At 42.7% G+C, this 47,458-nt stretch carries 54 protein-coding genes and 1 pseudogene; 30 read left to right on the top strand and 25 right to left on the bottom strand.

Features of this window, described 5'->3' with window-relative positions:
* Positions 1-816 (bottom strand): aminotransferase class I/II-fold pyridoxal phosphate-dependent enzyme (locus tag IKB69_RS01540; protein ID WP_290945410.1); only part of this gene is annotated, 816 nt, incomplete at its 3' end.
* On the opposite strand from IKB69_RS01540, the gene IKB69_RS01545 reads away from it, so the two are divergent.
* Positions 785-1,084, top strand: a complete 300-nt coding sequence (locus IKB69_RS01545; protein WP_290945412.1) for a hypothetical protein — start codon at positions 785-787, stop codon at positions 1,082-1,084. The two genes, IKB69_RS01540 and IKB69_RS01545, sit on opposite strands and share 32 nt — an antisense overlap.
* A gap of 167 nt (positions 1,085-1,251) precedes the next feature.
* Here IKB69_RS01545 and IKB69_RS01550 read toward each other — a convergent pair whose 3' ends face one another.
* The 8 genes from IKB69_RS01550 to IKB69_RS01585 form a co-directional block, all read right to left on the bottom strand.
* Positions 1,252-2,199, bottom strand: a complete 948-nt coding sequence (locus IKB69_RS01550) for a phosphatidylglycerol lysyltransferase domain-containing protein (protein WP_290945414.1) — start codon at positions 2,197-2,199, stop codon at positions 1,252-1,254.
* Between the two features lie 34 nt (positions 2,200-2,233).
* Complete coding sequence (gene pheA, locus IKB69_RS01555) at positions 2,234-3,322, bottom strand: chorismate mutase (protein WP_290945416.1); 1,089 nt, start codon at positions 3,320-3,322, stop codon at positions 2,234-2,236.
* 27 nt (positions 3,323-3,349) lie between these two features.
* Complete coding sequence (locus IKB69_RS01560) at positions 3,350-4,063, bottom strand: YebC/PmpR family DNA-binding transcriptional regulator (protein WP_290945418.1); 714 nt, start codon at positions 4,061-4,063, stop codon at positions 3,350-3,352.
* Positions 4,064-4,616: 553 nt separating this feature from the next.
* Positions 4,617-6,041: a radical SAM protein gene (locus tag IKB69_RS01565; RefSeq protein WP_290945420.1), complete on the bottom strand. Its 1,425-nt coding sequence runs from the start codon at positions 6,039-6,041 to the stop codon at positions 4,617-4,619.
* Positions 5,975-7,045 (bottom strand): glycosyltransferase family 8 protein, encoded by a 1,071-nt coding sequence (locus tag IKB69_RS01570; RefSeq protein ID WP_290945422.1) that lies wholly within the window; start codon positions 7,043-7,045, stop codon positions 5,975-5,977. The genes IKB69_RS01565 and IKB69_RS01570 overlap by 67 nt, the downstream gene beginning before the upstream one ends.
* A 98-nt stretch (positions 7,046-7,143) precedes the next feature.
* Entirely contained in the window at positions 7,144-7,287 is a 144-nt protein-coding gene (locus tag IKB69_RS01575; RefSeq protein ID WP_290945424.1) for a hypothetical protein, read from the bottom strand.
* 54 nt (positions 7,288-7,341) lie between these two features.
* Complete coding sequence (gene metA / locus IKB69_RS01580) at positions 7,342-8,223, bottom strand: homoserine O-succinyltransferase (RefSeq protein WP_290945426.1); 882 nt, start codon at positions 8,221-8,223, stop codon at positions 7,342-7,344.
* A gap of 25 nt (positions 8,224-8,248) precedes the next feature.
* Positions 8,249-9,523 carry an aminotransferase class I/II-fold pyridoxal phosphate-dependent enzyme gene (locus tag IKB69_RS01585; protein WP_290945428.1) on the bottom strand — a complete coding sequence of 425 codons (1,275 nt, stop codon included), beginning with the start codon at positions 9,521-9,523 and terminating at the stop codon, positions 8,249-8,251.
* 289 nt (positions 9,524-9,812) lie between these two features.
* On the opposite strand from IKB69_RS01585, the gene hslV reads away from it, so the two are divergent.
* The 6 genes from hslV (at position 9,813) to IKB69_RS01615 (ending at position 15,538) form a co-directional block, all read left to right on the top strand.
* The gene (gene hslV, locus IKB69_RS01590; protein WP_290945430.1) at positions 9,813-10,355 is read left to right on the top strand and encodes an ATP-dependent protease subunit HslV; all 543 of its coding nucleotides are present in this window, start codon (positions 9,813-9,815) and stop codon (positions 10,353-10,355) included.
* A 30-nt stretch (positions 10,356-10,385) separates the two neighbouring features.
* On the top strand, positions 10,386-11,696 hold the full coding sequence (hslU, locus tag IKB69_RS01595; RefSeq protein WP_290945515.1) for an HslU--HslV peptidase ATPase subunit: 1,311 nt from the start codon (positions 10,386-10,388) through the stop codon (positions 11,694-11,696).
* A complete protein-coding gene (era, locus tag IKB69_RS01600) occupies positions 11,693-12,772 on the top strand; it encodes a GTPase Era (protein WP_290945432.1) in 1,080 nt (359 codons plus the stop codon). The genes hslU and era overlap by 4 nt, the downstream gene beginning before the upstream one ends.
* A 21-nt stretch (positions 12,773-12,793) precedes the next feature.
* On the top strand, positions 12,794-13,795 hold the full coding sequence (locus tag IKB69_RS01605) for a L,D-transpeptidase family protein (protein WP_290945434.1): 1,002 nt from the start codon (positions 12,794-12,796) through the stop codon (positions 13,793-13,795).
* A complete protein-coding gene (gene fliP, locus IKB69_RS01610; RefSeq protein ID WP_290945436.1) occupies positions 13,792-14,556 on the top strand; it encodes a flagellar type III secretion system pore protein FliP in 765 nt (254 codons plus the stop codon). The genes IKB69_RS01605 and fliP overlap by 4 nt, the downstream gene beginning before the upstream one ends.
* Before the next feature lie 526 nt (positions 14,557-15,082).
* On the top strand, positions 15,083-15,538 hold the full coding sequence (locus tag IKB69_RS01615) for a Dps family protein (RefSeq protein ID WP_290945438.1): 456 nt from the start codon (positions 15,083-15,085) through the stop codon (positions 15,536-15,538).
* A gap of 67 nt (positions 15,539-15,605) precedes the next feature.
* On the opposite strand, the gene flgK is transcribed toward IKB69_RS01615, so the two are convergent.
* The 3 genes from flgK to IKB69_RS01630 form a co-directional block, all read right to left on the bottom strand.
* Positions 15,606-17,432 carry a flagellar hook-associated protein FlgK gene (flgK, locus tag IKB69_RS01620; RefSeq protein WP_290945440.1) on the bottom strand — a complete coding sequence of 609 codons (1,827 nt, stop codon included), beginning with the start codon at positions 17,430-17,432 and terminating at the stop codon, positions 15,606-15,608.
* Positions 17,433-17,442: 10 nt separating this feature from the next.
* Positions 17,443-17,883, bottom strand: a complete 441-nt coding sequence (locus IKB69_RS01625) for a hypothetical protein (protein WP_290945442.1) — start codon at positions 17,881-17,883, stop codon at positions 17,443-17,445.
* Between the two features lie 65 nt (positions 17,884-17,948).
* Complete coding sequence (locus IKB69_RS01630) at positions 17,949-18,170, bottom strand: flagellar biosynthesis anti-sigma factor FlgM (protein ID WP_290945444.1); 222 nt, start codon at positions 18,168-18,170, stop codon at positions 17,949-17,951.
* Positions 18,171-18,646: 476 nt separating this feature from the next.
* Between IKB69_RS01630 and IKB69_RS01635 the strand changes: the two genes are divergently transcribed.
* The 12 genes and pseudogenes from IKB69_RS01635 (at position 18,647) to ilvN (ending at position 30,653) form a co-directional block, all read left to right on the top strand.
* Positions 18,647-19,861, top strand: a complete 1,215-nt coding sequence (locus tag IKB69_RS01635; RefSeq protein ID WP_290945446.1) for a peptidoglycan DD-metalloendopeptidase family protein — start codon at positions 18,647-18,649, stop codon at positions 19,859-19,861.
* A 2-nt stretch (positions 19,862-19,863) separates the two neighbouring features.
* Positions 19,864-20,466, top strand: coding sequence for an NUDIX hydrolase (locus IKB69_RS01640; protein WP_290945448.1), 603 nt, complete (start codon positions 19,864-19,866; stop codon positions 20,464-20,466).
* 41 nt (positions 20,467-20,507) lie between these two features.
* Positions 20,508-21,269 carry a plasminogen-binding N-terminal domain-containing protein gene (locus IKB69_RS01645; RefSeq protein WP_290945450.1) on the top strand — a complete coding sequence of 254 codons (762 nt, stop codon included), beginning with the start codon at positions 20,508-20,510 and terminating at the stop codon, positions 21,267-21,269.
* Positions 21,270-21,285: 16 nt separating this feature from the next.
* Positions 21,286-21,564, top strand: coding sequence for a hypothetical protein (locus IKB69_RS01650; protein WP_290945452.1), 279 nt, complete (start codon positions 21,286-21,288; stop codon positions 21,562-21,564).
* On the top strand, positions 21,558-22,943 hold the full coding sequence (locus IKB69_RS01655) for an FAD-linked oxidase C-terminal domain-containing protein (protein ID WP_290945454.1): 1,386 nt from the start codon (positions 21,558-21,560) through the stop codon (positions 22,941-22,943). The genes IKB69_RS01650 and IKB69_RS01655 overlap by 7 nt, the downstream gene beginning before the upstream one ends.
* A gap of 32 nt (positions 22,944-22,975) precedes the next feature.
* Positions 22,976-24,142, top strand: coding sequence for a CapA family protein (locus IKB69_RS01660; protein WP_290945456.1), 1,167 nt, complete (start codon positions 22,976-22,978; stop codon positions 24,140-24,142).
* A gap of 105 nt (positions 24,143-24,247) precedes the next feature.
* Positions 24,248-26,800, top strand: a complete 2,553-nt coding sequence (gene flgL / locus IKB69_RS01665; RefSeq protein WP_290945458.1) for a flagellar hook-associated protein FlgL — start codon at positions 24,248-24,250, stop codon at positions 26,798-26,800.
* A gap of 244 nt (positions 26,801-27,044) precedes the next feature.
* Complete coding sequence (locus tag IKB69_RS01670) at positions 27,045-27,179, top strand: hypothetical protein (RefSeq protein WP_290945460.1); 135 nt, start codon at positions 27,045-27,047, stop codon at positions 27,177-27,179.
* Between the two features lie 134 nt (positions 27,180-27,313).
* Complete coding sequence (hsrA, locus tag IKB69_RS01675) at positions 27,314-27,994, top strand: homeostatic response regulator transcription factor HsrA (protein ID WP_290945462.1); 681 nt, start codon at positions 27,314-27,316, stop codon at positions 27,992-27,994.
* A gap of 22 nt (positions 27,995-28,016) precedes the next feature.
* Positions 28,017-28,436 (top strand): META domain-containing protein, encoded by a 420-nt coding sequence (locus IKB69_RS01680; protein ID WP_290945464.1) that lies wholly within the window; start codon positions 28,017-28,019, stop codon positions 28,434-28,436.
* Between the two features lie 56 nt (positions 28,437-28,492).
* Positions 28,493-30,177 (top strand): annotated as a pseudogene (locus tag IKB69_RS01685) (acetolactate synthase large subunit).
* 8 nt (positions 30,178-30,185) lie between these two features.
* Complete coding sequence (gene ilvN, locus IKB69_RS01690) at positions 30,186-30,653, top strand: acetolactate synthase small subunit (protein ID WP_290945466.1); 468 nt, start codon at positions 30,186-30,188, stop codon at positions 30,651-30,653.
* Here the strand turns inward: ilvN and IKB69_RS01695 are convergent.
* Positions 30,650-31,387, bottom strand: a complete 738-nt coding sequence (locus IKB69_RS01695) for an EI24 domain-containing protein (RefSeq protein ID WP_290945467.1) — start codon at positions 31,385-31,387, stop codon at positions 30,650-30,652. The genes ilvN and IKB69_RS01695 overlap by 4 nt on opposite strands.
* A 211-nt stretch (positions 31,388-31,598) precedes the next feature.
* Between IKB69_RS01695 and prfB the strand changes: the two genes are divergently transcribed.
* The 11 genes from prfB (at position 31,599) to IKB69_RS01750 (ending at position 38,743) form a co-directional block, all read left to right on the top strand.
* On the top strand, positions 31,599-32,708 hold the full coding sequence (gene prfB / locus IKB69_RS01700; RefSeq protein WP_290945469.1) for a peptide chain release factor 2: 1,110 nt from the start codon (positions 31,599-31,601) through the stop codon (positions 32,706-32,708).
* A gap of 134 nt (positions 32,709-32,842) precedes the next feature.
* Positions 32,843-33,526 (top strand): F0F1 ATP synthase subunit A, encoded by a 684-nt coding sequence (locus IKB69_RS01705; protein ID WP_023930623.1) that lies wholly within the window; start codon positions 32,843-32,845, stop codon positions 33,524-33,526.
* A 1-nt stretch (position 33,527) separates the two neighbouring features.
* Positions 33,528-33,740: a hypothetical protein gene (locus tag IKB69_RS01710; RefSeq protein ID WP_290945474.1), complete on the top strand. Its 213-nt coding sequence runs from the start codon at positions 33,528-33,530 to the stop codon at positions 33,738-33,740.
* 18 nt (positions 33,741-33,758) lie between these two features.
* Entirely contained in the window at positions 33,759-34,319 is a 561-nt protein-coding gene (gene tatB / locus IKB69_RS01715; protein ID WP_290945476.1) for a Sec-independent protein translocase protein TatB, read from the top strand.
* Positions 34,320-34,322: 3 nt separating this feature from the next.
* Positions 34,323-35,093, top strand: coding sequence for a twin-arginine translocase subunit TatC (tatC, locus tag IKB69_RS01720; protein ID WP_290945478.1), 771 nt, complete (start codon positions 34,323-34,325; stop codon positions 35,091-35,093).
* Between the two features lie 2 nt (positions 35,094-35,095).
* On the top strand, positions 35,096-36,211 hold the full coding sequence (gene queA / locus IKB69_RS01725) for a tRNA preQ1(34) S-adenosylmethionine ribosyltransferase-isomerase QueA (protein WP_290945480.1): 1,116 nt from the start codon (positions 35,096-35,098) through the stop codon (positions 36,209-36,211).
* An 11-nt stretch (positions 36,212-36,222) separates the two neighbouring features.
* The gene (gene rsmG / locus IKB69_RS01730; protein ID WP_290945482.1) at positions 36,223-36,870 is read left to right on the top strand and encodes a 16S rRNA (guanine(527)-N(7))-methyltransferase RsmG; all 648 of its coding nucleotides are present in this window, start codon (positions 36,223-36,225) and stop codon (positions 36,868-36,870) included.
* Positions 36,867-37,130 carry a PP0621 family protein gene (locus IKB69_RS01735; RefSeq protein WP_290945484.1) on the top strand — a complete coding sequence of 88 codons (264 nt, stop codon included), beginning with the start codon at positions 36,867-36,869 and terminating at the stop codon, positions 37,128-37,130. The genes rsmG and IKB69_RS01735 overlap by 4 nt, the downstream gene beginning before the upstream one ends.
* 10 nt (positions 37,131-37,140) lie before the next feature.
* Positions 37,141-37,548, top strand: coding sequence for a hypothetical protein (locus tag IKB69_RS01740; RefSeq protein WP_290945486.1), 408 nt, complete (start codon positions 37,141-37,143; stop codon positions 37,546-37,548).
* Between the two features lie 9 nt (positions 37,549-37,557).
* The gene (locus tag IKB69_RS01745; protein WP_290945488.1) at positions 37,558-37,995 is read left to right on the top strand and encodes a hypothetical protein; all 438 of its coding nucleotides are present in this window, start codon (positions 37,558-37,560) and stop codon (positions 37,993-37,995) included.
* A 4-nt stretch (positions 37,996-37,999) separates the two neighbouring features.
* The gene (locus IKB69_RS01750) at positions 38,000-38,743 is read left to right on the top strand and encodes a GT-D fold domain-containing glycosyltransferase (protein ID WP_290945490.1); all 744 of its coding nucleotides are present in this window, start codon (positions 38,000-38,002) and stop codon (positions 38,741-38,743) included.
* 67 nt (positions 38,744-38,810) lie between these two features.
* Here the strand turns inward: IKB69_RS01750 and rpsR are convergent, their stop codons facing one another.
* The 12 genes from rpsR to IKB69_RS01810 form a co-directional block, all read right to left on the bottom strand.
* Positions 38,811-39,065, bottom strand: coding sequence for a 30S ribosomal protein S18 (rpsR, locus tag IKB69_RS01755; RefSeq protein WP_023930631.1), 255 nt, complete (start codon positions 39,063-39,065; stop codon positions 38,811-38,813).
* A gap of 9 nt (positions 39,066-39,074) precedes the next feature.
* The gene (locus IKB69_RS01760; protein WP_290945493.1) at positions 39,075-39,605 is read right to left on the bottom strand and encodes a single-stranded DNA-binding protein; all 531 of its coding nucleotides are present in this window, start codon (positions 39,603-39,605) and stop codon (positions 39,075-39,077) included.
* A gap of 25 nt (positions 39,606-39,630) precedes the next feature.
* Positions 39,631-40,038, bottom strand: coding sequence for a 30S ribosomal protein S6 (gene rpsF / locus IKB69_RS01765; RefSeq protein ID WP_290945495.1), 408 nt, complete (start codon positions 40,036-40,038; stop codon positions 39,631-39,633).
* Between the two features lie 103 nt (positions 40,039-40,141).
* Entirely contained in the window at positions 40,142-41,179 is a 1,038-nt protein-coding gene (holA, locus tag IKB69_RS01770; protein WP_290945497.1) for a DNA polymerase III subunit delta, read from the bottom strand.
* Entirely contained in the window at positions 41,172-42,023 is an 852-nt protein-coding gene (locus IKB69_RS01775; RefSeq protein ID WP_290945499.1) for an MqnA/MqnD/SBP family protein, read from the bottom strand. The genes holA and IKB69_RS01775 overlap by 8 nt, the downstream gene beginning before the upstream one ends.
* 73 nt (positions 42,024-42,096) lie before the next feature.
* The gene (locus IKB69_RS01780) at positions 42,097-42,552 is read right to left on the bottom strand and encodes a hypothetical protein (RefSeq protein ID WP_290945501.1); all 456 of its coding nucleotides are present in this window, start codon (positions 42,550-42,552) and stop codon (positions 42,097-42,099) included.
* Positions 42,504-43,322 (bottom strand): acyltransferase family protein, encoded by an 819-nt coding sequence (locus tag IKB69_RS01785; protein ID WP_290945503.1) that lies wholly within the window; start codon positions 43,320-43,322, stop codon positions 42,504-42,506. Before IKB69_RS01785 ends, IKB69_RS01780 begins: the two co-directional genes overlap by 49 nt.
* Positions 43,312-44,133, bottom strand: coding sequence for a hypothetical protein (locus IKB69_RS01790; protein ID WP_290945505.1), 822 nt, complete (start codon positions 44,131-44,133; stop codon positions 43,312-43,314). Before IKB69_RS01790 ends, IKB69_RS01785 begins: the two co-directional genes overlap by 11 nt.
* A gap of 42 nt (positions 44,134-44,175) precedes the next feature.
* Positions 44,176-45,774, bottom strand: a complete 1,599-nt coding sequence (locus IKB69_RS01795; RefSeq protein ID WP_290945507.1) for a DUF6056 family protein — start codon at positions 45,772-45,774, stop codon at positions 44,176-44,178.
* 10 nt (positions 45,775-45,784) lie between these two features.
* Positions 45,785-46,765, bottom strand: coding sequence for an NAD(P)-dependent oxidoreductase (locus tag IKB69_RS01800; RefSeq protein WP_290945509.1), 981 nt, complete (start codon positions 46,763-46,765; stop codon positions 45,785-45,787).
* Positions 46,766-46,767: 2 nt separating this feature from the next.
* Entirely contained in the window at positions 46,768-47,130 is a 363-nt protein-coding gene (locus IKB69_RS01805; protein WP_290945511.1) for a hypothetical protein, read from the bottom strand.
* A partial coding sequence (locus IKB69_RS01810; RefSeq protein ID WP_290945513.1) for a hypothetical protein occupies positions 47,127-47,458 on the bottom strand: 332 nt, incomplete at its 5' end. The genes IKB69_RS01805 and IKB69_RS01810, both read right to left, overlap by 4 nt.

A 47,458-nucleotide genomic window follows, 5' to 3' on the forward strand; every position in this document is an offset into this window, starting at 1 on the left:
ATCATAAGGCTGTCCAAATAAGCACACAGGGATAATTGCCTTTGTGCGTGGGCTGATCTTTGCGCTCACTTGGGCTGGGTCTAGTGTGTAAGTGTGGGGGCAAATATCGACAAACACGGGCTTTGCTCCAATGAATGCTACCATTTCTGCTGCGGAGATAAAGCTAAAGCTAGGCGTGATGACTTCATCCCCCACACCTATATCAAGGGCTAAAAGAGCTAGCAGTAGTGCGCTTGTCCCACTAGAGCAAGTGATACAAAACCGCCGCCCAACAAACTCCGCTAGCTCACTCTCTAATGCCCTAGCGTGCTCGCCTAAGATAAAGTGCTGGGAGTGCAAAACACTAGTGATCGCAGAGTCTAGCTCGTGCTTTAGGATGTGGTATTGAGCACGCAGGTCAATAAGTGGGATTTTTTGTGCTTGTGGAGATTTGGCTTTGCTGGTGGATTGGGCTTTGCTGGTGGATTGGGCTTTGCTGGTGGATTGGGCTTCGCGCGTGCTGCGGTTACATACCTCTAGTATGCGCCCTTGCACACGCGCACAAAGCAAAGATTTCTCATCATAAATCCTAGAGTCCATTTTTTTGCCAGCGGACTTGTCCGCGTGGCAAAGCGCAGCTTCTTTAGAAAACAAGGGATACCGCTCGCCGCTAGGCGATGTTTCTTTAGAATCCACCGATTCTGCGCTAGCAGAATCACACGCTTTAGAATCCTTGTTTTTGTCCATATTCATTAGCACCGCCGAAGTTATGTAGAAGTTGTATGGAATTTTAGCGTTTTTACAAGTGGATTCTAGCTTTTGTGCATTTGCTGTCATTGCAAGCGTTATTGTCCGCGTGGCAATCCATAAAATCCACTTTTTTACCCCAGAATCCATTTTTCAAAATTCGATTCTAGGCTATGGATCGCCACGCTTGCTTTGCACGGCTCGCGATGACGATGAAAGGGCGTTTGACTTAGAATCTACTTTATGGATTGCTTTAGCGATTGTGTCGCCTCGCAATGACTTGGAAGCTTGGCTTTCTTCTTCTGGGATTCTAGGAGTGAAACCCAATCAATGTAAGCAAGCCAGCAAAGGATTCTAGGATTTTGGAGGATAAAGCCTCAAATATGGATTCTCAACTAGCACGCAGGCGACAGGATTTTTCGATGATTTTGTGGGCTGTCAAGCGCAAGGAAAGGGAGCATACTAAGCGTATGTGACCGCAGCTTTGCGTGCAGACTCTCACAAAAGCGCGTAAAAGCCAACGCCCTACAATACGGCACGGAATTTTTCTACCATAAAGACAGGGTTATACCCCCTCTTTGCCTGCCTTAGTCCGGGTATGCCCAGATCTTCTTCGCGATTAGCATAGCGCAGTGATGCAAAGCATCGCGCTAGAAGTTGCTGGTTTATGATTTGATATGCGCCAATGATATTTGGCGCGGCTTTTTCGATGTGGATCACTGCCATTTGCTCATTGATCGCTTCACCAAAGCTAAAGGCTATGATGGGCAGCGCGCTAGAATCTAGTAGTGCTGGGTCTATGTTGTCAGATCCTAGCGTTATTTTTTCTCTTGCGCGCACAAGCACGCCTTGTAGCCCTAGTAACTCAAAGCTCTCTAACGCCGCGCAAATGCCAAGGTATTCTAGCTCTAAATCATCGCTTTTAGCAGGATTGCTATCAAGCCAGATTCTAGCTACTTTGACTAGCTCTTTGGCATTTGCTTGTGTGATAGGCTCAAGCTCCCATTCGTAGCGTTGCAAGAAGTTATTTAGGTGGTTTTTTTTCTTATGGAATTTTCTCCCGCTTAGATGCAAGAGCTCCTCTACGCTATAAACATAGTCGAAGTGATCAGGTGTGGGCTCTATGGAGATGGTAGGGAAGACTTGCTTTAGTAAGGGGAGATTGTGTGCTTCTATGCGCTCAAAGCGCAGGGCATAGCCATTTTCACGAGCGTGGGACTCTAGCGCGCTTAGGGCTTCTAGCTTCTCTTTCATATTTGCGCCTATGGGGAAGAAGAAGTAAGGATCTCTCCCAGCATAGCGTGTTTGGATAAGGAGTGTGCCAGTATAGGTGGTGTAGGATATTTCGCGCGCGTGTTTCCAAATGTAGAGATTGCCAAAGCTAATATCTGCGATAGAAAAGTGATCGTTTTGCAAAAATTCTAGAATCTCACTTCTAGATTCTAGGGTTATGGGCTTGAATGATAAAGGCATAATGTGTCCTTACATTAAAGTAGATTTTGGGTAGCTAGTCGATTTTTGGGTAGCTACCTAGCCATTTGATCTGATCGCCCCACTCATCAAAGATTTGAGCGATATGCTTATCTTCTCTATGCCCTACAAAATCCACATAAAACCCAGAGTCAAAGCTGTTTTTAGAATGGATAGGACGGGAATCAATCTTAGTTAGATTAATATTAGCGCGTGAGAAGCTCTCCAAAAAGCGCAGTAGTGTGCCAGCTTTCTCAAAGCCCTGAAGCCTTGCGAAAATAGAAGTTTTATCATTGCCACTTGGGGGATTATGAAAATCGCTTAAGATGACAAAGCGTGTTTTGTTGTCTTGGGAGTCTTGGATATGAGAAAACATTAGTGGTAGGTGGTAGAGCTTGGCAGCAATGTGTGAGCAAATCGCCGCACTCTTTGGATCTTGTGTAGCTAGCTGGGCGGCTTTGGCTGTGGATTCTACCGGGATTTGCTGGGTGTTTAGGAGATTATGCGCTTGTAAGAATTGTGCGCACTGCCCAAAGGCTATATCCTTGCTATAAATGCGCTCAATTTTGGATAAATGCTCGCATTGTGAAGCGAAGCTTAGGTGGATGGGCATAATGATTTCTGCAATGATTTTCATACTAGAGCTAGCAAGATTATCGATACACTCACCTACTATGCCATTGGTATTATTCTCAATGGGGACTACACCATAGCGCGCCTGCTTGCTCTCTAGTGCGCTAAAGATTGCGCTAATGGTGTTTATGGACAAATACTCACTCATCGCGCCAAAGCGTGATTCTGCGGCTTGATGCGTGTAGCTACCTATGGGACCTAGATAGGCGACTTTCTCTGGTAGTTCAATATTGCGCGATATGGCAAAGATCTCTTGATAGATTGCTTCTATGGCATCTTTGCTTAGACGCTTTGTGGGCAGAGAACCTAGGCGAGAAATGATCGCTAGCTCACGCTCTGGGCGGTAAATGCTGGCATTGCTCTTAAGCTTTGCTGCGCCAATTTGGGCGACAATCTCTAGCCTAGAATCTAGCAGGGCTAGTAGCTGCTCATCAATGCTATCAATTTGTTCGCGTAAGCGCGCTATTAGGGCTTCATCATTTTGGTTTGGCATAGGTCTCCTTGTGGCTCTAGCTAGAATCTAGGCTAAGTTTGTATAAACAGCTTGCACATCGTCGTCTTCTTCAATTCTATCAAGCAATTTTTCTAGCTCTTCTATCTGCTCTTCAGCTAGGGTTATAGGGCTTGTTGGAATTCTAGCGAGCTTAGCACTTGTGGGCGTGATTTGCAAGGATTCTAACCCCTCACTTAAAGCTCCAAAGTCTGTGTAGCTCCCATAAGCGATTAGGCTACCATCTTCTAAAGACTCTAGCTCTTCTAGCCCATAGTCGATGAGTGCTAGCTCTAGCTCATCTAAGGGCATAGATTCTGGCTTGCTAAAGGCAAAGACACTTTTTCTAGCAAACATAAACTCCAAGCTACCATTTGGGACAATCGATGCACTGGGGCTTTTGTTGAAGTAGCTTTTTAGGTTGGCTATGGTGCGAGTGGGGTTATCAGTGGTGCATTCGATGAAGATTAGCACACCATTTGCTGCTTTGCCCTCATAGCTTAGCTCGCTAAAAGCACCATCTTTCCCGCTAGCGCGTTTGATGGCAGCATCAATATTGTCCTTTGGCATATTTTGGGCTTTGGCAGTGGCGATTGCTGTGCGAAGCTTGGCATTCATCGCTGGGTCTGCACCACCCTCTTTGGCAGCAGCAGTGATTGCTTTAGCCAGCTTGGGGAAGACCTTGCTCATCTTATCCCATCGCTTCTCTTTGGCAGCTCGGCGGTATTCAAACGCTCTTCCCATATCTATCCTTTAGCACAAATGTAGAGTGCGATTATAGAGTATCAAGGCTTAATGTAGAATCTAATAGAATCTAGGAGATTTCTTGCACTCTTTGCACATAGCTTTGGGTCTGTGCTTGGATAAACTCTCTTAGGTACTTAGGCTTACGCCAAACTCTTGCGCTAAGGTCTTGGCACAGAGTGAGCCATCGCTTTTGGGGTGGTAGAGTAGGGTTAGGATTTTAGTAAGTCGCGCTAGTTAGCTGGGTGTAGTCGTGCCTAGGCATAATGCTCCTTTTAGAATCTAAACTTTTGCAATGGATTCTGGGGTTTATAAAGGGGACATTGTAGGGCAAGTTTCTAAATCTTTGACATAACGCTGTCAAAGTAGTGCGCTATATTCTCCTTAGAATCTAGCCACCTTGATCGCTACTTTGATGTGCGCTTCATTGAGCCAGCTGGCATAGCTGCGCCAAAGATCAAAGGGCTTGTAGAAGACTTTTTGCGCTAGATTCTAGGCTTGCTTGCAGTCGCCATACTCTTTGCTTGCTTACAATGGCAATGCGGGCTAGATTCTAGGGCGTGAGCTTTAGCGTGGTGCTAGTTTGCACAGCTATGGGGATTGGTTTTTTAGGGGCTGCCATATCGTGGCAGTAATCACACGCTTTGAAAAACTCTTTAGCATAGAAGTTTAAGATTGTGTATTTATCGCAAGTAGAATCTAGGGAGATAAAATCTCCAGAGAATTCTTCTAAACCATTTAGACGGGAGAGAGAGCTAGCAATAGGACAGATAAAAATCTCTCCCACACTACTTTGTGTGCTGGAGACTTTGCTAAAAGGGTCTGCTTTGGTCTTGTTTTGAGTGGTTGCCATGAATGATTTTGGGCTAGATTCTAGCTTGGTTGGCAAGCTGCGCCCTATTGTTTCGTGGCTCATTATAGATACACAAGGCATTTGACAAGCAAGAAAATTTTCTACTATGCCTTGCCTATCTCTCCCTCGTTTGTAGATTTTACCCGGGGAAAACCACGCAGATTTTGTTTCTTGCCATAAAATATGGTGCGGGATTTTACGCGCTTGTAGAATCTCTTGAAGCTTGTGTATGTGGAGCTTTATGTCTAGGTTTGGCGACTTGGTGTAGTCGCTTATACTTACAAAGCATTTCGCGCTTGCTTGCAGAGCATCCAAAAGTGCTGGCTTTGGGAGTATGGTGGCATTTGTTACAATATCAAAGCTCTTTACTTTCTTGCTAGAATCTAGGATTTTCACTACTTTATCAATATCTTTGAAAAGCAGCGGCTCACCACCGATAATGCGGACATTATAGATAGAATCTATTTTTGCAAGCAGTGCTTCAAGTGTCTTTGCTATGCCTTCTAGCGTGCAGGTATAGGAGTTGGAGCTATCGAAGTATTGCATAAGGTTATTACAGCTCTCACATCGCAAGGTGCATCGAGTAGTGAGCACTAGCTCAAAGTAGGGCATATCCACTCTACCCAGTAAAAATCGGGCAAAAATTCTAGCGTGCATAAAAGAACTAAGAGGCATTAACCCTATGCGTGCTAGCTTTTGTAGCAGTAAGGCAGGTAGGCAGATAAACCCCGATAGCTTTGGTGGCTTAGGGAGTTGGTAGGCTAGAATCTTGCTCTGCGTAAGCGGCTGGCTATAATACTCTAGCGTGCATAGGGCTTTGCGAAGTATGAGTAAGGGCAAGAGATAGATCGCGCATAAAGGTTGCTTTCTTATAGTGGCTTTGTAGTTGATACTTAGGAAGGCTTGGCGTGATTTATCGATATTGCGATAGATATAGCGCAAGCGAAAGTTGGGAGAGCTTAGAAGCTTAAGGCGTGTTTTTAGGCTTTGTGGTGGGAATTGTGTGGAGTTTGGACTCTCTACGGGGGGGGGGGGGTAATAGTGTGCATTGCTTCTCCTTATTGTAGGGTGTATTTTAGGCTTTTTAGTGTGCGCACAAATGGTCGCATAAGTGTGTAAGCGCAAGGCGCATACGCAAGTAAGTAGGCACGAGCGGTGGTTATAGCGGCGCGTTTATAGTAGGATAAGATAAGTTGCATAGCAAAGGGGCTTTGTCTAGCTAGAGCCCACCAGAGCTTGTGATAAGGGTTTTTCGTGAATATAGGTGGCTTGCTTGGATCTGCTTGGAAGTTTTGCTTCTCCCAAGGCTTATAGCCTCCTAGTAAATGCACGATAGCAGGAGATACAAGCGCGCTGGCAAACTCTCTAAAACCTATCGCACTAGGATAGGAGGTGATGCCATTGCTATTTTTGCGCGGTGGCAAGTTATCAAAGTGCATCCTAGATTCTGCTAGCCATTGGAGATTGAAGCGATAGGGTAGAAAGCAAACAGAATCTTTAAAGATAAGATTTAAGAAATCTTGGTCTGCATATTCTGCATATTCTGCAGTGTGTATAAGGGCTAGATTTTTAGCTCGCCACTTAGGGAGATCGATAAGCAAGACACCGGAGTTGAAGTAGTCTTGCGGCTTTATTTTGCGTTCGCGGACTATTTTGATACTATCTCCACTTAGCCCACTACGCACCGCACCTATGGCACATTGCCCTAAATCATAGTAGAAAAGCTCTCGTATATCTTGCAAGATGAGTGTATCGACATCAAGGTAGAGTGCTCGCTTCATCTGCTTTGGTAGTACATCTCCAAGCTTTAAGCGGAAATATGCGCACCAATTTGCTCCAGCCTCACCCCATGGATTGAGTGCTTCAAACTCAGCTTGTTTGAGTGTGTGGATATGGATTTTGGTAGGGTAGATGGCATTTAGGCTAGATTCTAGCGTGTGCAAGCGCGATAAGGTCGCCTTTTGGAGTGAGTCTGCTAGGAGATGAAAATGAATAGGGAGATTCTCTGGCGTTAGGTTTTGTGCGGTGCTAGAATGCACTTTTTCACCTATTGCGCTATTTTTGTCGTTGCAAGCAAGCGCGCTAGTCGTTGTGCGATAATTCATAAGTTTCGCGCTAGTAGAATCCATTGTTTCAAAATTGGATTCTAGGCTCGCTTGTAAAAGCGGCGTGATGGAAGCAAGATGTGTAAAGCGGTGGATAAGAGGGAGAGAGTTTGCGCTGGAGTCTAGTTGCTGCCCCCCCCCCTAAGAGTTTTTGCGCAGTGAGAAGGAGTAGCGATAGAGTAGATAATGCTAGTCATACTCACGCTTGCGTATTTAGCATAGTTGTCATCTAGCCCAAAAACTATACAAAAGCAAGAATCTTGCATTAATTTGTCCTTAATCGATGTGGTGGAGTTGTGTGAAGCGTGCATTGTAACAGATTAAAGCAAAAATGGTGTATCTTGGTAGATAAGATTTAGCCAATTGCTAAAAATCACGCTAGCACTTGATCGCCACCTTAGCATAATTTCTCCATTTGGTGCGTAATATCCTATAGGCTTAGGCGTGCTAAGTCCGTTTGCTTGATCGCGTTTATATTCTTTATCTAATGTATCTTTGGCATATTCTGGGTGACCTAGGATAAAGACATCTTTACTATCTTGTAGCATTGTAGCCCCACTTTGCTCTCCTGTTAAAAGTAGGGTTAAATCTTTGGCGTGCCATAATGCGCCCTCATCAATGCCACTATGGCGTGAGTGGGGCATAAGCACTTCATCATCAAGCCCAGCTAGCAAGTGGGAGTCGCTACATTTTTTATGCGCAAACACGCCAAAGCACTTGCTAGATAGCGCGTGTTTTTGGATATTGTGGAAGTGATAGAGCCCAGCCATCGCCCCCCAGCATAGATACATCGTGCTAGTAACATTGGCGCGTAAAAAGTTCATAATCTCTCTAAGCTCGCTCCAATATTGCACTTCTTCAAATTCCAAATGCTCTATGGGTGCGCCTGTAATGATCGCGCCATCAAACCGCTTGTGTGCAATCTCGCTAAAGTATTTATAGAATCTCTCTAAGTGAGATTGAGGGGTGTTTTTCCCAATGTAGCTTTGTGTGGCTAGTAGAGTGATGCGCACTTGTAAGGGTGAGTTTGCTAGGAGAGATAGGATTTGGTTTTCTGTCTCAATCTTTGTGGGCATAAGATTGCATAGGAGAATTTCTAGCGGGCGTATATCTTGCGTAGTCGCGCGCTCTGTATCCATCACAAAAATCCGCTCCTGTAAGGTGCTAAATGCGGGGATAGTTTTGGGGATAATGATCGGCATAGAATCTCCTTTGTGCTCTGCTTGCTTACTCCAGCGCCTGTGCTAGATCATCAATTAAGTCTATGCTAGATTCTAGTCCTACTGATAGGCGAATGCTAGCAGGCGAGATCCCTGCTGATAGTAGCTCGCTTTGAGAGAGCTGAGAGTGTGTCGTAGAAGCTGGGTGGATCACAAGTGATTTGGAGTCGCCAATATTTGCTGTGATGGAAAAGAGCTTTAGCTTATCGCACAATGCTTTAGCCTTGTCATAGCTCTCTACTTCAAAGCTTAGTAACCCGCTTGCATAGCCACTTGTGAAATACTGCTTGAATCTTGCGTAATAGGGGCTAGATTCTAGGGCTGGGTATTCTACTTGCTTGACTTTTGTGTGGGACTCTAGGAATGTAGCGATTTTTAAGGCGTTTTGGCTGTGCTTTTGTATCCTGAGCTCCAAAGTCTCTAAGCCTTGTAAGTGTATCCACGCATTATGTGGAGATAGGCTAGCCCCGATATTGCGTAGCCACTCTGTGATTAGGCGAATACCATAGATGGGGTAAGGTAGGCTTGCATATACTAAGCCGTGGTAACTTGGATCTGGGGTGTTAAAGACGCTGTATCGTGGATTATCCACAAGCACTTCATTAAAACCTTTACGCTCGATGATCGCTCCGCCAAGTCCGCTACCGTGCCCGTTGATGTATTTGGTGCAGCTATATACGGCAATGTCTATCCCAAAGTCAAAGGGGTGGAAAATCATCGGTGCTATGGTGTTGTCGCAGATTGTGGCAAGTCTGTATTGCTTGGCAAGTGTGGTGATAGCGCAAATATCTGGGATAGAGATTTGCGGATTGGATAAAGACTCAAAGAAAATCGCCTTAGTATTCTCGTCAATGAGCGGTTCTAGCGTGCTTAAATCATCGACATCAAAGCAGCGCGCTTCTATACCAAAGCGTTTAAGTGTATGGACGATAAGTGTCTGCGTACCACCATAGATTTTATTAGCATAGATGATATTATCGCCTGCTTGGGCGAGATTGACAAAGGCATAAAATAGCGCGCTAGCCCCACTAGCAGTAACCACACCAAAACCCCCGCCATCGACTTGGGCTAGGCGATTAGCTAGGACATCAGTGGTTGGATTGCTCAGGCGCGAGTAAATATTGCCTAGCTCTTCTAGGGCAAAGCGTTTGCCTGCTTGATCGCTTGACTCAAAGTTAAACGCACTGCTTTGGTAGATTGGCACACTTAGTGTGCGTTGGGAATCATATGCATAGCCTGCGTGCAAAGCTAGTGTGCTTGGATGGTAGGTGGATTCTAGCATTAATGGACTCCTTATAAATAATATACACAGCACTATAAGTAAATTTTCTATAAAACACAATATGTGTTTAAATATTTTATAGCTTTGGGTAGGGAATGTTACTTTTATAAACACAATATGTGTTTGCCTAATATTTTTAGATTCTAGGCTTTTGGTGCTAGCAGTAGCACATTTAGAATCTATGACTTTTTATGTTACAATCTTGGGCTTTGCTTAAGAGAGGCTGGATTCTAGCTTTAGCTTGCTGGCTCAAGGTAGAATCTAAAAGATTTACTTTAAGGATTAGGAAATGTTTGAAGCGACGACCATACTTGCATACAAAGGCGTATATCAAGGCAAGAGTATGGCAGTTATTGGCGGAGATGGGCAGGTAAGCTTTGGAAACTGCGTGATGAAAGGTAATGCCAAGAAAATCCGCACACTTTACAATGGGCAGATTTTAAGCGGATTTGCAGGAAGCACTGCTGATGCGTTTAGCCTATTTGAGATGTTTGAGCGGATTTTAGAGGGGAGAAAGGGGGACTTGGTGCGATCAGTGCTGGAGTTTGCTAAGATGTGGCGCAGTGATAAGTATTTGCGTAAGTTAGAGGCGATGATGATTGTACTAAATAGGGAGAATCTCTTTATTCTAAGTGGGACAGGTGATGTACTAGAGCCAGAAGATGGTAAGATCGCAGCGATTGGTAGCGGAGGGAACTATGCTCTAAGCGCGGCTAGGGCACTGGATAGGTACGCTAGCGTAGCACCAAGAGAGCTTGTGGAGCATTCGCTACAAATCGCAGGGGGACTGTGTATCTATACTAATACAAATATTTCTATTTTGGAGTTGTGAGTGAGAGCTATGCTAGAGCAAAAGGCTGGTATGATGCCAGCGGAGATTGTGGAGTTTCTTAATGATTATATCATCGGACAAGATGATGCTAAGCGTGCCATAGCACTAGCCTTGCGCAATCGCTATCGCAGAATGCAGCTACCAAAAGAAGTGCGAGAAGAAATCACGCCCAAAAATATCCTAATGATTGGTTCAACAGGAGTGGGCAAAACAGAAATCGCACGCCGAATGGCAAAAATTATGGCACTGCCATTTATCAAGGTTGAAGCGAGTAAATATACAGAAGTAGGCTTTGTGGGGCGTGATGTAGAATCTATGATACGCGATCTAGTCAATGCCTCTATTGCGCTAGTGCAGCAAGAATCCCAGCAAGAAAGCCAAGAAGCCATACAGGCATATATCACAGATAAAATTTCGCGCCTACTCCTACCTCCACTGCCAAAGGGTGTGAGCAATGAAAAGCAAAGAGACTATGAGCAAAGCCTAGAGAAAATGCGCCAAAGGGTACAAAATGGCGAAGTAGATCATTTGCAAGTTGATGTGGAGATAGAAAAAAGAGCAGAATCACTAGATAATGGTATGCCCCCAGATATTGCTAGGGTGCAAGAGTCCATTATTAGGGTGTTGCAGCGTGAAGAAAAGGTCAAAAAGTCCCTAAGTGTCAAAGAGGCTAAGTTAGCTTTGCTACAAGAAGCGCGCGATAATGTGCTTGATATGGAGGCTATCCAAGCAGAGGGCGTGCGCAGGGCAGAAGAGAGTGGAGTGGTATTTATCGATGAGATTGACAAAATCGCCACAGGCACTAAGGACTCTCGCCTAGATCCTAGCAAAGAGGGTGTGCAGCGCGATTTGCTCCCAATCATTGAAGGTAGCGCAATTAGTACAAAATATGGCACGATACGCACAGATTATATACTCTTTGTCGCAGCAGGGGCATTTCACTTAAGTAAGCCAAGCGATCTTATCCCAGAACTCCAAGGGCGATTTCCTATCCGCGTAGAGCTAGATGGCTTGAGTGAAGAAGCGATGTATGCAATTCTTACGCAAACGCGCAATTCTCTTATCGCCCAATATATTCACCTACTTAGTGTAGAGGATGTGGAGCTGGTATTTGAGGAAGAAGCTTTGCGTGCATTAGCGCATTTTGCTTATGTGGCAAATCAAAAGACAGAAGACATTGGCGCAAGGAGATTGCACACGATTATAGAGCGTGTGTTGGAAGATATAAGCTTTAGCGCTCAGGAGTATGCTGGGGGTAGGGCTACTATCACCAAAGAGCTTGTGGAACAAAAGCTAGGCGATGTGGTGGGTAATACTGATATGTCACGCTACATTCTATGAAAGACCCCTTGCACGCTAGAATCAAAAAAGTGGATTCTAGCACAGAAGCTACACAGAAATTGGAATCTAACATTACTCGTGCTGGGTTTGTCGGCTTAGTGGGGCGACCTAATACTGGGAAATCTAGTTTGCTAAATTTGCTTGCCGGGGAGCATTTAGCTCTAATCTCACATAAGGCTAATGCTACGCGCAATACTATGCATTTTATTATCCCCCACACAACAAGGGATAATATTGCTTGCCAGATGATATTTGTCGATACGCCCGGACTACATAAGCGCGAGAAGCTTTTAAATCAATTTATGCTAGAAGCTGCGCTAAAGACCATACGAGATTGTGATGTGTGCGTGTTTATGGCATCAGCTTTTGATGATACTAGGCAGTATGAAGAGTTTTTAGAGCTATTCTATGAACAAGATTTACATCGTAAGCATATTCTTGCTATTAACAAAACCGATATGCTTCCACCTGCAAAGCTGCTAGAAGTGCTTGAAAAATATACAAGATTTAGCGATAAATTTAGCGCACTCATCCCCATTAGCGTGAAAAAATCACATAATATCAATGTGTTACTAGAATCTATAGCCAAGCTACTGCCACACTCTTCTGCGCTTTTTGATGAAGAAGATATAACAACCCACACAATGCGCGAAATTGCTAAGGAAATGGTGCGTCAAAGTATTTTTGAAAATTTAAGTGATGAGATCCCTTATGAGAGTGATGTGATTGTAACAGACTTTTTCCACGCCCCTACAAAACACCACAAGGCACTAGAATCTAAAGCGACTCTAGATTCTAGTGCCTTATCTGCTATTCTACTAGAATCTAGCCCTACACATATTACGCACATTTATGCCAATATCTATGTGCTAAAGCCATCGCAAAAGCGCATTATTGTTGGGCAAAATGGCACTACGATTAAGCGCATAGGCTCTAGTGCGCGCGCTAATATTGAGAGGATTTTAGGCGAGCAAGTATTCTTGCGTTTGCAGGTGATTGTCGATAGGGAGTGGGCAAAAAACAAGAATAATCTTAAGAGTTTTGGGTATAATTTCGAGCTACAACAAAGCAAATAAGGCGAGTTTGAAAGGAAGCGTATGAATATGCGGCACTTTGCGATGGTGCTTTTTGGCTTTAGTGTCTTGCAGGGTTTTGATGCCGATACGGCTAGGATTATCCAAACCTATCGCAGTGGCGATACAGAGAAAGTTACACAGATTTTAGAGAGCTATTTACAGAAAAAAGACTTTTGGCTTAGTGTCTTGCAGGGTAGAAATACGGATTTTGGGTATTTTGAGGGGTATAAGTATCTGTTTGTTTCTGATAAGAGTATACCAAATCTTGCACTCTATACCATATCGCCAAGAGGGCAACTCACCTTGATTAAAGAGCTCCCAGCACTTGTTGGTAAAGGTAAGGGCGATAAGCGTTTATCTGGGGATTTGACTACGCCACTTGGGGTGTATGACTTCACAGACAAACTTACAAGACTACCACCATATTATGGACCTTTGGCGTATGCTACTGACTATCCAAATAATTACGATAAATCGCTTAAGAAAACAGGACACGGAATTTGGATCCACGGACTCCCACTTGATGGCAATAGGGAAGAGCTTAATACAAAGGGTTGTATTGCTATTGAGAATAATGTCTTAAGCGATTTTGGCAAAATGGTGGATTATAAAGTGGCATTGCTAATCTCCTATGAGCAAAATATCCACAAGCCTACCAAAGATGAGATAGCTCTGCTGTTGTCCCAGCTTTATGCGTGGCGGGCATCGTGGATCGCTAATGATTTGGACAAGTATCTGTCTTTTTACTCTAAGGATTTTTCACGCCCAGATGGTATGAAGTTTAATGCCTTTGCCAATTATAAGCGTCAAGTGTTTGCCAAAAAAGAAGATAAGATCATAAAATTTAGCAATATTAGTGTCGTCCCATATCCTAATGAAGAGCATAGGCAGATGTTTCGCATTAGCTTTGCGCAAGACTATCGTGCCTATAAAAATGGCAAGCTAAACTATACTTCTAGCGCACAAAAGATTCTTTATGTCGTGCATGAAAATAACACTATGCGCATTGTGAGTGAGAAATGATAGATTCTACGACTAGAATCTATCGGTGTTTGTGGGCTGTTTGTTTTATAGCGATTGTAAGTGTTGTTAGCGCGAGTGCTGCTCCCACTATCCCCACAGTTAATCTCTCTTTAAGCGCACCGGATACTCCACAGCAGCTTGTAACTTCTCTTAATGTTGTAGTGGTTTTGACACTGCTGATCCTAGCACCTTCTCTTGTGCTTGTGATGACAAGTTTTATGCGACTTATTATCGTATTTTCATTTTTGCGCACAGCGCTTGGCACGCAGCAATCCCCACCCACACAGATTTTAGTGTCTTTGGCGTTAGTTTTGACATTTTTTATTATGGAGCCAATTGGGAAGGAAGCTTGGCAGGCAGGGATAAAGCCCTATGTGGAAGAGAAAATTAGCTATGAAGAAGCCTATGAACGATCCATCGAGCCATTTAAGAAGTTTATGTTAAAAAACACGCGTGAGAAAGATTTAGCATTGTTCTATCGCATTAGAGGTTTGCCTAATCCGCAAACAACAGCTGATGTACCCATCACTATTGCGATACCTGCTTTTATGATTAGCGAGCTAAAAACAGCGTTTATGATAGGGTTTCTACTTTATTTGCCATTTTTGGTGATTGATATGGTGGTAAGCTCAATCCTTATGGCGATGGGTATGATGATGGTGCCACCGGTGATGGTTTCACTGCCTTTTAAGATTCTAGTATTCGTGCTAGTTGATGGGTTTAACTTACTAATAGGATCGCTTGTCCAAGGCTTTAAATAGTGACTAGGAGATTGTGGAGTATATGTGTTTGTACGATTGTACATAACCGATTGTTCCACCTATGACGGCTAGCACGCTAACTTTGGTAAGAATATAGATAAATACTGTCAGGATAAGTCCGCATAATTCATTAAGCCCAAAAGGCATATGCACAATATCCACAGAAGCAAGCAATAGACAAGTAGCATACCTATCATCGCAGGTGGCAGTACTTCAAATTAAGGTGATGAGAGACTTTGGTATAGCTCTTTTGCGAAATATGATAAAGGGTATAAATCCTGTGAGAACGGTGCTTGCAAATACGACTATAAGCACTCCAATACTATGTCAGATAGTTTGATGCCCAATGTATAGGCGGTGAAGTGTATCGCCCATAAATATATCCTTGGTAAAAGTCGTATTATAGTAGAAGCTTATAAGTGATATGTGTAATCAAGTGGTGTAATGATTAAATAAATAATAAATTTTATAAAAATATTACTTTTTGAGAGTAGAATAGGACATCTCACACTTTAAGGAGCAGGTAATGAAAGAGAAGAAAAAGGCAGATAAAATTGTTGAAAATCTACGGAATTTGCAAGCTGATAGCATTGTGCTTTATATGAAAGTGCATAATTTTCATTGGAATGTTAGAGGTAGCGATTTTGCACAGGTGCATAAGGCACTAGAAGAGATTTATGAAAGTTTTGCTGATATGTTTGATGATCTAGCAGAACGCATTATCCAGCTTGATGGCACTCCTGTAGTAACACTTGCTGAGGCAGTTAAAATCTCTAGGGTCAAAGAAGAAACAAAAACAACTTTCACTTCAAAAGAGATTCTAAAAGAAGTGCTTAAGATCTACAATCGCTTGCACGAAGATTTTGAGAGTCTCGCAAAGCTTGCTGACAAAGATGATGATAGGGTCACAGCTTCGTATTGTGATGATAAGCTAGCGGAGCTTGAAAAGGCTATTTGGATGGTGAATGCTCAGCTTTCATAAATCTCCTTCCTAGCCATTGCGCTTACGCAATGGCTAGGAATCTAGCCTGTTTTGGTGGAGAGTCCCACTACTGCTTGATTCCAAGAAGTGTTTCTATCATTCTGTCGATTGTTGTAATTACCTTAGCATTTGCTGCATAACCGCCTTGAAACTTAATAAGATCCACCATTTCTTCATCAATGCTTACTTGCGTAATTGATAAATGCTCTTTCTTGGTGGCTTCATAGACAGACTTTTTGGTATCTAGGGTGCGTTGTGCTTCTTCTGTATCGGTAGCTACACGCCCAGCAGCATATTGATAAAACTCGCTAATTTTCATTGTGGAGTTGATTTTAGTACGCTTGTTGTAGAAATCTACCTTATCATATTGGAGCTGCTGCATCATATTTGCCACATCGAAATTTCCATTAATCGGTGTAAGCCACGGACGGATATAGGTGGGGTCTTTTTCATACTCTTTGTTTAGGTGGATATCTTTTGCGCTATCTCCTTGGAGAAATTTATTAATTCCCATTGCTCCTGTGAAATTTGTGCCATTATCCTTAATGCCTACATAGAATCCATCTGATGGTCGCTTGGCTTCTACGATAAACTTTTTGACCACTGGATCAAAATGCGCACGGAAAAAATCATCAAAGTCATTCGTGTCATTGTTGTCATTATTGTCATCGCTATTTGTGTTGATTTGTCGCACAATATCATGCATAGTCGTTACATTATCGATATGGATTTTCCTACTAGTGATCACTTGTCCATTGGTGTTGTAGACTATAAGGTCAAAAGAGCCGTTTTTAAAGTTATATCCAGAATCTTTGAGAGCCTGATTGCGCTGGAAAGTTACTTCTGAACCGATGAGCGAGTGTGCTGCTGATTGCGCATAGATAGCATTTGTAGCCTCCATAAATCCTTGGGCAAAGGTATCAAGCAAGTCAATATAACGCTGAATATGTCCGACTTTTGTCCCATTGTAACCTGTGTTGTAGAGATTGATTAGCGAGCCTGCCTTGCCTTCATTCATTTTATCTGTAATATCCACATCTTTAAAGTCATAAGTGCGGTAATAGACGCGGTTTAGATGCTCGGCGTTATTTTCTTTCTCCAAGGTCAGTGGGTGGAATGTGTAGCCATCTACGATATTAAATCCCTGTGCGACATTCATTACATAGTTTTCATCAAAGTCTGCATTTCTAGGCGAGGTTTGAGAATCTGTTTTTAAATGCCCTTTAAACACTCTACCACCGATGATTTCAATCATATGATATTCATACTCATCGCGTCTATCACGCAGTTCATTTGCCTGTTTGTATTGTTTGGCATCTTCCATTTCACCTATCTTTTGATTAAGATGCGCAATTTCAAACCCTAGTCGATTTGCTTCTTTTACAAGTGTTTCTAAATTCTCACTTGCTTGTCTTTGTATGGCAGTGAGTTTTAGTCTCGTATCTCTAATGTTTCTTGTTAAAACCTGTGTGGCTTCGGCGAGTACTTGCTTTTGTGCTGCATCTTTTGGATTTTTGGAGAGATCTTTCCACGCGTTAAAGTATGTGCTTAAGTCATTGAAAATCCCAACTCCATCGACATCTGGGAAATGGGCTGAGATTTCCCGCAAGGTATCAAAGCTATTTTGAAAAAATGCCGTTTCTGACCCAGCTTTTGTGTAGCGATCAAACACAAAATCATCGTGGATTCTGCGTATAGCTTGGACATCAACACCCCTACCCATAATAAGCCCTTGATGCATAACAAGCGACTTTTCAGGCTGCGCAATAACACGCTTTCGGCTATAAAATTCATCACTTGCATTAGAAATATTATTACTTGTGGTATCCACCATAACTTGGTGAGCTTGCAAGCCTGTGTAAGAAGTGTTTAATGAGGTGAGAATACCGCCCATACCTTACTCTTTATGCTTGTATTTGTAGAAAGCTTGTGTGCTTGGGGGCAGTTATGCGCTTGTTTTCACCATATGCTGGTAGGTCCTTTGGTATGAGTTTATCCATAAGTGAAGTGAAAAACTCTGATACAGCAAACACCATACGCGCGTAGTCGCTATTCACTTTTTTGAGTTCATTGAGAGATTCTCGCATTACTCCAAACAAATCCACTGCTTCTTGCCCGATGATTTCTGCCATATTTTTTTGTGGTTCTTTTTCCATACATGCACGTACTTCTTGGTCTAGTAGGGCTTTTTTGACTTCAAACTCCTTAATCAGCGCGTCTTTTTTGACATTTCGTGCAAATATTTCATCGTGATCAGCGCGTTTAATGGCTTCTATGTCGAGTTTAGTATAGGATATGAGAGTGTTTAAGTCTTGTATGGCACCGTGCAAGTATTGAATCAGCATTGCTTAATCCTTCGCTACCCGCGCCAAGCCTAAGCCATGCGGCAAAGGAGAAGCAAGACGGGTTTTTAGACATTAAGCAAATCTAGTGCCATTTTTTCTGAAGTTTTACGTAGATCGATTTTATAATCGTGTTTTTCAATAGCTTCTTTGATCTGTGCGACTCTATTTTGCTCTGTAACTTCTTCAATATCCTTGCTTTTGCGAGCTAGAATCCTGTTTTCATCATCTCTATGTGCTTGTGTGCTAGAGCTAGCTGCTACGATATTTGAGTTAATCGAACTAATCATCTTCCGCTCCTTATTACTACTTATGGGTCAGTATCGACCTTTTACTTGAGAATTTTAGCATTTCTCAAGCTATTTTATAGCTTTATTTAGCTCTTTTTGGAAACTTTCAACACTTGTGGCGTCTTTCTTATAACTTTGACCACTGTGGAACAAAGAAACATTTGGGTTAATATGGTAGGTAAAAATGCCAATAAACACCATCGCATAGCAAAAAAATATGAAGCAAATGGTGGGAAATATCCAAGTTTTCATATCCATATCAACACCTCTTAAAAAACACAACCCCTTGTGCTAGTGTTTAAGATCGCTTGCACAAGGGGCATTATATAATAAACATCACCAAAATATTTCAAGATTTCACAAAAATTCATTATAATTGCGGCTTTTTAGTCGAGTGTCAGCTGCGGCTATCCAATGGATTCGCTTAAATGCAATGAGTATATCGGCAAAAAGAGTGTTTTGTGTTAAGGATTTTGATGATTTGTCTTACGGATATAATGAAAGGGTATGCGGTGGCTTTTCAAAAGGCTTGTGCTAGAAAGCTTGTGGTATCGTGTTTACTATGTATGTGTGGCGTTCAGTCTGGGTATGGGGCAGTTGGCGAGCGGTTGAGCTGGTGTAGCGGCTTGACTTTGCTTGGATTTTTTGAGCAAAATCTCATACCTTTGAAGTTGTATTATAATCTTTCGCCACAAGATAAAGAGCTAACCGCAGAAGTGAAAGCCAATGCAATTTACTATACCTTACGCAATGATTCTGGCGACTTGCTTCACGCGCTTATTCCTATTAGTGATAGTGTGCAAATGCATATCCATAAGACAAAGGATGCTTATAAATTAGATTTTATTCCCATTATTACGTTTGCTAAGAGTCAAACTCTTGTGGTATCTGTGCAAAATTCCCCGTATCAGGATATTATGAATGCAACCGCGGATATTTTGCTTGCTTCGGAGTTTTCCAATATTTATCGCAAGAGTGTCGCATCTCGTACGATGCATGTTGGTGATAGATTGGCTATTGTGTTTGATCGAGACTACCGCTTGGGCAAACCATTTGGGATTCCAAATATTCAAGCAGGTATGATTGAGACAGCTAAAAAGCAGAATTTCGTATTCTTACACACAAATGGACATTACTATGATAACAATGCAAAGGAAATGGCTGGCTTCACGCTAGAAGTGCCTGTACAATACACGCGTATTTCTTCTAGATTCTCACACGGCAGAAAGCACCCTATTTTAAAGATCGTTCGCCCTCATTATGGTGTGGATTATGTCGCTAAAGCTGGGACACCTATCCGTGCTGCAGCATCCGGGAAAGTTGTGTTTGCTGGGGTTAGGGGTGGCTATGGCAAGGTGGTGGAGATCGCTCACGAAGGTGGGCTAAAAACCCTATACGCACATATGCAGACCATTCATACACGCTTGGGTGTTTATGTAAAGTCTGGCACAATCATAGGTAGGGTAGGTAGCACGGGTATGAGCACAGGACCGCATTTGCATTTTGGTGTTTATAAATTCAACCAGCCAATCAACCCTCTAGGCAGAATCCGCACAGCCAAAAGTGAGCTTAGCGGTAAGGAAAAGAAAGAGTTTTTATCTGTGGCACAAGGACATCAACAAGTCATAGATTCTGCCTTGCAGGCGAGTGATTTTAGCGCGCAACCATTTTATCTTTTTGCTAAGGAGTAACTATGAAAAAGTATTTTCTCTCTTCCCCGCTTCCTACGCCCAAGATTGCAGATTTGCGACAGGATTCTTGCAAGGACTCTCGCTTCATTAAGCCTGTGCGTTTATTTTATAAGCAAGATGGCATAGAGAAAAGCTGGGACATTATTCACTCGCACGATAGCGTTTCGATTATGCTTTATGAAATCGATCTTGATGCATTTGTGATTGTTAAGCAGTTTCGTCCTGCGGTATTTATGCGTAACAATGATGGTTATATTTATGAGCTTTGTGCTGGGCTTGTAGATAAGTCTAAAAAGACTTTAGAAGAGATTGCCACAGAAGAAGTGTTTGAAGAGTGTGGTTATGAGATTAGTGTTGATCGCTTGGAGAAAATTACGACTTTTTATACAGCGGTTGGGATTAGTGGTGCTAGACAGACGATATTTTTTGCCAAGGTATCTAAAGATGATAAGCGTGCACTTGGGGGCGGGATTGATGATGAGAAGATTGAAGTGCTTTATTTGAAGCGTGATTGCGCCCTAGCTTTTATTAGAGATGAGAGCTATCATAAAACTCCGGCGCTGGGCTTTGCTATTAACTACTTTTTCGATCAGTATCAGTCATAGTGGCTTTGGTAGGGTGTGAAGATTAAATTTTAAGGATTAGTGTGAGATATGTTGCTTGCGTAATGATTATTGGCTGTTTGTGGGGTTATGGGCATTCGCTTCAAAATCCACTAAAACTTAGTATCCAATCTGTTGATAAACAGACAAAGCTTGTGCAGCTCCCTGCTATGGATTTAAAGGTAGGCGAGAGTGGGCTTGTTTGGCATAGGTTTGATAGTAATTATGCAAGTGTGATTGCAGAAGTTGTGGTTGTTAGAATAGATTCTGGTGTGGCATTTGCAGCATTGCAAGAAGATATGGTGCTGGAGCAAAAGTATCTTCCATCTCCTACAAATATCCCAGATGTCGGCGATGAAGTTTATTTTCGCACACTTAATAACCAAGCTTTCATTATAGCTCCCACACTAGAATCTTATGAGCAGGTGCGCAGTGCCTATGCCCATATAGAGTTTTTAAATTCTGATGTGGTGGTCGGGTATCTGTTTGATATAGGTGGGTTTGACCCTAAGCCTGCTTATTTGAACAAAGTATGTAGAGTCTATAATATAGGGCTTTTGTTTGTTGTAGCGACGCAATCACTTAATGTGCTTGATTGCCAAAGCTTAGTGGTTTTGGAGAGGAAAGAGTTTCCCACTAGCGATATCGATGAGGAAAAGATAGTCGCGCCGTTTTTCTCTAGGGTACAGCATGCTTCTAGTGGTTCTCTTGATGCTACATTGAGAAAAAAGCGTTCCAAGCAGTATTTCCACTATTATGATACGCTTATTGCGCAAGGAAAAACCTTTAAAAAGCCTAGTAACTAACGATAGGGAATGCGGAGTGAAAACAAAAACCACAAGAGAGCAATACGAAGCTTTTGTAGAGTCGGCGATAGAGCTAGTAAATTGCAGTGATTGTTTGAAAGAAATTAAAAAAGATTACGATGGGTTTATTGATTTGGTGGCTACTAGAATGGTGGCAATGGGCAGAAATTATTACGGACATTTGCCTGTTACAGATAACTATATGCAACAGGGGATCAGTATATTAGAGAGTTTCTTTGTGGAGACGATGAATATGAAGAAGGCGAAGAAAAGTAGCAAGGAGTTACTATGCTAGAATCCACACATATACGGGCTTTGACACAGATTATCGGTGAAGATAATTGCCACACAGATAAGGCACATTTGCTTGCTTATTGTTATGATGCGACAAGGGAGAGATACGAGCCAGATGCGATTGTTTATCCGCGTGATGAAGCCGATGTGAGCGCGATTTTGCGCTACTGCAATACTCATAAAATTGCCATTGTGCCCAGAGGTGCTGGGAGTGGCTTCACAGGTGGAGCTCTTCCAAGTAATGGTGGCGTTGTATTGAGCTTAGAAAAGCACTTTAACACAATATTAGAGATTGATGAGAAAAATCTCATTGCTAGAGTGCAGCCCGGTGTGGTAAATAAGATCTTTCAAAATGCAGTGGAAAAAAGAGGGCTTTTCTATCCGCCAGATCCTGCGAGTCAAGATTACAGCACATTGGGGGGCAATGTGAGCGAAAATGCTGGGGGAATGCGCGCAGCGAAATATGGCATTACCAAAGATTATGTGCTTGCCTTGCGTGCAGTGCTACCCAATGGCGATATTATCCGTGCAGGAAAAAAGACTATTAAAGATGTCGCAGGCTACAATATCGCTGGAATCTTAATTGCCAGTGAGGGCACATTGGCGGTTATCACAGAGCTTACGCTAAAACTTATCCCCAAGCCCAAATACAAGCGTTCGGCTATGGGAGTGTTTGCAAGCATTGAAGATGCAATGAATGCAGTGTATAAGAGTATGGCAAGCGGTATCACACCTGTGGCTATGGAGTTTTTAGACCAGCTCTCAATCCAAGCTGTAGAAGAGCGGTTCCATAAGGGGTTGCCAAAAGATGCGGGTGCGATTTTGATTACACAAGTAGATGGGGATTTGCCAGAAGCACTAGAATATGACCTTAACCAGCTCCAAGCGCGCTTTATGGAAAATGGTTGCACGAAGTTTGTCGTAGCCAAGGATTCTAGGGAAGAAGAAGATCTGTGGTTTGCTAGAAGAAATGCGAGTCAAAGCATTACAATTTATGGGAGGAAGAAGCTCAATGAGGATATCACAGTGCCGCGCTCTCGCTTGCCAGAGTTGCTTGCTAGAATCCAAGAAATGAGCAAGAAATATGGCTTTAAGATCCCTTGTTTTGGGCATACAGGCGATGGAAATGTGCATACAAATGTGATGGTACCAAACCCAGAAGATAAAGATGAGCTTGCGCGTGGCTATGCGTGTATTGAAGAAATTTTTGCTATTGCTGTGGAGCTAGAGGGTACACTTAGTGGTGAGCACGGCATAGGACTTTCAAAGGCTCCATTTATGCACCTAGCTTTTACACAAGAAGAGATGGGCTTATTTAGGGCAATTAAGCAAGCATTTGATCCAAATAACATTCTAAATCCGGGCAAAATGGGGTTATAGATTCTACTTTGACTAGACTAGAGGGTAAGTAAATGTGGCAGAATCTACGCATCTTTTGGTTATGTATTCTCGCGTGTGGCGTGCTTTGTGGCTACCCGCTAGAATCTAGCGTAGCTAGCCAAGAAGCCAAGCAGCCAATAGTAAAGCGACTTTTTACACGCGCACATTCTTTGTCGCTTGTGATGGCAGGGGACGCGCTTTTGCACACACCAGTCTATAACGATGCGCAAAAGCTAGAATCTAGCAAGATCATTTATGATTTTGCTCCGATGTTTGCTCCTATCGCACCGCTTGTTGCGCGCTATGACTTAGCCTTTTATAATCAAGAGACCATTTTAGGTGGTGTAGAGCTTGGGCTTAGTAGTTATCCATCTTTTAATTCTCCACAGGAATTTGGAGATTGTATGCTAAAGCTAGGCTTTAATTTAATCTCTTTGGCAAACAACCATACGCTAGATAAAGGCGAAAAGGGTGTGCGCGCTATGCTTGAGTATTGGCATAAGCAGGAGAAGGCGCGAACGATTGCTATTGCAGGAAGCTATGTGAGCCAAGAAGATAGGGCAAAGCCTAGAATCTATGAGAAAAATGGCATTAGCTACACACTCCTTGCTTATACTTATGGGACTAATGGTATTCCTATCCCAAAGGGTAAGGAATATCTTGTTAATGTATATAACAAGGAAATGCTTGCACAAGATATAAAAGCACTGCGAGATAAGGTGGATTTGCTACTTGTGTCGATGCATTGGGGTATAGAGTATGACTTTACTCCAAGCAAGGAACAAAGAGAGCTTGCAGCATTTTTAGCAAGTCTTGGGGTGGATATTGTCATAGGCAATCACCCTCATGTAATCCAGCCTATTGAGAAAATTGGCAATACGCTTGTAATCTACTCTCACGGGAATCTTATCTCCGCGCAAAAGGGCATAAATAAGCGTGTGGGTATGCTTACTTCTGTGCGGATACACCTATTTGACACAAAAAAGCGTGAAGCTCTCCTTGCTAAGCAAAATACAGAGAGAGAGTTTGTGCCTAGAGTATCTTTAAGCGATGTGCGCGCGGAGCTGATCTATACACACCACGAAAACGGGAAAAACTTTAGAATCTATCCGCTGCGAAAGGTAAATGACAAAATCCTGCCTAATGCTAAACAAATTTATAAAGACTACATAAAGATTCTTACGCAGGCGCGGGAGTAGTGAGAGTTAGAATCTAAAGTGGCACTTTTTTTGCTTACATTTTGCTATAATGTGAGGATTTGGGGCGGTGGGCTAGTTTAGATTCTATAATAAGGAAAGAAGTGTATGCGTATCACATTTGGGACAAAATACAACCAAATGAATCACCATCAAAATACCTTGCAAAACAAGCTTAATGATAAGAACACTCAGATTGCTTCTGGGCTAAAAATCCAATATGGTTACCAAGATGCGAGTGTCTATAATCAAAATCTCCGCTTTGAAAATGAGATCAATAACCTAGTCCAAGGGATTGATGTCTCTGAACACGCCCAAACCGCTACGCTTAATACTGATAAAACTTTGTCAGATTTATCAGAAACAATGGTGCAGTTTAAAACAAAGCTAATCCACGCGGCAAATGATATACACTCTTCATCTTCGCGAGAAGCCATCGCCAATGATATGGAGGCTTTAAAAAAGCACTTTCTAAGCTTGGCAAACACTTCTATTGGCGGGAATTTTATCTTTGGTGGCAGTAGGGTGGATCACCCGCCATTTGATGAAGATGGCAATTATTATGGCAATGACGAAAAGCTCAAAGTCCTAGTAAGCTCACATAATCTTGTGCCATATAATGTAACTGGGCAGGAGCTATTCTTTGGTAGGGATAGCGACAAGCAGCGCATTATCACCACGAACTTAAAAATGCTTAATCAATCTAAGTTGCATCCGGGCATTATGGATAGCTCTAATCGCAGCAATCTTTCTGAAGAAGTATATATTAAAGCCAGCGATACCTTGCGTGATTTAATTGGTGATGATGATAGTGACCCAAGCAATGATGCGCCAGAGTATTTTTACTTGCGTGGTGTGCGTTCCGACGGGTCGGTATTTAAGTCTAAGTTTTCTTTAGATAAAGGGTTTTCCAATGATGGGCGTGCGACAAAAGTACAGGACTTGCTCGATCGCATTGGTAAGGAGTTTGGCAACACTGCGTTAAATAAGGTTGTAGAGGTTACGCTTAATCAGTGGGGACAGATTGAGATTAAAGATTTAGAGCCGGGGAAGTCAGGGATAGATTTTCATATGATATCAAGCGATATGAATGTTGATAATATTGATGAGTTAATTACTAATGGCGCACGCGTTACAGCTTATAACCAAAGTGCGTTTCTTACTGATAGAGCAGTATCGACGGCTGTGGGGGTAACGGATCGGAGTGACTTTCGCAAAGTAGAGTTACCTACTGCTTTCATCACTAGGGACAATAAAGCTGCGGAGATGACTACAAGGCTTGAAGACCTTTTCCCACCCAATGTCTCTACTTTACTCATTAGTGGTATGCGTCCAAATACGCCAGATGGTAAGATTGATACAGGAGAGGGAAAAGAGCCACTAGATTTCTTATATTTTGATATTAAGGATGCTACTGCAAGGGATCTTGCTCGGGCTATTAAAGAGCATTTTGGTGGCAATATAGATGTAACAATTACTAAAGGGCGCTTGATTGTTATTGATAATAATGTAGCCAATCAGGATCACGACTTTCAAGATCCACCTTTTAATGGTGAGCATGGATTCTCCATTGCTCTAACAACACTCGATGAGTTTGGTGCGCAAACTGATGGTATATCCACGGATTATGCCAATGAGTATGATCGCACATTTTTTCAGGTTGAAGGCTCAAAGATTACTTCTAGTGTTTCTCAAGTTCTAGCCAATGGCAGTGGCTATGCAAATGGCGAAACAAGACTTAGTGATGTTGTGGGGGCAAGTATAGAGGGGCAGTCATATTTGCTAAAAGTTAATGATATGAATGGTATGCAAGTGGAGGCACGTATTGTGTTTGATCAAGCAGGGGCATATATGCTACTGCCAAATCTTAGAGATGGGCAGGATTATACTATCCCATTATTTAATCCTATTGATGACCCCCCAGGAGTAAGTATTACAAAGCCTGATGATGTAACATATCGCCAGCTTATGGACGCCATAAGCATAGCACTAAATTATAGCAATCAAGATAATGATTCTTATAAGGCAGTTGAGCCACCAAATGGCGGTGTCTTACAGGCGACTAAAGATGCGTATGTTCAGCTGCTCGCCGATGCTAAAGGAATGTTTGATGTAGTGATGACTCCAGATGGGAGGATCCAAATTCAAGATAAAATGCGTTCTGTTACACGAATGAATGTGATGTTTTATGACGCAAGCACCAATGACTTCTCGCAAGATAGGCTTAAGCGTAATACAAACTCCTTGCGTCTTAATGCCAATAATGCACTAGTAATTGATACGCCAGAAATTAATTTTTTCAAAGAAATTGATGAAATTATCGAAGCGGTGCGCAAGGGCATATATCGCGCCGGGGCGAAAGACACTTATGGTGCCATTATGCGCAATAAAGGGGTGCAAAATGGTATAACGGCTTTTGATCACTTAAGCGACCATATAGAAAAAATTATCGCCCTTAATGGCTCGCACGGCAAAACCTTTGAAAATGTCATACGCCGCCACGAGATTTTGAGGACACAGATTGAGGGGCTTAAGGGGCAAAATATCGGCACAGATATTGCCGACACTTACAATAAGTTTTCCAATATTACAACAAATCTAAGTGCTGTGATGAACTCCACAAGCAGAATTAATCAAATGTCGCTCGTGAATTACCTATAGATTTTAGGTGTTGTGTCTAAGACAGTTGGTATTGCAGATAGGACCACCTTGTCGCCAGGGGGAGCGCAAGGTGATAAGGAGTTAAATAAACAAAAAGGAGAGCAACGCATAAAACCAAGATAATGTAAAAGACACTCTCAAGAATGCGTTCAGCCGGACATTGGCCGTCCGGCTGGTTGGAATTATGGAATACAAAAGTAAATATTTACATAATTTTTACAAAAAGTTTATGGAAGTATAGATAATGTATAGCATAAACATAGATGATGGTGGGCATTTGGTTAAGGCGCAAGTGGCTAGTTTGTGGATTGGAGTGATTTGCTACACCACCATCAGGATTCTAAGTTTTGCGCGTATGCGTAGTTATATAATGCTTTAACTACAATAAAAAAATTATAAGAAATAGCTGAAAATCATCGGTATTTTGTGTTATAATCCAACTTTAGCATTTCTTGGTATGCCACACACAACATACTCAAGATTCCAAAGAAAAAGCTTTTGAAGGAAGGAAATATGCGTATTCTAGTGGTTGAAGATGATGCGACTTTAAGCAAGAAGATCAGTGATGAGCTTAATGCGAGCGGATATCAAACAGACATAGCAGAAAGTATGAAGGATGGCTCGTATTATGTCAATATCCGCAACTATGATTTAGTGCTTGCTGGTATCAAACTACCCGATGGAAATGGTTTGGATTTGATTGCAGAGGTGAAAGCAAAATCTCCTAGAGTGCCTGTTATTGTGCTGGCTCACAAGCCAAAAACAGACCTAGAGATTTTGGCGTTTAAGAGTGGTGCTGATGATTTTGTCGCAAAGCCCTTTGAATTTTCGGTATTGCTTGCTCGCATTGAAGCCCGCCTGAGATTCTGGGGGTCTAGTACGATTGAGATTGATGATCTTGTGATCAATCCAGATGAAGAAAAGATCACCTACAAGGGCAAGGAGATTGAAGTTAAAGGTAAGCCATTTGAAGTGCTAACGCACTTAGCTCGCCACCGCGATCAAATTGTGTCAAAGGAGCAGTTGCTTGATGCTATTTGGGAGGAGCCAGAGCTGGTAACTCCAAATGTTATTGAAGTAGCTATCAATCAAATTAGGCAGAAGATGGATAAGCCACTTAATATTGCTACAATAGAGACAGTGCGTAGGAGGGGGTATCGGTTTTGCTATCCTAAAAAACCTACAGAAACTTAGTATGAAAAGCGGGGAAAATTATATGAAAAAAACTTTAGGGGTATGTGTTTTGGCTTTGGCGTTTGTGGCTTGTGGAGATGACTCTGTGAATCTGTATAATACTTGGAATCTCGTGTCTTTAAATGATGGTGGAAATCCTATTGATACAAATCATAGCGATAGGTATGTGTCGATCACTATTGATAAGGATAAGTTTAATGGCTATTCTGGTTGTAACTCATTTTTTGGGTCATATAAGATAAATGGCGATCAATTTCAAAGTGCTAATTCTGGTATGACTAGAATGCTATGTGAGCCGAAATCTATGGAGCTTGAAGAGTCGCTTATTAAGCTATTCTCTGATAATTCTGTGCGTTTTATGCTTCAAGAAGGTAAGCTTGTGTTTGAAAAAGATGGTGAAAATGGTGGAGTTAAGGCTATTTTTGAAGCGCAGTCTAAATAGGAAATAATACAACGATTAAACATCTTCCATGGTGTTATATAGAGTAGGGGGATACTATGAGTGGTGTACTAAATGGCTCCCAAATGCTTATCGAGGCTCTACATTTAGAGGGTGTGGAGATTATCTTTGGGTATCCCGGTGGTGCTGTTTTAAATATTTATGACGAGCTGTATAGGCAGTCGTATTTAGGCATATTCTTACGCGACACGAGCAAGCCGCTATTCACGCTGCTGATGGATATGCTCGTGCCAGTGGTAAAGTAGGGGTGGCGCTCATTACTTCTGGACCTGGTTTTACTAATGCTGTAACAGGTATAGCTACAGCCTATATGGATTCTATTCCGCTTGTGGTGATTAGTGGGCAAGTGCCTGTGGCTCAAATTGGCACCGATGCGTTTCAAGAGATTGATGCAGTTGGCATTTCCCGCCCCTGTACAAAGCACAATTTTCTTGTAAAAGATATTAAAGATTTACCACGGATCATTAAAGAGGCATTTTATATTGCTAGAAGTGGGCGATGTGGTCCGGTATTGATAGATATTCCCAAAGATATTTCGGCAAATACTGGTGAATTCATCTATCCAAGCGAGGTGAGTCTGCGCACCTATAAGCCGACTTATAAGCCCAATCAGCGGCAAATCAAAAAACTTATTGAAGCTATCAAAATGTCAAAAAAGCCTTTGGGTTATATAGGTGGTGGTGCAATAGCGAGTAATGCAAGCACTCTGGTGCGTGATTTTGTCCATAAGGTTGGACTGCCGAGCGTGGAGACATTGATGGCACGAGGCGTGCTTGCTGCTGACGATACTTATAACCTTGGTATGGTTGGGATGCACGGCACTTATGTGGCAAATATGGCGATGTGTGAATGTGATTTGTTACTGTGTTTTGGCGCGCGTTTTGATGATCGCGTTACAGGTAAGGTTAGTGAGTTTGCTAAGAATGCTAAGATTGCTCATATTGACATTGATCCAAGCTCAATTGGCAAGATTATAGAAGTGGATTATCCTATCGTTGGGGATATGAGTGCTGTTTGCGAAGAGTTGCTTGATGTGGCTACGCAGATAGATTCTAGTGAGTTTCACCAGTGGCGCGAGCATTTGAATGGTTATCAAAATCTGCATCCATTAAGCTACCAAGATAGTACAGATTCTATCAAACCTCAATGGGTTATTGAGCGTTTAGGGGAGCTTTTAGATGGTGGCGCGATCATCTCTACAGATGTTGGACAACATCAAATGTGGGCGGCTCAATTTTATCCTTTTAGTGAGCCTAGAGAGTTTCTTACTAGTGGGGGGCTTGGAACTATGGGTTTTGGATTCCCAGCGGCTATGGGAGCGTATTTTGCCAATATGGATAAGCATATTATCAACATTACAGGTGATGGCAGTATTTTGATGAATATTCAAGAGTTGATCACTTGCGTGGAGAGTAAAATCCCTGTTATTAATGTTATTCTTAATAATAACTATTTGGGTATGGTGCGTCAGTGGCAGACATTTTTCTATGAAAATAGATTCTCTCATACAGATTTATCGTTACAGCCAAATTTTGTCGCATTGGCTGAGAGCTTTGGTGGGTTAGGGTTCCGTATTGAGCGCAAAGAAGATTTTATCCCAATAATGCAAAAGGCGCTTGATAGCAGGCAGGTATGTTTGATTGATGTAGTGGTGGATCGGTATGAAAGTGTGTTGCCTATGGTACCCGGTGGTGCTCCACTGGATAAGATGATTCTTAAATAGGGACAAAAATGGCAAGAAAGATTATTAGCGTGGTTGTGGTAAATGAACATAGTGTGTTGGCTCGTATATCGGGGCTTTTTGCTGGTAGGGGATATAATATAGAATCGCTCACTGTAGCTCCTATACCAAATAGCGATCTCTCCAGGATTACCATTGCTACAGAGGGTGAAGCGCGCGTGCTTGAGCAGATTATTAAGCAATTACATAAGCTTATTCCGGTACTAAAGGTTAGCGATGATAATGATTTCTTAGAGAAAGAAAGCGTGCTGATCAAAATTGGCATAGAAGAAGATCTAGCGAGTATAGAGACTTTGGCACACGCCTATAATGGCAAAATAGCCAATGCAAATGAAAAATATATCATTATCGTAGCTACAGAGAAGCCTCATAGGATCACTAGTCTTATTAAAGCTATGTCACGCTTTAAACCTAAAGAAATTGTGCGTAGTGGCGTGATTGCTATAGAGCGGTACTAGGGCGCTGGAGATGTGTGTGTCACACTGCTTTGCATAGCAATATGGAAGCAGTAGTGGCTTAGGATAATCACTTGTAGTAGCGGCGTGAAAAAATTTAGAATTGGTATAAGTCCTAGTAGATATGTTAGTAAGGTGGTTGTATATTTGCGTTTAGCTGCTTGTAGTTTGCCGTATTGCTCTACTCCTAGTACTTCGTGCCCTATGTCAAAAAGCATTGTTTGATAGAAAAATACAAAAAATGGCACAAGCATTATTGCTCCACCAATGATTGGGATAAATAGCACTGGCACGCAAAACATACATAGTGCGCATAGCAGGACAAAGGCTTTTGTAAACTGTCGCAAGGTAACAGTCAGTGGCAAGCTTGTGAGCTTTGATATTTGTGGATAGTGGTGCTTACGAATATAGGCGACTGCAAGCGGTGTGTAAAAAATGCTAACAAAGACATTGCCTACAAGTGCTAATAAAATTACACAAAATCCAAGTAACACATATAAGGAAATAGTAACTCCTTGCGCTAGGATATTACCGTTAGCTTGGATATATGCCTGCCAAGATTCTGGCAAGAGCTCTTTGACATAAGTGATCAAAATATCAGAAAATGCATAGAGTATCCCACCCCATATTGCCAGTCCAAGTGCAATAGGCGCGATATTTAATATGATCATAGGGAAAGAGAAAAAGTCCTTTTTGCTCTTGTGTAGAATCGCTAAGAACCCCTGCGTAGAATCCATTTGTATATCCTTAGGAAAAATATAACCATAAGATTCTAGGGGTTTTTGCTAAATGGCGCAATAACTATATTTTACAAGGATCTAATTAAAGTCTATTGCTTACAATCATATTTAAAAGCACTTTTATGATAAGCCAAGTGGATTCTTAGTGCGATTAGTAATTAAGCCTAGTCGTGCTACAATGCTTGGATATTTGCACTAAAGGCACATAATGGATTCTTATGAGTATAGCGAGTTGTTAAAAACACTACAAAACAAAGCACAAAATATAGCAAAGATTCTAAAACCCGATTCCTTACAAAAGCGACTAGATGAGATTAATGAGCTAGAGTCCCACCAAGAGTTTTGGAATGATGTAAAGAGGGCTGGGGAAATCACAAAGGAAAAGCGAAAATGTGAGCGGATTTTAAGTACTTACATAGAGATGAAAGTCGAGCTAGATGACGCAAAGGAGCTATTTGAGATAGCACAGAGTGAGGGGGATTCTAGCACTTTGGAGCTGTTGTTTGAAAATGTAGAATCTTTGAAAAACCATATACAAAAGGTGGAGATTGAAGTCATACTAAGTGGAGAGTTTGACTATTCAAACGCCATTGTTACCATTCAGCCCGGGGCTGGAGGGACAGAAAGCCAAGATTGGGCTTCTATGCTTTATCGTATGTATTTGCGCTGGAGTGAGCGACGGGGATTTAAAGTGGAGCTACTAGACTATCAAGATGGCGAAGAAGCGGGTATTAAAGGGGTGGCATTTATCATTAAAGGTGAAAATGCTTATGGCTATGCCAAAAGTGAAAATGGTGTGCATAGACTTGTTAGAATCTCACCCTTTGATGCTAATGCCAAACGCCATACAAGCTTTGCTAGTGTGCAGGTAAGCCCCGAACTCAGCGAAGATATAGATATAGAAATTTTAGATAAAGATATTCGCATTGATACCTATCGTACTAGTGGAGCGGGCGGTCAGCATGTGAATAAGACAGAATCTGCTATCCGCATAACACACTTTCCAACAGGTATAGTCGTGCAGTGTCAAAATGATAGAAGTCAGCATAAAAATAAAGCGACGGCTATGAAAATGCTGCAGAGCAAACTCTATGAGCTAGAACGGCTAAAGCAGAGTGAAGGCGTGGTAAATGCGGAAAAAAGTGAAATAGGATGGGGACATCAAATAAGAAGCTATGTTCTAGCCCCCTACCAACAGGTAAAGGATTTGCGAAGCAATTGCACTACAAGCAATACTGATGGCGTGCTAGATGGCGATATTGATAAATTGATAGAGTCTGTGCTAGTTTTGGGTGAGCGCGAGCGGTGGGTTTTATAACGCTTATAGATTCTAGCTTTGGTGTGGGTAATGATGCTTAGAGTTCTAGAGTCTTAGAAAATGTGAATTTAATAAATTATTGAGAAAAATTTCGGCACAATTTGGCAAATCTCTTTAAAAGACGAGGACTTGCTATGGAAGATAGGCTCTTTACATTCGCTGGAATGATCAATTCTGATCACCATTTTATCACGGCATTCTATACGATTTTATGCGCGGTTGTGTGTGTGTTTATGGCAAAGCTTGCTACGCGCAATATGCGAGTTATCCCCAGTGGTTTGCAAAATCTCTATGAAGCAACTATTAGCGGTATGCTCTATATGGCAAAAGATGTCATTGGTGAAGAAAAGGCGCGTAAATATTTCCCGCTTGCTGGGACAATAGGGTTTTATGTGTTTTTTTGTAACATTATTGGTATGATTCCGGGCTTTGAAGCACCTACGGCGGCATGGGATTTTACTCTCGTGCTAGCTCTTGTGGTGTTCTTCTATTACCATTTTGAGGGTATCCGCACGCAAGGAGTGATCCATTATTTCGCGCATTTTATGGGTCCTGTGAAGTGGTTAGCTCCGCTTATGTTCCCCATTGAAATCATTTCTCATCTCTCTCGTATTATCTCGCTTTCTTTCCGTCTTTTTGGAAATATTAAGGGTGATGATATGTTTTTGCTAGTTATGCTTATGCTTGTGCCTTGGCTTGTGCCTGTTGTACCTTTTGCAATTCTGGCGTTTATGGCATTACTTCAGGCATTTGTCTTTATGATCCTTACTTATGTTTATCTAGCTGGTGCGGTGCTAGTGGAAGAAGAAGGGCACTAAATTGCACAAACACCTTCCTACAATTCTCGACTTTTTTAGCGGGCTTTTTGTCGGCGTTGGGATTGGTGGGGCGGTGCTTACGCTTTATGTTACATATTTTGTAACAGAGTTATTGTTTTTGAGCGTGTTGGCTGGAGTGTTAGTGTGTTGTGTGTTTGTGTTTTTTAGTCTTGTGGCGAAGTCCTTAAGTGTTTTGTTGAGAAAGTCTGTATAGATTCTTTCAAGGTTTTGTATGTTTGGTATGGGGTTTTTTGAAATAGTGGTTATTGTCATTGTGGCAATAATCTTTCTGGGTCCTGATAAGCTTCCGCAAGCCATTGTCGATGCGGCTAAATTTTTCAAGGTGGTGAAGAAGACTATCCATGATACTAAGCAGACAATTGATAGTGAGCTAAATCTCTCTGCCTTGCAGCAAGAAGCCATAAGTTACCATCAGCATTTCACTTCCCAAGTTGATAATATTACTAAAGATATGCAACTCCAAGAGATTGATGAGATATTTAGTGAGTATAAGGCACTGCCACCAACAAAAGTTGGCGATAGTGAGCAATATTCCTTAGAATCTAGTGTGCTAGATTCTGGCTTAGCGCAAGAGTCGCTTAAGGCTTCTCAAGCTAATCTCCCTAGCAAAAAGCTCAAGACTCAAGCAAAGGCTATTAAAAAAAATAGTGCATCCGATAAAAGAGCCAAGAAGCCTGTCAAGCAAGCGAGCAAAATGCCAAGCAAGCTGGATTCTACCACTCCTAAGCCTAAGCGCACCAGATCCACTAAATCTGCTACAAATAAGGTCTAGCCAATGTTTGAAGAGCTAAAGCCCCATATACAGGACTTGCGTAAGAGACTTATTATCGCACTTGTTAGCGTGATTGTTGCATTTATTGTGTGTTTTGCATTTTGGAAGCAGATTTTTGCCATTGTAAAACTCCCTATTGAGAGTGCGTTTGCTGATAGGGTGCAAGGCACGCTAATGCAGCTTACCCCACTAGAGGGGATATTTTCTGCGATGAGCTTGTCTTTTCTTGTGGCTTTTACAATTTCTACGCCAATTATTTTCTGGCAACTCTGGCTTTTTGTCGCTCCGGGGTTGTATAAGAATGAAAAAAAGATCATTTTGCCATTTGTGGGCTTTGGCACGGCGATGTTTATCCTTGGTGCGCTTTTTGCCTACTTTATCATCTTTCCATTTATGATTGAATATATTTTGCTTTTTGGAAACGATATGTTTGAAGCCAATATCTCCGTGGAGAGCTATGTGGGGTTTTTTATCCGTGTGGTGCTAGGTTTTGGCATAGCTTTTGAGTTGCCTGTACTGGCGTATTTTTTGGCTAGGGTTGGAATGATTACTGATGAGAGTTTGAAGAAGTTTTTTAAATACGCGGTGGTGATTATCTTTGTGGTCGCAGCTATTATCACGCCTCCAGATCCCTTCTCACAGCTACTTATGGCTATCCCACTTGTTTTACTCTATGGGCTCTCAATTCTCATCGCCAAGTTTATCAATCCAGCCAAGAAATCACCAGAATCTAGCAGCGAGTCTGTTTCTAGTGATTTAGATTCTAAGCGTTAGTGATGTTTGCCCTATCAAGCTATGACTACCCCTTGCCAAAGCACCTTATCGCCACCGCTCCAATCTATCCCAGAGAAGCTGCCAAGCTCCTTGTCTATGATCGCACCAAAGAGCACATTACACATACTACTTTCGCGCATTTGCTGGAGTTTATCCCTAAGGACTGTATTATCGCGCTAAACAACACACGCGTGCTAAAAGCTAGAATCTATGGTAAAAAACTTGGCTCACAAACTGCACGAGAGATATTTTTCCACCGCTTTGCTACTGGCGATGATCTACGCACACTTTCAAGTGCTAATACCTTAGATTCCACTTGTGCAAGTCCGCTAGATTCTGGCGCGCTAGCACTCTGCCAAATCCGCGGTAGAGTCAAGCTTGGCGATGTATTTGCGTGTGCTGGATTCTATGCGCAAGTGGTAGCACTGCTAGATAATGGACACCGAGTTACGCGCTTTTTCACGCAAGATATAGAATCTAGCCAGAGATTTCTAAGTCAAGAAGCCGTGCTAGCAATGCTTGAAGAGATAGGGCATATCCCACTGCCTCCATATATCAAAAGAGCTTCTAATGACAATGATGCGCAAGACTATCAAAGTCTCTTCGCTACGCAAGCAGGCGCGATCGCCGCTCCAACAGCATCGCTACACCTATCTTCTACTATGTTAGAAGCTCTAAAGGAGCAAGTGGCGTATTTGACATTGCATATTGGTGCTGGGACATTTGCTAGTGTTAATGTCCCTGATATTAGAAATCATAAAATGCATACAGAATCCTTGCATATCACAGCTCAAGCTCTCGAGAAACTCTTGTGTGCCAAATCGCGCCTATGCGTGGGTACAAGCGCGCTTAGAAGCGTGGAGTATGCTGCAAGGCTCTATGAAGCGCACCCTAAGCCCTATGCTGATTTGCACGCGCAATGTGATATTTTTCTGCATTTAGGTGATAAGCCACGATATGTGGATTACCTTTTGACTAATTTTCACCTGCCCAAATCCACGCTTACAATGCTTGTGGCTTCTATGGTGGGTTATGAGCAGTGGCGGCAGATTTATGAGCAATCCATCGCTAAAGAGTATCGATTCTACTCCTATGGTGATGCTATGCTAATCCTTTAGGGGGTGTAGCTATGTTGGGGAGTGCCACTGATCTCACGCCTTATGCGCTAGATTCTAGTAGCTTTGATTTACAAGCTCTGGTGCATTGGCTAGAATCTACCTTTACTACTACTAATCCTTTACAAGTAGCCACGCAGTTAGAAATGTATGCCAAAATCTTGCTTGAGTGGAATACTTCTCATAATCTCAGTACTACGCGTACGATGGCAGATATGCTTAGGCAGATTGTGGATTCTATCTTGCCATTGCGCGTGATAAAGCCCTTTGATCAATGTCTTGATATAGGTTCTGGAGCCGGGTTACCCGCGCTTGTGCTAGGCATTTTATGTCAGCAATCGCACTTTACTTTATGTGAGCCTAGGAAAAAGAGAGCGGCGTTCTTGCGCTTTGTGGCATATAGGCTAGGACTTAAGAATATTTGTGTAGAAAATGCGCGCGTACAAGATCTTAGTCTATCTCAGCGCGCTAGCCTCATCACTTCGCGTGCAAGCTTATCGAATACCGAGATATTTGCTATTACAAGGTCGCTTATAGCAGATAATGGGGCATATTTGCTCTATAAAGGGGGGCAAAGCTACCATATCGCTCTCAATGCCAGCGACCCAAAAGTAACCCTATATCGCTATAATGCTAGAATCTATGTCTATAAGGAATTATGATGCTTCGAGTGATCGCGTTGCTATTGCTTGGCTTGGCGTTGCTGTGGCTTGTGCTATCTGTCGCTAGAAGGGTGGGGCATTTTATCACTAGTGTCACAAAAGCACCTAGTAAAGCAGAGGTTAAAGAGCCAGACCTTATGTCAGATGATATAAGCCAAGATCTCATCGCCTGTGCGCATTGCAGGGTATTTTTACCTATGAGTGAGGCGGTGAAATTCCGTGGACAATACTACTGCTCCAAAGCTTGCTTGCCAGAGTGAAGGGGTAGTGATGATTATTATAGGACTGCACGATTTAATCTATCCCACGCGCTTTATCTACACTAAAGATTTAGAATCTTTACGCACTTTGCAAGCAAGCTCTAGCCCATTTGAACAAATAGCGTGGTTTGACTTCCACGATGATAGCGAGTTTGCACTATGCTCTTATGCCAAAGTCAATGGTATTGATTTTGCCATTAGGGTGCATGATGTGGTGGAGTTTCTTAGCGGGGCATATTTCTTGCCGAGGTATTTGCTAGTGGATTCTAGTCCTAAGGTGTATCAAACCCTAGCAGATGAGTATTTGCTAGATTCTAAGGTGCTTTGTGTTATTGGTGGGTCAAGCCAGATAGAGGAGTGTGCCTTGCAAGGTATTGATGGCGTGGTATTTGCACATTTGCTTCAACTAGAATCTTAAAGGAAAACTATGAAAATAGGACGACAGCTTAAAAATCTCTTGCGCTCTTGGCTTAAAGCAGTGTATGCAGCGATCTTTGCTCCCATAGCGCACATACTCTATAAGCCGATTTTAGATGAGATTAGGGCTACTTGTCCCAGGAACGAAAGCACGCTGCTTCTAGAGCTATTTGCTAGAGAGAGACTTTTTGCTTCTTATAAGATCCTTGATCCTTTGGAGTCTATTGACTTTTTAGTGCGTGAGTCTAAGAGCTTTTTGCGCATTGGTGATGGCGAGATGATGACACTTGCCAATAAAGCTGGTGGATTTCACCGCTTCTCCCCCGCGTTAAAGGCTGATTTGCTTGCCTGTATTGAGCAAGCTTGTAGAGAGAATCTCCCCATAGGACTAAATCCTGTGCTGATTTATCCTTACCACGCAAATCGGGGGGGGGGGGGGACAACTTGAGCGCATGGGCTTCGGGGCTAAATCCAACCAAGAGAATGCTACGCTAGAATCCCAAACCCAGAGTGAAGCAACTACCCAAATCTCGCCACGCTTGCTTTATGCGTGTGAAAATATTAGTGCGTTTTATGTGGCGGCGTATTTCCCTAGTGATAGGGTGTATTTTGATGCTAATATGTTTTATACTACGCCAATTGAAGTTGCACTGCTAGCGCGTAAAATTGATACCTGCGAGTATGAGAGACTAGAATCTAGGCTTAAAGCATTCCCACGATTGTTTATCGATGATGATTATGGTAGGTGGCTATTGCAACTCTATAAAGAGCTATTGATCCATAAAATAGCCAAGCTTTGGGAGCAAAAAGACTGCATTGTGATTGAGGGGCGATACTCTTCAAGTGGCGTGCATAATGATCTTTTCTCCAATGCACGCAGTGTGCTTAGGATAAATCACCTGCCTCATCACGATGCTTATGAGCATTTAGATGAGTTTAAGGGCTATGTGCAAGAAGTGTTAAGTGGCTTTGATTCTACCCATACTTGCGCTATCTTAGCACTTGGGCATAGTGCTAAGATACTTGGATTTTGGCTTGATGGCTTAGGGTTTAAGGCATTTGATATTGGGAGCTTGTCGCTTAATTATGATTGCTTCTTGTATGGGGCTGATTTTTATACATACGCAGGGCAGGGTAATCCACTAGAGCTAGAATCTTATGTACTCGCTCCTTATATTGACAGTAAGCACAGGTAGATTTTAGTATGTCTGGGAGAGTGTTGAAGAGTACCCTAGAATCTATGCTAGATTCTAGGGGTAAGGCTTAGAGCTTAAAAGGATTTTCTACGACTTTTTTATGGTCGATGACATAGGGGATTAGAGCCATATGTCTAGCACGCTTAATCGCTACTTCTACACGCTCTTGCCACTTTTTTGTGTTGCCTGTGAGACGGCGTGGCATAATCTTATATCGCTCAGAGAGAGAGTGCTTAAGCATATCAATGTCCTTGTAGTCGATGAACTCGATTTTTGCCTCTGTGTATTTGCAGTATCGTTTTGAGTATTTTTTTCTTTCCATTGTTTGCTCCTAGAATGGTATATCATCATCATTGATGTCAATGCTTGGGATATTTTGCTCATATCCATTTCCGCCGCTTTGCCCCTGTGGTGCTTGCTGGTAAGTTTTGCTAGCTTGTGGCTGCGAGTAGGGTTGATTGGAGTAGGGCTGGCTTTGATTGTAGTAGCCTTGATTTTGCTCAGCATACTCGCCGCCACCTTGCCCTTGACTATCTGCCTTTCTATCAAGCATTTTCATACTCTCGCACAAGATAGAGTGTCTAGATCGCTTCGCGCCACTTTGATCCACCCAGCTCTCATACACAAGCCGCCCTTCAATCAGCACACGACTGCCTTTGTGGAGATACTGCTCAGCGACTTCCGCGGAGCGTCCAAATATCTTCACATCGACAAAACAAGTCTCATCAGCCTTGCTGCCATCTTGCTTATTGAAGCGATGTGTGCTCGCAAGACCAAAGAGCGACATCGCTATGCCTGAAGGCAGGTAGCGCTTCTCCACATCGCGGGTAAGATTCCCTACGATGATGACTTTATTAAACATTTTGTGTCCCCTTATTAGGCTTGTGCTACTGCGCCTGCTCTGCGCTGGATTCTTTTGCCTCTGCGCTAGATTCTAGCTTTTTAGCTTTTGGCTCAGGCTTTTTGTTTGCCCTATCAGCAAGGGTTTGCCACTGTTTTTGCTCCTTTTTGTTCTCATACTTAATCACAATAAAGCGCAAAATATCTTCGTTAATGCGATAGAGTCGCTCAAGCTCCAGGATAGATTCTGGTTTGGCGGTAAAGTAGATGACAAAGTAGTAGCCTCGTTTGTGCTTTTTGATCTCATAAGCAAGATTTCGCATACCCATATCTAGGCAAGTTTCAATGCTACCGCCATTTTTAGTAATGACATCTTTGTAGAAGTCGATCTTTTGCTTGATCTCTTCTTCGACAAGTGTGGGCTTGATGATAAACATCGTCTCATAACGCTTCATACATACTCCTTGTGGTAGTAGCCCTTGCCGATAGCGCGTCTAGCTTCTAGACTGAGAATCTAAACTACAAAGATAGGCAAGAGCAAGAAATAAAACGGCGATTCTAGCTTACTAAAGCTTGTAATTTGATTAAGCTACGCAGGGATATGGACTTTTGTCCCTGCATAATGCCATTGCGCCATAATCCCAGCAGGCTAAAAATCTCCAAAAACACCCGCTCTTTAATCTTCATTGCACGCTGGGCTAGGGTGTTTGTCTCTTGAAAGGGTAGGGCATAGCCTAGGATCTCCTTGCTATCTGGCTTTCCGTGCAAGCGGATATATACGGCAAACAAAAAAAGCTTATAGAAATGTTGCTCAAGCTCCCCTAAGAGCGAGAGCTCATTACTTAGTCCTCCATCTAGCATTTGCTCAAATACTCTTGCTATGTCAGCTTTGCTAAAGAGTGCTTGCAAAAGCTCATCGATCTCCACACTCCCCAACCCATAGCAAAGCTGGGCTATATCCTGCTGGGTAATGGCACGATCTAGTAAAGTGAGCTTTGAGAGCTCGCTACGCGCTAGGGCGATGTCATAGCTTTGCATAATTAGCAAGGATTCTAACAAATTGCCAGCAATACTAAGCCCCAATGTCCTTGCTTCTTGGATGAGAAGCTCCTTTGCCTCTGCTGGGTTTGGCTTAAAAAATCGCACTTCTACCACGCCATTTTTTTTCTCATCAATACTTCTATCGCTAGCCTTTCTAGCATAAATGTCTTTGTGCTTAAAATGTGTGCTAAGGCTTTTGAAATCGCGTGCGTATTGAGCTTGGGTTTTGCTCTCTGCGCGTAGAAATGCTACGATTAGGCTGTGGTCAGGGTTATGTGCTAGAGCGTTTAAAAGAGCTTTAATCTCCTTATCGCCGGGCTTTTTCTCAAGTTTTAGCACCACGCACTGCGCATCACCAAAGAGACTGCTTTGCGATAAAATCTCTAGCGTAGGGGCTAGGGAGTATTCCCCATAGTTGAACACTTTTGGCTCTAGGGCATTTGCTTGCAAGAGTCTTTTAATACTAGATTCTATGAGATATTCACTCTCACCATAGAGCAAGCATGCACGCGGTATATGTGTGCGTAAAAGGCTATCAAACTCTTTTTTATACATTAGAGTAGTCCTTATAGGGTGCATTTAGTGCGCATTTACTAGAATTTACATTGCGTGGGTAGATTCTACTTGGGGGCTTGATTGCTTGTAGGCGCAAGGTTCGGTAGAATCGCTCCAAGCCTATGCGCTCTTTTGCTTGGATATGATAGTGGATATGGGTTAAATACTCACGGACATATGCACTCGGAATACCGCAGGCTTTGGCACGCGTTTGTAAGATATAGTGTGGAATTTTGACACGCTTTTTGACAAAGGTGCGTGCAATGTTGGTGTAGAAATGTGCATGCTTGTTGTAGCAGAGCCTACCAAAGACAAAGGGTAAGCGGTGCTTCTCCCACCACGCTTGCCCCATATCAATAGCCTTACCACCAGCAAATCGATATTGCAGTGCTCTATCACCTATAAGCACACGCCCTTGCAAGCCTAGGATAGTGCTAAGAGCATTTGAGGTATCAGATTGATAGTCTTTGCGTGGCTTGGTTTTAGTATTTGTAAAAATCCTAGAATCCTGCGCTAGTGTTTTTAGAGTTTGTGCCCCATTGATAGAGTCCACTTTATGCGATTGTGTGACTTGATCTTCTTCTTCTAAGCTTAGCACACTCCATACCGCACCTTTAGCCACAATGCCAGCTTGCGTGCCTCGCTGCTTGCGATGGGCAGTATAGCCAGCGATTGTAGAGATAAAGCCTGCATCAATGCGATGAAATAAAAAAGATTGATTAAGCCTTGATGGGTAGGAACGATTGGCAAATGCCGCGCTTTTATAACGCGTGGGAATAGGGCAAGACCTTAAAAACACATCAAAGGGCATAAGGTTTAGATATTGGATCTTGCCAAATCGCATAGTAATCCTTGTGCTTTTTTGCGCGCAAGTATAGCAGGTTGTGGCTTAAAGGTGCTTAGGCTTGCGCCTAGCTCTAGTGTGTGAGTCTTCGCCCAAGAGAGCTAATAGTAGAAAAAATATAGATCAAAATCCATACAAACACTACACATAAGCTAAGGTTAATGCAAAATGCTAGTGGTAGCTTCACCCACCATGCAAGTGGCGGGAAGTGGCGCAGTATTGGAAATAGTAGGCTTGCAGAAATACCTTGTGCGATGTAGAAGTATATGGCATTGACTCCAGCGAAGCGCAAGAATCCTAATATGGTAAGTTTCTTTAGAAAGGCATAGCGCTTAGGCTGTATTGCTTTAGTAAATCCCGCCTCCTGCGACTTATTTAGAATTTTTGCGTTTTGGAGAGAAAAGCTAGAATCTAGCTTTTCACTAGTCGCACTCTTCTGGTCATTGCTAGTAGGCTTGCCCACTTGGCAATCCATAGAATCTATTTTATCCTTACCGGTTTCCCCCCCCCCCCCCGTTTTGCAAGCCACACATATCCCACCAAAAGCCCTGCCAAGCTCGCACAAGAAGCAAGTACATAGGGCAGAGATACGGGGAATTTATGTGCTTGGAGGTCAAAGATACTAGGCAGGTGTGAAAGAGATCCGCTAGAGTGCAAGATCATAAGCATTGCAAACCCTCCTATGCCCACACTTGCTAGAGCTATGATGATAGACTTTTGGCTTTGAGAGCGGATAAAGTGGTAGCCTAGCACGATTAAAGCAGTATAAAATACCAAATATTGAAGCCCTACGCCAAGGAAGGATCCCTGCCAGCTAAAAATCCCAAAAAAAGCCGCGATATAAAGCCCTAGAGCAAAGCTCGCTAGCAAAGCTAATGGCACACGCACAAAGCTTATAATAAGCGCGCTTGCAATCATTGCTACGCAAAAAACAGGCACAAACCAATACGACCCACCAAGTACAGGTAATGCGCTTGTGCTAAAGCCGTGTAGCGTGATGGCTGCTGCGGTATTCATAAAGCTTATGTGCTTAGCGTTAATGCTTACGCATAAATCATAAATAGCAATACACACGCCAAAGTAGAAAATTAGCTTCCACAAAGCAGGCAATGGGTTTGGGCTTTTGCTATATGCTAGAGCCATTCCAGCGATAAAGAAAAAGGCGGGCACATCAATAAGCAGCGAGAGACTCTGCACTGCTTGTGGCACATAGCTCCCCCCACTCCAAAATGTCGTGTGGATTAGCACAATGCTAATGGCACAAATCCCACGCAATATATCTAGGGCATCATCTCTCATTTGCATCCTTTGTGGTGGTTTGGGTTATTTGATCGCTTTTGTAGGCTAGGAGCAAAAAGTGCGGATACCAAAGTTTTGGCAGGTAGTGGTAGCGCGTGGTGTAGCCTAGAGCTTGCAGTGTGGATTCTAGCTTGTTTGGATAGACTTTGCAAACTTTTTCTTGGTTAAAGACTAGGTCGTGCAAGGCGTTTGCATAATGCCCAAGTAAATGCCTAGAATCTATATCTTTGATTACGATTATAGGGATAGAAGCGATGGATTCTAGGAGATTATTGATAAACTCTTGGCTTAGGTGGTGTAGCACATCGCTTGCGAAAAATAGGTCAAATGCATAGCGTGAAAGGGCAGAATCTAGGCTAGATTCTAGGGTGATGTTGGGGTAGTGGGTGTGAGGGGTTAGGGTGGTGTAGATGGAGTCGATGGCTACAACCTTGCATTGAGGCGTTGGAACTTTGCTAGTGGATTCTGCGCGATTGGCTGTTGGCTCGCTTAAATTTGTGGTGTTGCTAGAATCCACTTTTTGCAAAGTGTGTTCTATGGCTTGCGGTTGTTTTTCATTACCGCTTTTGGATTCTAGCCCGCAAACTGAATTTTTAAGCTTTTGCCCCCCCCCTATAGAAATATCACTACTAGTCATCATTGTAGCAAAATACTCACTAAAATACAGTGTTCCTGCGCCAAAGTCTGCGATGGTGCGCGGTGTGCTAAGGTCAAAGCTAGATTCTAGAATAGTGCAGATTTCTTGGGTGGGTAGAATCACGCCTCGCGCTTTTTTGCGCAAGCGTTCTACATAGCTATTATCAAAGCTCATAATCGCTCCTTGTGTTGGATTAAAGGGAGTGATTATAGCGTATTATGGGCGCATAGGCTTAGCAGTGAAGCTCTCTACTCCAAAATAATTAGCGTAGGTGTTGTTGGGCCACACTTTTGGATCTTCTCCGGGGTTGCCAAAGTCACCATAGCCTTTGTAGTATGAGGCAAATGTCGCAGAATCCACGACTATATCCACTTGTCCTAGGGCTTTTTGTGTAGCGATTGATGAGAGCATAGCGTGCCATTTGATACGCATATCCATATAGGCGATAAGCACAAAGCTCCCATAAGCAATACAGCTTGCAAGCCCTAGTGTCGCAATGGGCTTAAGCAGTGTTGGATAGCATAAGGTGAGATAGTGCAAAAACGCAAGCACCATAGCGATATGCAAGAGTGTAAAAGGCAGTGAAGTGCGCTTAGGTAGCCAGCCCATTTGGATATTGGCACTCTTATACATAAATACAGCGAAAAAGCAAAAGCCAATGCACAAAAGCATATTGCGCAAAGGAAGATTGTTTTGCCTATGGGCTAGCAAGCTCAAATACCACGCCCACACAAGAGCGAGTAGGAAAAATGCTCCGCTTGTATGCTGGCGCAAGATAAGTGTGGCAATAGTTAGAAGCACGATGAAAATAAGCTTTTGTGTTTTGCTCAAGTTAGATTCTAGGAGATAGAGCGCACTTGCTAGGATAATTGCTAGTGTGAGAAAGCCATTCGCCTTAGCATAGACATATTTTAGCCACGCGATTTTCTCACCAAAGCTTAGAGCAAGTAGCTCGCTAAAGCTATGAAATGGGATGCCAAGCTCCCTAAATACTGCGATACGCTTCAATGCTCCCGGAGCTAAAAAAACGATGAGAAACCCAACCACAAGCCCAGCAATCCCAGCAATATACCATAGTGGGATTTGCTGCTTTTGGTAGAGCATATACACAAGCAGTCCTAGCAAAAATGCAATAGCCACGATGATAAATTCACTACTCCAGCCAGCTAGAATCCCTAGCACAAAGAGTCCCACTCCACAGATAAATGAAAGCTTTGGTGGCACTAATCGCTTGCCTAGAGTGTAGCTAAGTAAGATTCTATAAGGGATAAGGAAGCTAAAGATAAGCATATATGCCCAGAGATAATTAAACGCACCAAATACGACAATGAAAATCCCACCAAATGATGAAGAGCCATCAACCATAAGGATAAAAAGTATAAGCGCAATTGTGCCTAGATCTTGCAGAGTATTGCTGGGCTTTCTCCCAAAGACGATAAAGAAAAAGGCGTAGATCACATAAGTGCCAACAAGCGCATTTAGTGGGGCAAAATAAGGCGTGGTAGCAAAGTGGCTGCCAAAACCCGCAGCTAGTAGCTCACCCAAACGCCCTAGCCAATTCATATATACACTAAGCGCACCTTGTAGCAGTCCTAAGCCTCTGCCTAAGTCATCGCTTTGCGGGGGAAAAAGAGCATTTAATGCATAAAGAAAGAGAAAAATACCAAAGGCTAAAACCGCTTGGTAAGAACTTTGGCTAAAACGGGGGGCAAGCGTGCTGCTAGTAGAAGTGCTAGTGGTTTTAGAAGCTTGTGTTTCCATAATCATCTCCAAAGGCGGGATAAAAGTCAAAAGCAAGTGCGCATTATAGCGCATTAGACTTATGCTAGTCTTTGAACTTGTGCTTGTAGGCAGCTAGGAGCATATCGCTATCATTATAGAGTGGATTCCAGCCTAGCTCTGCTTGCGTGCTACTAATATCGACAATGTATTGGCAGTCGGCTATGGCATATTGCTCCTTATACATTAGCGGAAGTCCTAGCTGCTCTAGCACACCTAGAGCAAGCTTCACACTTTTTGCATGCGTGGGAATGAGCTTGCTCTTTGAGCCTACTTGCGTGATTAGATTGCCTAAAAGGGCTTTGATTGTAGGGGGATTGTGTGAGCCTAGGTTATAGGCATTATTGGGGAAGCTAGATTCTATGGCACAGATGATTGCTCGCGCGCAGTCTTGCACGCTAATCATTTGGTAGCAGTTGCTGCCATCGCCAATAAGTGGCACAGGCAAAGAGTGCGAAATAAGTGTAAAAAGCTTGGTCAAAATCCCATACCGCCCAGCCCCTACGATAATTCTAGGGCGGAATATGCTAGCTTGTATGCCTTGCTCTCTTGCTTTAGCAATTAGATCTTCTGCTAATACCTTGCTTTGACCATAGTAGCCAAAGGGTGCGCGATTATGACTAGTATCCACAGGCAAGTAAGCAGGCTTGCCATAGACCATATCAGTGCTAAAGTAGATAAGCTTGCGCGCGTTAGATTCTAGCATTGACTTAAGTATTGCTTGTGTGCCTTTGACATTGACATCATAAAAATACCGCTCCAATGTCTTTAAGCCAAAGGGTTTAAGTGGGGGCTTTGGCGCGTAAGCTCTAGCGGCTAGATGTATGATAATGTCGCTAGATTTAAGTGGGAAATCAAAACCTTGTAGCAAATCACAAAACACAAAGGTGCCTAGGGTGTGGTTTTGCACGCGATCTAAGCAGATAATCTCGCCAGAATCTATGCGCCCTTGCGCTATGGACTCTTGTAAGGCTGTGATAGTATAAGAGCCTACAAACCCGCTCCCACCAATGACAATATAGCGCATAGCTACCCCCTGCTAAAAGTTAAGAAGACAAGCCCAGCACAAATAAGTGCTATGCCTAAGATCTTTTGCAAAGTAAGCGGCTCGCCAAAGGCAAAATACGCCACAACTGCTGAGAAAATAAAGCCTATACTAAGGAATGGATAAGCAATAGAGACATTCACACGCGCTAGCACGATAAGCCAGCTAACAATGCTAATGGCATAAATCGCCAAGCCTCCTAAGATAAATGGGTTTAGTACGCCTTTTAGGATAAAGCTAAGACTTAGGCTAAGCTCACCAAGATCGCCCATACCACGCTTTAGCAGGAGCTGGGCTATGGCATTGAGCAATACAGAGAAGAGAATGAGAGGGATAAAGGCAATCATAAATACTCCTTAAAGATGGGATTGATAGGGGGTTGTGTAAAAAGAATAAGGCGCAAAAATCTGGGCTTCAAGGCGGACTTACAAGGAGATAAGCGTGATAAATGGCGCAAATGACTACCACTGGCATCGAGGGATAGGATAAAGGTGTGGTAGGCAAAAAGATAATACAGGTAGCAAACTACTAAGAAACAAAACGGAGCTAGTAGAAAAGATGTGATATAGAATCTAAAGTAGCAGAATCTAGGCTGGCACGAGCTAGGATAGAGTTTAGGGCGATAGAATCTAGGCTGTAGATCTGCCCAGATTCTAGCTAATTCATACTGCCCCC

The sequence above is a fragment of the Helicobacter sp. genome, assembly GCF_017502485.1.
Taxonomy (GTDB): Bacteria; Campylobacterota; Campylobacteria; order Campylobacterales; family Helicobacteraceae; genus Helicobacter_B.

Bases quoted from the DNA above. Each gene is read 5' to 3' on its own strand.
- IKB69_RS01635 (WP_290945446.1), top strand. From the start codon at position 18,647: ATGATTTGTCTTACGGATATAATGAAAGGGTATGCGGTGGCTTTTCAA.
- IKB69_RS01670 (WP_290945460.1), top strand. From the start codon at position 27,045: ATGTATAGCATAAACATAGATGATGGTGGGCATTTGGTTAAGGCGCAA.
- IKB69_RS01735 (WP_290945484.1), top strand. From the start codon at position 36,867: ATGATGCTTCGAGTGATCGCGTTGCTATTGCTTGGCTTGGCGTTGCTG.
- IKB69_RS01745 (WP_290945488.1), top strand. From the start codon at position 37,558: ATGAAAATAGGACGACAGCTTAAAAATCTCTTGCGCTCTTGGCTTAAA.
- IKB69_RS01795 (WP_290945507.1), bottom strand. From the start codon at position 45,774: ATGCGCTATAATGCGCACTTGCTTTTGACTTTTATCCCGCCTTTGGAG.
- IKB69_RS01660 (WP_290945456.1), top strand. From the start codon at position 22,976: ATGTGGCAGAATCTACGCATCTTTTGGTTATGTATTCTCGCGTGTGGC.
- IKB69_RS01615 (WP_290945438.1), top strand. From the start codon at position 15,083: ATGAAAGAGAAGAAAAAGGCAGATAAAATTGTTGAAAATCTACGGAAT.
- IKB69_RS01800 (WP_290945509.1), bottom strand. From the start codon at position 46,765: ATGCGCTATATTGTCATTGGTGGGAGCGGGTTTGTAGGCTCTTATACT.
- IKB69_RS01630 (WP_290945444.1), bottom strand. From the start codon at position 18,170: ATGATTAGTTCGATTAACTCAAATATCGTAGCAGCTAGCTCTAGCACA.
- tatB (WP_290945476.1), top strand. From the start codon at position 33,759: ATGTTTGGTATGGGGTTTTTTGAAATAGTGGTTATTGTCATTGTGGCA.
- IKB69_RS01570 (WP_290945422.1), bottom strand. From the start codon at position 7,045: ATGGATTCTACTAGCGCGAAACTTATGAATTATCGCACAACGACTAGC.
- hslU (WP_290945515.1), top strand. From the start codon at position 10,386: ATGATGCCAGCGGAGATTGTGGAGTTTCTTAATGATTATATCATCGGA.
- IKB69_RS01605 (WP_290945434.1), top strand. From the start codon at position 12,794: ATGAATATGCGGCACTTTGCGATGGTGCTTTTTGGCTTTAGTGTCTTG.
- IKB69_RS01575 (WP_290945424.1), bottom strand. From the start codon at position 7,287: ATGCAAGATTCTTGCTTTTGTATAGTTTTTGGGCTAGATGACAACTAT.
- prfB (WP_290945469.1), top strand. From the start codon at position 31,599: ATGGATTCTTATGAGTATAGCGAGTTGTTAAAAACACTACAAAACAAA.
- IKB69_RS01750 (WP_290945490.1), top strand. From the start codon at position 38,000: ATGGGCTTCGGGGCTAAATCCAACCAAGAGAATGCTACGCTAGAATCC.
- rpsF (WP_290945495.1), bottom strand. From the start codon at position 40,038: ATGAAGCGTTATGAGACGATGTTTATCATCAAGCCCACACTTGTCGAA.
- tatC (WP_290945478.1), top strand. From the start codon at position 34,323: ATGTTTGAAGAGCTAAAGCCCCATATACAGGACTTGCGTAAGAGACTT.
- hslV (WP_290945430.1), top strand. From the start codon at position 9,813: ATGTTTGAAGCGACGACCATACTTGCATACAAAGGCGTATATCAAGGC.
- holA (WP_290945497.1), bottom strand. From the start codon at position 41,179: ATGTATAAAAAAGAGTTTGATAGCCTTTTACGCACACATATACCGCGT.
- IKB69_RS01655 (WP_290945454.1), top strand. From the start codon at position 21,558: ATGCTAGAATCCACACATATACGGGCTTTGACACAGATTATCGGTGAA.
- hsrA (WP_290945462.1), top strand. From the start codon at position 27,314: ATGCGTATTCTAGTGGTTGAAGATGATGCGACTTTAAGCAAGAAGATC.
- IKB69_RS01740 (WP_290945486.1), top strand. From the start codon at position 37,141: ATGATTATTATAGGACTGCACGATTTAATCTATCCCACGCGCTTTATC.
- rpsR (WP_023930631.1), bottom strand. From the start codon at position 39,065: ATGGAAAGAAAAAAATACTCAAAACGATACTGCAAATACACAGAGGCA.
- flgL (WP_290945458.1), top strand. From the start codon at position 24,248: ATGCGTATCACATTTGGGACAAAATACAACCAAATGAATCACCATCAA.
- IKB69_RS01680 (WP_290945464.1), top strand. From the start codon at position 28,017: ATGAAAAAAACTTTAGGGGTATGTGTTTTGGCTTTGGCGTTTGTGGCT.
- IKB69_RS01790 (WP_290945505.1), bottom strand. From the start codon at position 44,133: ATGAGCTTTGATAATAGCTATGTAGAACGCTTGCGCAAAAAAGCGCGA.
- metA (WP_290945426.1), bottom strand. From the start codon at position 8,223: ATGCCGATCATTATCCCCAAAACTATCCCCGCATTTAGCACCTTACAG.
- IKB69_RS01775 (WP_290945499.1), bottom strand. From the start codon at position 42,023: ATGCGATTTGGCAAGATCCAATATCTAAACCTTATGCCCTTTGATGTG.
- flgK (WP_290945440.1), bottom strand. From the start codon at position 17,432: ATGGGCGGTATTCTCACCTCATTAAACACTTCTTACACAGGCTTGCAA.
- IKB69_RS01640 (WP_290945448.1), top strand. From the start codon at position 19,864: ATGAAAAAGTATTTTCTCTCTTCCCCGCTTCCTACGCCCAAGATTGCA.
- IKB69_RS01760 (WP_290945493.1), bottom strand. From the start codon at position 39,605: ATGTTTAATAAAGTCATCATCGTAGGGAATCTTACCCGCGATGTGGAG.
- pheA (WP_290945416.1), bottom strand. From the start codon at position 3,322: ATGCCAAACCAAAATGATGAAGCCCTAATAGCGCGCTTACGCGAACAA.
- rsmG (WP_290945482.1), top strand. From the start codon at position 36,223: ATGTTGGGGAGTGCCACTGATCTCACGCCTTATGCGCTAGATTCTAGT.
- era (WP_290945432.1), top strand. From the start codon at position 11,693: ATGAAAGACCCCTTGCACGCTAGAATCAAAAAAGTGGATTCTAGCACA.
- IKB69_RS01585 (WP_290945428.1), bottom strand. From the start codon at position 9,523: ATGCTAGAATCCACCTACCATCCAAGCACACTAGCTTTGCACGCAGGC.
- IKB69_RS01560 (WP_290945418.1), bottom strand. From the start codon at position 4,063: ATGGGAAGAGCGTTTGAATACCGCCGAGCTGCCAAAGAGAAGCGATGG.
- ilvN (WP_290945466.1), top strand. From the start codon at position 30,186: ATGGCAAGAAAGATTATTAGCGTGGTTGTGGTAAATGAACATAGTGTG.
- queA (WP_290945480.1), top strand. From the start codon at position 35,096: ATGTTTGCCCTATCAAGCTATGACTACCCCTTGCCAAAGCACCTTATC.
- IKB69_RS01705 (WP_023930623.1), top strand. From the start codon at position 32,843: ATGGAAGATAGGCTCTTTACATTCGCTGGAATGATCAATTCTGATCAC.
- IKB69_RS01625 (WP_290945442.1), bottom strand. From the start codon at position 17,883: ATGCTGATTCAATACTTGCACGGTGCCATACAAGACTTAAACACTCTC.
- IKB69_RS01805 (WP_290945511.1), bottom strand. From the start codon at position 47,130: ATGATTGCCTTTATCCCTCTCATTCTCTTCTCTGTATTGCTCAATGCC.
- IKB69_RS01695 (WP_290945467.1), bottom strand. From the start codon at position 31,387: ATGGATTCTACGCAGGGGTTCTTAGCGATTCTACACAAGAGCAAAAAG.
- IKB69_RS01785 (WP_290945503.1), bottom strand. From the start codon at position 43,322: ATGAGAGATGATGCCCTAGATATATTGCGTGGGATTTGTGCCATTAGC.
- fliP (WP_290945436.1), top strand. From the start codon at position 13,792: ATGATAGATTCTACGACTAGAATCTATCGGTGTTTGTGGGCTGTTTGT.
- IKB69_RS01550 (WP_290945414.1), bottom strand. From the start codon at position 2,199: ATGCCTTTATCATTCAAGCCCATAACCCTAGAATCTAGAAGTGAGATT.